Origin of the sequence: Microbacterium panaciterrae (assembly GCF_039541635.1) — a bacterium.
Classification (GTDB): domain Bacteria; phylum Actinomycetota; class Actinomycetes; order Actinomycetales; family Microbacteriaceae; genus Microbacterium; species Microbacterium panaciterrae.
This window is the reverse complement of sequence record NZ_BAABGP010000005.1, coordinates 56,696-112,227: the sequence shown is the minus strand read 5'-3', so window position 1 is coordinate 112,227 and position 55,532 is coordinate 56,696. Positions and strand designations below refer to the sequence as shown.

Annotated in this window: 55 protein-coding genes (2 of these 55 running past the window's edge); 27 read left to right on the top strand and 28 right to left on the bottom strand. The window is 71.3% G+C overall.

From position 1 onward, the window contains the following. The 8 genes from eccCa to ABD882_RS04080 form a co-directional block, all read right to left on the bottom strand. On the bottom strand, positions 1-896 hold the start of the coding sequence (gene eccCa / locus ABD882_RS04115) for a type VII secretion protein EccCa (protein ID WP_345184641.1). The gene continues 3,061 nt to the left of window position 1, outside the view; only the first 896 of its 3,957 coding nucleotides appear in the window; it begins with the start codon at positions 894-896; its stop codon lies off the left edge, out of view. Next, positions 893-2,323 (bottom strand): RDD family protein, encoded by a 1,431-nt coding sequence (locus ABD882_RS04110; RefSeq protein ID WP_345184639.1) that lies wholly within the window; start codon positions 2,321-2,323, stop codon positions 893-895. The genes eccCa and ABD882_RS04110 overlap by 4 nt, the downstream gene beginning before the upstream one ends. Then, the gene (locus ABD882_RS04105) at positions 2,320-3,771 is read right to left on the bottom strand and encodes a hypothetical protein (RefSeq protein WP_345184637.1); all 1,452 of its coding nucleotides are present in this window, start codon (positions 3,769-3,771) and stop codon (positions 2,320-2,322) included. The genes ABD882_RS04110 and ABD882_RS04105 overlap by 4 nt, the downstream gene beginning before the upstream one ends. Positions 3,772-3,836: 65 nt before the next feature. Then, a complete protein-coding gene (locus tag ABD882_RS04100; RefSeq protein WP_345184634.1) occupies positions 3,837-5,066 on the bottom strand; it encodes a hypothetical protein in 1,230 nt (409 codons plus the stop codon). Then, complete coding sequence (locus ABD882_RS04095; protein WP_345184632.1) at positions 5,063-6,448, bottom strand: S8 family peptidase; 1,386 nt, start codon at positions 6,446-6,448, stop codon at positions 5,063-5,065. Before ABD882_RS04095 ends, ABD882_RS04100 begins: the two co-directional genes overlap by 4 nt. Before the next feature lie 8 nt (positions 6,449-6,456). Beyond that, positions 6,457-6,834, bottom strand: coding sequence for a hypothetical protein (locus tag ABD882_RS04090; protein WP_345184630.1), 378 nt, complete (start codon positions 6,832-6,834; stop codon positions 6,457-6,459). A 78-nt stretch (positions 6,835-6,912) separates the two neighbouring features. After that, positions 6,913-7,203, bottom strand: a complete 291-nt coding sequence (locus ABD882_RS04085; RefSeq protein WP_345184628.1) for a WXG100 family type VII secretion target — start codon at positions 7,201-7,203, stop codon at positions 6,913-6,915. A gap of 30 nt (positions 7,204-7,233) precedes the next feature. Continuing rightward, on the bottom strand, positions 7,234-7,551 hold the full coding sequence (locus ABD882_RS04080) for a WXG100 family type VII secretion target (protein WP_345184625.1): 318 nt from the start codon (positions 7,549-7,551) through the stop codon (positions 7,234-7,236). 255 nt (positions 7,552-7,806) lie between these two features. Between ABD882_RS04080 and eccD the strand changes: the two genes are divergently transcribed. From eccD to ABD882_RS04065, 3 genes are read left to right on the top strand one after another with little or no spacing between them, the layout of a single operon-like run. Next, the gene (eccD, locus tag ABD882_RS04075) at positions 7,807-9,138 is read left to right on the top strand and encodes a type VII secretion integral membrane protein EccD (protein ID WP_345184623.1); all 1,332 of its coding nucleotides are present in this window, start codon (positions 7,807-7,809) and stop codon (positions 9,136-9,138) included. Between the two features lie 3 nt (positions 9,139-9,141). Continuing rightward, a complete protein-coding gene (eccB, locus tag ABD882_RS04070) occupies positions 9,142-10,458 on the top strand; it encodes a type VII secretion protein EccB (RefSeq protein WP_345184621.1) in 1,317 nt (438 codons plus the stop codon). Further along, positions 10,455-11,747 (top strand): S8 family serine peptidase, encoded by a 1,293-nt coding sequence (locus ABD882_RS04065; protein WP_345184618.1) that lies wholly within the window; start codon positions 10,455-10,457, stop codon positions 11,745-11,747. Before eccB ends, ABD882_RS04065 begins: the two co-directional genes overlap by 4 nt. A 10-nt stretch (positions 11,748-11,757) precedes the next feature. On the opposite strand, the gene ABD882_RS04060 is transcribed toward ABD882_RS04065, so the two are convergent. Further along, complete coding sequence (locus tag ABD882_RS04060) at positions 11,758-12,720, bottom strand: DUF5684 domain-containing protein (protein WP_345184617.1); 963 nt, start codon at positions 12,718-12,720, stop codon at positions 11,758-11,760. Positions 12,721-12,826: 106 nt separating this feature from the next. Here ABD882_RS04060 and ABD882_RS04055 point away from each other — a divergent pair, with 106 nt between their 5' ends. Continuing rightward, complete coding sequence (locus ABD882_RS04055; RefSeq protein WP_345184615.1) at positions 12,827-13,357, top strand: hypothetical protein; 531 nt, start codon at positions 12,827-12,829, stop codon at positions 13,355-13,357. 13 nt (positions 13,358-13,370) lie between these two features. Here the strand turns inward: ABD882_RS04055 and ABD882_RS04050 are convergent, their stop codons facing one another. Genes ABD882_RS04050 through ABD882_RS04040 form a run of 3 tightly spaced genes read right to left on the bottom strand, consistent with a single transcriptional unit; the run spans position 13,371 to position 15,654 of the window. Further along, positions 13,371-13,931 (bottom strand): DNA-3-methyladenine glycosylase I, encoded by a 561-nt coding sequence (locus tag ABD882_RS04050; RefSeq protein ID WP_345184613.1) that lies wholly within the window; start codon positions 13,929-13,931, stop codon positions 13,371-13,373. Positions 13,932-13,979: 48 nt separating this feature from the next. Further along, positions 13,980-14,819, bottom strand: a complete 840-nt coding sequence (locus ABD882_RS04045; protein ID WP_345184610.1) for a PfkB family carbohydrate kinase — start codon at positions 14,817-14,819, stop codon at positions 13,980-13,982. A 55-nt stretch (positions 14,820-14,874) separates the two neighbouring features. Then, entirely contained in the window at positions 14,875-15,654 is a 780-nt protein-coding gene (locus tag ABD882_RS04040) for a GntR family transcriptional regulator (RefSeq protein WP_345184608.1), read from the bottom strand. A gap of 160 nt (positions 15,655-15,814) precedes the next feature. Here ABD882_RS04040 and ABD882_RS04035 point away from each other — a divergent pair, with 160 nt between their 5' ends. Then, a complete protein-coding gene (locus tag ABD882_RS04035; protein ID WP_345184606.1) occupies positions 15,815-16,774 on the top strand; it encodes a nucleoside hydrolase in 960 nt (319 codons plus the stop codon). 106 nt (positions 16,775-16,880) lie between these two features. On the opposite strand, the gene ABD882_RS04030 is transcribed toward ABD882_RS04035, so the two are convergent. Both ABD882_RS04030 and recQ read right to left on the bottom strand, forming a co-directional pair. Continuing rightward, positions 16,881-18,953: an acyl-CoA dehydrogenase family protein gene (locus ABD882_RS04030; RefSeq protein WP_345184822.1), complete on the bottom strand. Its 2,073-nt coding sequence runs from the start codon at positions 18,951-18,953 to the stop codon at positions 16,881-16,883. A 358-nt stretch (positions 18,954-19,311) separates the two neighbouring features. Beyond that, the gene (gene recQ / locus ABD882_RS04025) at positions 19,312-21,363 is read right to left on the bottom strand and encodes a DNA helicase RecQ (RefSeq protein ID WP_345184604.1); all 2,052 of its coding nucleotides are present in this window, start codon (positions 21,361-21,363) and stop codon (positions 19,312-19,314) included. A gap of 126 nt (positions 21,364-21,489) precedes the next feature. Here recQ and ABD882_RS04020 point away from each other — a divergent pair, with 126 nt between their 5' ends. Genes ABD882_RS04020 through ABD882_RS04000 form a run of 5 tightly spaced genes read left to right on the top strand, consistent with a single transcriptional unit; the run spans position 21,490 to position 25,905 of the window. Further along, positions 21,490-21,798, top strand: a complete 309-nt coding sequence (locus tag ABD882_RS04020; protein ID WP_345184603.1) for a GNAT family N-acetyltransferase — start codon at positions 21,490-21,492, stop codon at positions 21,796-21,798. 2 nt (positions 21,799-21,800) lie between these two features. Further along, positions 21,801-22,736 (top strand): pirin family protein, encoded by a 936-nt coding sequence (locus ABD882_RS04015; RefSeq protein WP_425563328.1) that lies wholly within the window; start codon positions 21,801-21,803, stop codon positions 22,734-22,736. Positions 22,737-22,780: 44 nt separating this feature from the next. Continuing rightward, the gene (locus ABD882_RS04010) at positions 22,781-23,326 is read left to right on the top strand and encodes an ECF transporter S component (protein WP_345184600.1); all 546 of its coding nucleotides are present in this window, start codon (positions 22,781-22,783) and stop codon (positions 23,324-23,326) included. Positions 23,327-23,332: 6 nt separating this feature from the next. Beyond that, positions 23,333-25,105, top strand: coding sequence for an ABC transporter ATP-binding protein (locus tag ABD882_RS04005; protein ID WP_345184598.1), 1,773 nt, complete (start codon positions 23,333-23,335; stop codon positions 25,103-25,105). Beyond that, on the top strand, positions 25,102-25,905 hold the full coding sequence (locus tag ABD882_RS04000) for an energy-coupling factor transporter transmembrane component T family protein (RefSeq protein WP_345184595.1): 804 nt from the start codon (positions 25,102-25,104) through the stop codon (positions 25,903-25,905). The genes ABD882_RS04005 and ABD882_RS04000 overlap by 4 nt, the downstream gene beginning before the upstream one ends. 103 nt (positions 25,906-26,008) lie before the next feature. Here ABD882_RS04000 and ABD882_RS03995 read toward each other — a convergent pair whose 3' ends face one another. The 8 genes from ABD882_RS03995 to ABD882_RS03960 form a co-directional block, all read right to left on the bottom strand. Then, the gene (locus ABD882_RS03995) at positions 26,009-26,773 is read right to left on the bottom strand and encodes an ABC transporter permease (protein ID WP_345184593.1); all 765 of its coding nucleotides are present in this window, start codon (positions 26,771-26,773) and stop codon (positions 26,009-26,011) included. Further along, positions 26,770-27,573: an ABC transporter ATP-binding protein gene (locus ABD882_RS03990; RefSeq protein ID WP_345184820.1), complete on the bottom strand. Its 804-nt coding sequence runs from the start codon at positions 27,571-27,573 to the stop codon at positions 26,770-26,772. Before ABD882_RS03990 ends, ABD882_RS03995 begins: the two co-directional genes overlap by 4 nt. Positions 27,574-27,575: 2 nt before the next feature. Then, positions 27,576-27,947, bottom strand: a complete 372-nt coding sequence (locus ABD882_RS03985; RefSeq protein ID WP_345184591.1) for a DUF1048 domain-containing protein — start codon at positions 27,945-27,947, stop codon at positions 27,576-27,578. A 1-nt stretch (position 27,948) separates the two neighbouring features. Beyond that, the gene (locus ABD882_RS03980) at positions 27,949-28,341 is read right to left on the bottom strand and encodes a PadR family transcriptional regulator (protein WP_345184588.1); all 393 of its coding nucleotides are present in this window, start codon (positions 28,339-28,341) and stop codon (positions 27,949-27,951) included. A 170-nt stretch (positions 28,342-28,511) separates the two neighbouring features. Then, the gene (locus ABD882_RS03975) at positions 28,512-28,661 is read right to left on the bottom strand and encodes a hypothetical protein (protein WP_345184586.1); all 150 of its coding nucleotides are present in this window, start codon (positions 28,659-28,661) and stop codon (positions 28,512-28,514) included. 86 nt (positions 28,662-28,747) lie between these two features. After that, on the bottom strand, positions 28,748-29,188 hold the full coding sequence (locus tag ABD882_RS03970) for a hypothetical protein (RefSeq protein ID WP_345184585.1): 441 nt from the start codon (positions 29,186-29,188) through the stop codon (positions 28,748-28,750). A gap of 161 nt (positions 29,189-29,349) precedes the next feature. Then, positions 29,350-30,513: an acyl-CoA dehydrogenase family protein gene (locus ABD882_RS03965; RefSeq protein ID WP_345184582.1), complete on the bottom strand. Its 1,164-nt coding sequence runs from the start codon at positions 30,511-30,513 to the stop codon at positions 29,350-29,352. Positions 30,514-30,677: 164 nt separating this feature from the next. Continuing rightward, positions 30,678-31,643 carry a M15 family metallopeptidase gene (locus ABD882_RS03960; protein WP_345184580.1) on the bottom strand — a complete coding sequence of 322 codons (966 nt, stop codon included), beginning with the start codon at positions 31,641-31,643 and terminating at the stop codon, positions 30,678-30,680. Between the two features lie 97 nt (positions 31,644-31,740). Here ABD882_RS03960 and ABD882_RS03955 point away from each other — a divergent pair, with 97 nt between their 5' ends. Beyond that, positions 31,741-32,784 carry an Rv2578c family radical SAM protein gene (locus tag ABD882_RS03955; protein ID WP_345184578.1) on the top strand — a complete coding sequence of 348 codons (1,044 nt, stop codon included), beginning with the start codon at positions 31,741-31,743 and terminating at the stop codon, positions 32,782-32,784. Between the two features lie 37 nt (positions 32,785-32,821). Here the strand turns inward: ABD882_RS03955 and ABD882_RS03950 are convergent, their stop codons facing one another. Then, positions 32,822-33,655: an aggregation-promoting factor C-terminal-like domain-containing protein gene (locus ABD882_RS03950; protein ID WP_345184576.1), complete on the bottom strand. Its 834-nt coding sequence runs from the start codon at positions 33,653-33,655 to the stop codon at positions 32,822-32,824. Between the two features lie 223 nt (positions 33,656-33,878). Here ABD882_RS03950 and ABD882_RS03945 point away from each other — a divergent pair, with 223 nt between their 5' ends. Continuing rightward, entirely contained in the window at positions 33,879-34,358 is a 480-nt protein-coding gene (locus ABD882_RS03945; protein WP_345184575.1) for a GNAT family N-acetyltransferase, read from the top strand. Between the two features lie 114 nt (positions 34,359-34,472). On the opposite strand, the gene ABD882_RS03940 is transcribed toward ABD882_RS03945, so the two are convergent. Further along, a complete protein-coding gene (locus ABD882_RS03940; protein ID WP_345184573.1) occupies positions 34,473-36,719 on the bottom strand; it encodes a DEAD/DEAH box helicase in 2,247 nt (748 codons plus the stop codon). Positions 36,720-37,041: 322 nt separating this feature from the next. On the opposite strand from ABD882_RS03940, the gene ABD882_RS03935 reads away from it, so the two are divergent. From ABD882_RS03935 to xdhC, 5 genes are all read left to right on the top strand, one after another. After that, on the top strand, positions 37,042-37,944 hold the full coding sequence (locus ABD882_RS03935) for an aldose 1-epimerase family protein (RefSeq protein WP_345184571.1): 903 nt from the start codon (positions 37,042-37,044) through the stop codon (positions 37,942-37,944). A gap of 121 nt (positions 37,945-38,065) precedes the next feature. Continuing rightward, entirely contained in the window at positions 38,066-38,821 is a 756-nt protein-coding gene (locus tag ABD882_RS03930; protein WP_345184568.1) for an IclR family transcriptional regulator, read from the top strand. Between the two features lie 270 nt (positions 38,822-39,091). After that, complete coding sequence (locus ABD882_RS03925) at positions 39,092-40,609, top strand: xanthine dehydrogenase small subunit (protein WP_345184566.1); 1,518 nt, start codon at positions 39,092-39,094, stop codon at positions 40,607-40,609. Beyond that, entirely contained in the window at positions 40,606-42,993 is a 2,388-nt protein-coding gene (gene xdhB, locus ABD882_RS03920) for a xanthine dehydrogenase molybdopterin binding subunit (protein WP_345184564.1), read from the top strand. Before ABD882_RS03925 ends, xdhB begins: the two co-directional genes overlap by 4 nt. A gap of 82 nt (positions 42,994-43,075) precedes the next feature. After that, positions 43,076-43,903, top strand: a complete 828-nt coding sequence (gene xdhC / locus ABD882_RS03915) for a xanthine dehydrogenase accessory protein XdhC (protein ID WP_345184562.1) — start codon at positions 43,076-43,078, stop codon at positions 43,901-43,903. 188 nt (positions 43,904-44,091) lie between these two features. Here xdhC and ABD882_RS03910 read toward each other — a convergent pair whose 3' ends face one another. Together ABD882_RS03910 and ABD882_RS03905 are read right to left on the bottom strand one after the other, a co-directional pair. After that, entirely contained in the window at positions 44,092-45,618 is a 1,527-nt protein-coding gene (locus ABD882_RS03910; protein WP_345184559.1) for an NCS2 family permease, read from the bottom strand. Between the two features lie 29 nt (positions 45,619-45,647). Then, a complete protein-coding gene (locus ABD882_RS03905) occupies positions 45,648-46,157 on the bottom strand; it encodes a nucleoside deaminase (RefSeq protein WP_345184557.1) in 510 nt (169 codons plus the stop codon). Positions 46,158-46,401: 244 nt separating this feature from the next. Between ABD882_RS03905 and ABD882_RS03900 the strand changes: the two genes are divergently transcribed. From ABD882_RS03900 to moaA, 5 genes are all read left to right on the top strand, one after another. After that, the gene (locus tag ABD882_RS03900) at positions 46,402-46,803 is read left to right on the top strand and encodes a TOBE domain-containing protein (RefSeq protein ID WP_345184555.1); all 402 of its coding nucleotides are present in this window, start codon (positions 46,402-46,404) and stop codon (positions 46,801-46,803) included. Beyond that, on the top strand, positions 46,803-47,606 hold the full coding sequence (gene modA / locus ABD882_RS03895) for a molybdate ABC transporter substrate-binding protein (RefSeq protein ID WP_345184553.1): 804 nt from the start codon (positions 46,803-46,805) through the stop codon (positions 47,604-47,606). Before ABD882_RS03900 ends, modA begins: the two co-directional genes overlap by 1 nt. After that, positions 47,606-48,448 carry an ABC transporter permease gene (locus tag ABD882_RS03890; RefSeq protein ID WP_345184552.1) on the top strand — a complete coding sequence of 281 codons (843 nt, stop codon included), beginning with the start codon at positions 47,606-47,608 and terminating at the stop codon, positions 48,446-48,448. The genes modA and ABD882_RS03890 overlap by 1 nt, the downstream gene beginning before the upstream one ends. Next, on the top strand, positions 48,445-49,548 hold the full coding sequence (locus tag ABD882_RS03885) for an ABC transporter ATP-binding protein (RefSeq protein ID WP_345184550.1): 1,104 nt from the start codon (positions 48,445-48,447) through the stop codon (positions 49,546-49,548). The genes ABD882_RS03890 and ABD882_RS03885 overlap by 4 nt, the downstream gene beginning before the upstream one ends. Positions 49,549-49,615: 67 nt before the next feature. Further along, positions 49,616-50,752: a GTP 3',8-cyclase MoaA gene (moaA, locus tag ABD882_RS03880; protein WP_345184549.1), complete on the top strand. Its 1,137-nt coding sequence runs from the start codon at positions 49,616-49,618 to the stop codon at positions 50,750-50,752. Positions 50,753-50,900: 148 nt separating this feature from the next. Here the strand turns inward: moaA and ABD882_RS03875 are convergent, their stop codons facing one another. Then, a complete protein-coding gene (locus ABD882_RS03875) occupies positions 50,901-51,344 on the bottom strand; it encodes a molybdenum cofactor biosynthesis protein MoaE (protein WP_425563320.1) in 444 nt (147 codons plus the stop codon). Next, a complete protein-coding gene (locus ABD882_RS03870; RefSeq protein WP_345184546.1) occupies positions 51,308-52,477 on the bottom strand; it encodes a ThiF family adenylyltransferase in 1,170 nt (389 codons plus the stop codon). Before ABD882_RS03870 ends, ABD882_RS03875 begins: the two co-directional genes overlap by 37 nt. Before the next feature lie 107 nt (positions 52,478-52,584). Here ABD882_RS03870 and ABD882_RS03865 point away from each other — a divergent pair, with 107 nt between their 5' ends. From ABD882_RS03865 to ABD882_RS03845, 5 genes are all read left to right on the top strand, one after another. Next, positions 52,585-52,827: a MoaD/ThiS family protein gene (locus ABD882_RS03865; RefSeq protein WP_345184818.1), complete on the top strand. Its 243-nt coding sequence runs from the start codon at positions 52,585-52,587 to the stop codon at positions 52,825-52,827. Positions 52,828-52,856: 29 nt separating this feature from the next. Next, positions 52,857-53,327, top strand: a complete 471-nt coding sequence (gene moaC / locus ABD882_RS03860) for a cyclic pyranopterin monophosphate synthase MoaC (protein ID WP_345184545.1) — start codon at positions 52,857-52,859, stop codon at positions 53,325-53,327. Then, positions 53,324-53,818, top strand: a complete 495-nt coding sequence (locus tag ABD882_RS03855) for a molybdopterin-binding protein (protein WP_345184544.1) — start codon at positions 53,324-53,326, stop codon at positions 53,816-53,818. The genes moaC and ABD882_RS03855 overlap by 4 nt, the downstream gene beginning before the upstream one ends. Before the next feature lie 113 nt (positions 53,819-53,931). Continuing rightward, entirely contained in the window at positions 53,932-55,233 is a 1,302-nt protein-coding gene (locus tag ABD882_RS03850; protein ID WP_345184543.1) for a serine hydrolase domain-containing protein, read from the top strand. Positions 55,234-55,259: 26 nt separating this feature from the next. After that, positions 55,260-55,532: the 5' portion of a YaeQ family protein gene (locus tag ABD882_RS03845; RefSeq protein ID WP_345184541.1), read on the top strand. 267 nt of this gene lie beyond the right edge of the window; only the first 273 of its 540 coding nucleotides appear in the window; it begins with the start codon at positions 55,260-55,262; its stop codon lies off the right edge, out of view.

Below are 55,532 nucleotides of genomic sequence, written 5' to 3'. Positions count from 1 at the left end.
GCACGGGAGAACCGCGGGCGCTCGCGGATCTCGACGGGGAGCAGCTCCTCGAGGTCGCTCAGCCGCGATCCGATCATGCGGGCGGGGCCGAGCGCGTCACGCCCGGTGCGGGAGTGCGTGTGCGGCAGCCACTTCGCCCACTCCCACTGCGGCAGCGCGGCCTGATCCGCCGCGATCACGATCTGCACGTTCTCCGGATCGTGCATGGTCGCGATGTGCAGCAGCATCGCGCGGGCGAGGCTCCGCGCGGCGTCCTCGTCGCCGGTCACCTCGACGCGGGCGTAATCGCGCAGCGAGACGCCGAGCGGCAGCTGGGTCTGGGTCGAGTGCGCAAGCATGAACCGGTGCGCGGCGGAGGCGGCGACCGGATCGAGCTGTGCGAGCGGCGGCAGCTCTGGCGCCTCCAGCGTGATGCAGAGCGGCTGGTCGCTGAGTCCGACGCGCACCGAGAGGAAGTCGGGATCCGCAGGCGATCGCTCGCCGATGCGGGTGCGCTCCTCGGCGACGTACGGCAGGGCGGCCGGCGCGGGCAGCTGCCAGTTCGCGGCCCGACGCTGCTGGCGTGCGGCGACGCGGACGGATTCACGGAGGTCAGTGAGATAGGCGAGGTATTCCCGGCGCGCGGCCAGGGTCGCGGACTGCCGCTGCGAGCGCTGACGCCAGCCGTTCACGAGCACGAACCCGAGCGACGAGACCAGCACCATGCCGCCGATGAGGAAGCCGCCCGGCCCGCGGTTGGTCATGCCGACCATGACGACGGCGCCGACGCTGCCGAGCATCGGCAGCATCGAGGTGAGCAGGCTGGACCCGCCGTCGCTGGGCTGCAGCTCCGGCGGCGGCTGCACGGTGAGCTTGCCCGTGGGGACCCGCGGTGGTGCCAGTCGCGGACCCGTCATGCGTTCTCGCCTCTCTCGTCGTAGCCGGTCGGCAGCAGCAGGCTGACCGTGAACACCCGGTCGCCGACGCGCACGCGGTCGCCGTCGTCGAGCAGCGTGCGGGCGCCCGGGGCGAGCTCGGCACGGCGACCGTCGTCCGCGAAGATGCCGGATCCGTTCGTGGATCCGAGATCCGTGGCCCAGGTGCGTCCGCGGGAGTGCTCCAGCCGCAGGTGGGTCTTGGAGACGGTGCTGTCCGGATCGTCGACCGACACGAGCTGATCGCCCGGCTCGGAGGGCGCGGGACGGCGGCCCATGTTGACCGTGGCGGGCAGGTCGATGCGGACCCGCTGCCCGGTGTCGAAGCTGAGCAGCAGTGCCGCGCCTCCGGTGGAGGAAGGCGCTGCGGCCGGGGCGACGGGAGCCGAGACGGGCGTGGCCGGCGCTGCTGGCGCGGGTGTGACCGGTGCTGCCATAGGGGCGGGGGCGGGAGGTGCGGGCGCGGAGGAGGCCGGCGGAATCGGCGCCGGGGCGGGCGCGACGGGCAGTGCCGGGGCGGGCGCGGACCCCATCGTCGGGACGACGGGCGCCTCGTCGTCATCGACCGCAGGCCGGACCGAGGTGCTGAACACCAGGGGCGGCGCGACCGAGGAGACGGCGGCGGAGACGGCCACGGCCGACCCCCGGCGCGGCACAGCGACCACGACCGTGCCGGCCGCGCGATCCGCCCACGACCGGCGCCGCGCGCCGGAGTCCCAGGCGCTCGACGCCACCACGATCCAGGATCCGATCCCGACGAGGAAGCCGGCTCCGGTCACGAGCGCGCGCACGAACGCCCGTCCGGTGCCCGGCGAGAACGGCGCATCGCCGCGCGCGGCGCGCAGCCGCAGCATCAGGTTGCCGGGCGTCGCGCCCGTGCGGGCGAGGGCGACACAGAAGCCGATCGCGAGCTGCAGGGCGACCACGACCATCAGGATCGCGCTGCGCGTGCCGACGAGCACGCCCGCCGCGACGATGCCGATGAGCACCGCGTCGATCGTGAACGCGACCAGACGCGCACTGGTCGACGCGGGGCCTCCGGCGAACGCCGCGCCGAGCACGCCGCCCCCTGAGACACTCCCCCCGGTCCCTGAGGCTCTCGCAGGGCTTGCCGGGCTCGAAGGGCTCGCGGGACCTGAGGGGACAGCGGTGACGAGCACCGGCGCGACCGCCGCGGGTCCGACCGGAGCCGGCGCGGAGAACGGCGCGGGGATGCTCGATCCGCGGGGCGCGGGTGCAGCGGGCACCGGCGCGGCCGCCGGCTGCGTCGACGCGGTCGCACGCTCATCCCGCCGCCGACGACGGGACGGAGCAGGGGCGCCGGGATCGATCACCGCATGCGGATCCGGAACGCCGGACGCTCCGCCGGACGTGCCAGGCCCCCCGGGATAGGCACCGTTTCCACTCACGCTGCCATCATTCCACGCAACAGGGTGAGCACATCGGCGTAGAGCAGCGCCGCCGGCAGCGCCAGCGCGACCGCGAGGCCCTCGACGACGTCGGCCACGCGAGACAGCACTAGCGAGCTCGCACCCCGCGACACCGGGCGTGTCACGGCGACGGCGATCACCGCCGCCACGAACAGTCCTGCGGCGGCGAGCAGCATCCCGTCGGCGCCCAGCGTGCGCACCCATGGGATCAGGGCCGCGCCCTGCACGGCGCCGGCGGTGAGACCGGCGACCGCGACCACCAGCACCACGACGGCGGCGGCGCGGGGAACCCAGCGCAGCAGCCGGGAGGTGGTGTGCCGCGGGATCAGCAGCAGGGCCAGCACCGTGCACACCAGGAGCGCGATCCCGCCGGAGAGGACGAACGGATCCTCCCCCCACGGACGCTGCACGGCGAACGGCGCGAACACCGCGGCCGCGACCCCGAGCAGCACGGTGCCCGCGGCGAGCCGGGCGGAGGAGTCATCGACGACGTCGCGCACGCTCTGCACGCGCACCTCGGTGACGGGTTCCGGGATCGTGCCGCGCACGGTCCACCGGCTGCTCATGAAGTGCTCGTAGTCGATGAACGCCCCCTCGGGCAGGTTCACCAGGGCGCTGGGCAGCGCCTTGACCAGCAGCGGGACCAGCCCGAGGCAGATCGCGGCCGCGTCGGCGGCGCCCCAGTGCACGAGCAGAGTGAAGCCCCACACCGCGCCGAACGCGACGAGCAGGATCGCGACGGTTCCCGCCGCCGCGCGGATCCGCCGGGTCGGGGTGAGCAGCGCGATCAGCGCCGCCGTCACGGCCGCGGCGAGCAGACCCGTGGCCACCGAGAGCTGGGTTGCCGCCTCCAGGGATCCCGGGATCATCAGCGCCCCGGCGGCGAACGACAGGGCGGCCGGTGCGAGCGCGCCCCGCAGCGCGAGGACGCCCGCCGATCCCGCGCCCCGCGCCCAGACGGCGGCTGTGATCACTGCACCGGCGGCCGCGATCACCGCGATCGCGAGCCGGATCCAGGGCTCGGCCGGGGTCGTCCCGGCGACGGCCGCGAGCAGCAGCAGCGCCGTGACTGCGAGCAGCAGCCAGCGCGAACCGTGATCGGCGCGGTCGGACCCTTCGGCGCGCGAGCGCTTCCGCTCCGGGGCCGTCACCGGCGCGGACAGATCGACCAGCGTGTACAGGCCTCCCTCGACGAGATCCTCGCCGGCCGTCGCCGCGTCGACCTCGTACCCGAGCGGATCGAGCACCACGAACCGCGTCGGGATCTGCCCTGCCGCGGAGCCCGCCGACGGGCCGAGCACCGTCTCGACGAGGCGCGCGGAGGCGAGCACGTCGGCGAGCGGATCGCCGAGGGGCAGCGCGAGATCCACCCGCGCCCGCTCCCCCGTCAGCACGATCCGCCGACGTTCGATCACTCCTCCGGCCACCACTGCACCCTATCCGGCCTGCTCGTACGGCCTGCGGGCTCCTGAACTCGGAGCCCCGGAAAGCATCACTCCGAGGCGTCGTCGCGCGAGCCGGCGCGAGCGCCCTTCGCGCGGGCGATGGGCTCGTCGTCGTCTTCCAGGTGCTCCGCGATGGGGCCGTCTGCACCGCCGCGGCGCTGCTTCTTCTCCTCGGAGCCGGAGCCGCCCTGCCCGCCGACCATGCCGCCGCCGGAACGGGATCCCATCCCGGTCGCACCCGGCTGCGCAGCCCCGGCGCCGCCGGCGCCGCTCACACCACCCGTGCCGCCGCCGAGCAGGCCGCCGGAGGTCAGGCCGGACAGGCCGCGCCCGCCCAGGCCGGAGAGGCCGCCACGCGCGCCGAACGCGAGCGCCGCCGCCCCGCCCCCGCCGATCGCGCCGCCGAGCAGACCGCCCGGCACCGTGCCGCCGGCGCTTCCGCCCGGCAGGGTTCCGTGTCCAGGAACTCCGCCGCCGGGGACGTGTCCGTTCAGATTCGGGTCGTCGATCGTCGGCCGGTCGCCGGGGAACGGACCGGGACCGCCGGGGTAGGTTCCGCCCGGAGGATAGGCCGGGCCGCCGATGAGCCCACCGCCGCCACCGCCGCCGGGGACGGAGCCGGCACCGCCCGGGTAGCCGCCGGAGACGGACCCGGGGTAGCTTCCGCCGGTTCCGCCGGGGTAGCTTCCGCCCGGGAACGCCATCGGGCCGCCCGACGCGGGAGCGCCTCCCGGCGGGGTCTGCTCGTCGCCGGCCATCTCGGCCCGCGCCTTCGCGATCTTCTGCGTCGGATCCACCATCGCCGTCCGCACGGACTCGACCGTCTTCTGCGCCTGCTCATCGCGCTGCCCCGCGAGGAGGTTCGAGATCGCGGAGAGCGCGGTGTTCGCCGGGAGGGGGCCGAGCCCGGGATAGGTGACCGTCCCGCCGGCCTTCACCGCGTTGACCCAGAACGGGGGGACGGCGTCGCTGGGCAGCTCTGTCCCGGAGACTGTCGCCCGGCGTGACGTGTTCGCCGTGTCGATCGCCCCGACGATGACCCCGACCAGCTTCTCGATCCGGGCGAACTCGGTGCGCATCTGGGTGACGTGCGCCCGCGCGGCGTCTCCCGCCTCGCCCTGCCAGGCCGCGTCCGACTCGACCAGCGCCTTCAGCGCCGTGTCCAGAGATCCCAGCGACAGCTGCAGCGACATCGCCTCGGGGATCCGCCAGTCCTCGATGCCGCGGATCGCGGTCAGTTCCTCTTCGGCGCTCTTGCCGTTGTATTCGCCGGTCATCGGCTTACCCCCTCGTCGACATACGCGACGTCCGTCGCGCCTTCCGATCTCTCCGCTGCGCTCGCAGCCTGCCTTCGCCGCCGTGACGAGGCGGATACCAGGATCGCCGCGCCGGCGCCGACCAGCAGCACGAGCGCCGCGGCACCGCCGATCGCCCACGGCATCCAGGCCCCATCGTCCCGCCCTTGCGCCGCCGCCGGTGCCGTCGCTGCCGTGGATGGCCGAGCGCTCGGCGCGGGGGAGGCGATGGCGCCGCCCGCCTTCGTGAGCTGCTCGAGGTTCGGCAGCGGGAGACCGCTCGGATGCGCGGTCTCGAAGAACGGGTTCACATCCGGATACGCGCGCGGATCGTCCTTCAGCATGAAGGTCAGCGAGATCGCCCCGTACCCGAAGTCACGGGCCCACTCCGGTTCGTGATGGGAATTGCCGGTGTTGCGGATTATGGTCTGCAGGAGCTGGTTGCCCGTCGCCTTCGGGTACTTGCTCTTCAGCACCGCCAGGAAACCGGAGGTCACTGCCGCCGACATCGCCGTGTTGCCGCGCAGCTGCTGCACATCCCACGACCCGCCGGCGCCCTGCTGCAGAATGCCGAGACCGGGAGCGGCGATCTTCACGTGCTCACTGGTGCTCGGTGTCTTCTTCCATCCCAGGTCGGTGGCCGCGATGTTGCCGTCCTGGTCGAATGCCTGCACGGCGACCACGCCGTTCGCCCCGACCGGCCACAGCAGGTCGGCGTCGTGCGCGAAGGTGTCGTTCGGGAGCGCGGCGACGACGATCACCCCGTGCACGTAGGCACGCACCAGCGCGTCGGTGATATCGCCGTCGACGACGGTGCCTTGAGAGATCGTCACGATGTCCGCATGCGCGGCGACGGCGGCATCGATCGCCTGGGCGAGCGGAGCGCCCGCCTGGTTCTTCCCCGCCGCATCCAGGCACTCGAACGTGTGATCGTCGGTGATGGATCCGCCGACGGCGTAGAAGAGGACCTTCGCGCCCGGTGCGACGCCGCGGATCGGCAGCTGGGCCGCGTCTGCGGCACCGGTGCCCGCGATCAGCGATGCGACATCGGTCGCATGCGCGGCCGTCGCCGGATCCGTCGACCGCGGCGGGAGGGCCGAGCCATCCGGCGCGTAGCACGGTGTGTGCGGCGCGACCTCGACGTTCGCCTTCCGCAGCGTCGGCACGTCGGTGTCGATCTGCGTGTCGATGACCGCGATCGTGACGCCCTGGCCGGTGTATCCGGCGTCGTGCGCATCCTGCACGTGGCCGCGATCGTAGTACCAGGATCCGGACGACAGGTCGTCCGCCTGCGCCGGAACCGTGCCGACGCCCACCAGAGCGGCGCACAGGACGACCGCCCCGGCCACTCTCGGCAACGACATCCCGCGCATCAGTAAGCGGTGTTCTTCGGCTTCGCGCCCGTGGTGCCGGGATCCGGCGTCGGCGCGACCTGCTTCTCGGCGGAGTCCAGCAGCGAGAGCAGGGTCTTGCCCTCGTCGGCCATCGAGGCGTCCGCGTCGACGAGCCGGGCCACCGCGGCCTTGATCTCGTCGTGCATGGCGTTGACCTGCTCGACGATCTGCGCCGTGGTGAGGCTCATCTGCTGAGCCGCCTTGGTGATCTCGGCGCGCAGCTCGGCCGTGACCGCGGAGGATCCGCCCTTCGATTCGGCCAGCGACTCGGCCGCCGGGAACTCCTGCAACGACTGCAGGATCTTCTTCGTCAGCGCGAAGACCCCGTCCATGTCCATGGCGATCGGAACGCCCATAGCCCCCTCATTCCCTCCGACACCGCAAATGCCGCGGATGCGGATCCGTTCCCGGACCGCACCCGCGGACATCGATCCTTACTGGAAGCGACCGGCCGAAGACTTGTCGCGCGAGACGTACTCGCCCGACATCTGCTCGGTCTTCGTCGCGATCTGCTCGAGCAGCTGCTGCAGCTCGACCAGCGACTTGTTCCACTTGGCCTGAGCCTGGTCGTAGGCGCCCTGCGCCTCACCGCTCCAGGCCGAGCGCAGCTTGCCCACCTCGGTGTCGAGGTTGTCGAGCTCCGTGCGGATGCCGTTGGCTCCCGTGCGGATCTCGTTGGCCAGGCTGTTGACGTGCTCCGGACGCACCGACATCGACTGCATCATGTTCTCCTTAAAGTCCTGTGATCTCGCCGCTCACGCGCCCGACATCATCGAGCCGAGGCCCGAGATGGTCGAACGGTGCTGCTCTTCGGTGGCCGCCTGGTCCTTCTCCGTGCCGCTCAGCGCGTCCTCGAGCGTGATCAGCACGTTGTTGAGCTGGCGGGTGTTCTCGTCCCAGCGGGTCATGAGAGCGCCGAACGCGTCGGCCGCGCCGCCAGTCCAGTAGCCTCGCACCTGCTCGATCTCGCCGCGCACTTTCTTGACCTGCTGGTCGATGCCGGCCTTGGCGGTGTTCACCGCCTGCGCCCCCTTCTTGAGGGCGCCTTCCTCTGCGGAAATGACGTCAGCCATAAACTCACTCTCCTCCGGTCCTGTTCGAGCGGAGGACTCGTGACCAGGATCAGCCCGACCTGCCGCCGGTTCGTTCCGGTGGCCCGTCCCCCTCTCCAGCAGGTTAGACGAGGGCCATCGTGATGACCAATGGGGAGGACTACCCATGCGCGGGAGGCAGATGACCTCTGTGCACGAGACCGGCACAGGTAAAGTGAAGGGCGGTCATGCCCGGTCGCGACGGCGGCCGGGGACGACGAGGGGGGACTGCGTCCTATGGAACAGGGCAGCGCTGCGACAGGAGCCGTGCTCCGGCTGTCGATCGTCAGCGACGACCGGCGACTGGACGCGGGGGTGCCCGCACAGGTGCCCCTGGTCGAGATCATCCCCGGCTTCGCCCGCAGTCTCGGGGTGCTCGATCCCACCCTCGCGCACGGCGGCTACGCCCTGCACCGCGCGGACGGCACCGCACTCGACCCCGCACGCGGGGCCCTCGCGCAGGGCGTGCACGACGGCGAACTGCTGACGCTCGTCCGCGGCGGCCTGGTCCCCGCCCCGCGCGTCTACGACGACGTGGTCGAGGCCGTGATCGACGCGACCAGCGAGCAGCACGGCGTCTGGAGCCCCCAGGACAGCGCCCGCACCGCCCTGTTCATCAGCCTCACCTTCCTCGCACTGTGCGCCCTGCTGCTCGTCGCGAGCGGCGGCGGAGTGCTCTCCGCGGTGATCGCGGGCGGCGGAGCCGTCGTGCTCGCCGCCGCGGCGGGCGTGCTGATCCGGCTGGAGCAGACCGAGGCCGGGCACGCGCTCGGGCTCGCGGCCGCGGTGTTCGGCGGTCTGTGCGGGTTCCTCGCCCTGCCCGGGACGGCGGTGTGGGGGTGGCCCTTCGCGGCCGCGGGCCTCGGCATGCTCGTGGTCGGCGGGGTGAGCCTGGCCGTCGCGAACGACAAGCCCGAGATCCACCTCATCCCGCTCGTGCTCGGCGGCGTCATCGGGATCACGGCCGCGCTGAGCGCACTGCTCGGATCCGTCATCGCCCCCTACGCGCTCATGCTCGCGATCACGGCGACGCTCGCGAACGGGCTGCCCTGGCTCGTGCTCACCTCCACCCGGATCCGGGTGATCTCGCCGCAGAGCGACGCCGACATCTTCAGCGAACCCGCGCCCATCGACGGCGACGACGTCAAGCGCCGGGCGGCCGCGGGCACGCGCACCCTCATCTCCCTGCGCGCGGCGCTGGGGATCGCGGCGCTCGTCGCGACCCCGCTGGTCGCGGGGCACGGCCTGCCCGGCGCGATCCTGTGCCTGCTCGCGTTCATCGGCATGATGTTCCAGTCGCGGCAGGTGCATGCCCGGCGCGGGGTGCTCGTGCTGATGCTCATCGGCGCCCTCGGCCTCGCCGCCACCGGCCTCACCGTGGCTCTGGCCCAGCCCGATCTGCGGCAGAGCCTGCTCGTCGTGCTGCTGGCCGCGACCATCATCCTGATCGGGCTCACCCTGATGCGCCCGAAGGCCCGGCTGAGGCTCGCCCGCGCCGCCGACACCGTCGAGATCATCGCGATGGCGCTGGTGCTGCCGCTCGGCGTGGTCACGGCAGGGCTGCTGTAGACGATGGCGACCAAGAAGGACCTCATCGAGGCGCAGGGGTTCAGCCGGAGACGGCTGCTCTCGGCGTTCACCTCCGGCGCCCCCGGCGGCAAGGAGCTCGACCCGGCGAAACCGTTGCGCGCGGTCACGGCCGGAGTCGCCCTCACGATCATGGTGCTGCTCGGCGGCCTCTTCTACGGGCTGCTGCGCCCGGGGCTCCCGCAGGGCTGGGAGGATCACCGCCTCATCGTGGCCACCGACACCGGCGCGCGCTACGTCTCGGTCAAGGGCGTGCTGCACCCCGTGATCAACGCGGCGAGCGCGCGCCTGCTGATCCCCTCCGGCCAGTTCGACGTCATCAAGACGGATCAGGTGACGCTCGCGAAGATCCCGGTCGGCCCCTCACTCGGCATCCTCGGCGCGCCCGACGACATCCCGGCCCCCTCTTCCCTGCGCAACACCGGCTGGACGGCGTGCGTGGACGGCGGTGCGGCACCGGCGGTGTCGATCGGCGGGGGATCCGCTGTCGCGGCCTCGGCGGGCGCCGGCACCGTGGTGCGTCGCGGCGACGAGCTGTTCGTGATCTCGGGCGGGCTGCGGCACGCGGTGCCCGCGGCCTCGGCCGACGCGGTGCTGCGCGCGGTCGGGCTCGGCACCGCCCGCATCGCCGCCGTCGACGGACGCTGGCTGAATCTGTTCGCTCCGGGCAGCGACTTCGCGCCGCTCGTGCTGTCGGGCACCGGGGTGCGGATCCCGAGCAGCGATCTGGTCAGCGGCGAGATCGTGCACGTGCAGGGCCGCCCCACCGACGAGCGCTACGTCATCACCGCCGACGGCAAGGCCGCTCCGCTCACCGCGCTCGCCTATCAGCTGTATCTGCTCGGCAGCGGCGCGAACGGCGCCCAGGTGCGCGACCTGCCGCCCGCACAGCTCGCCGCCCTGCCCACCGGAGCCAACGCCGGCGGATCCGACTGGCCGGCGAACGCCCTGACGCCCCTGCCCGCGGACGCCGCGACCTGCGCGCTGCTCGACAAGGACGCGCACACGGTGCTCGCCTCGACGACGGCGAAGCTCCCGGACGACCGCAAGGCCCCGCAGGTGAAGGTCGGCACGGGCGCGCTCGTGCAGGTGGGCGAGGGGTCGGCCGCGATGCCGATGCTGATCGACGGATCCGGCACCGCCTACGCGGTCGCGGGCGGCAAGGACGCCGTGCAGCGTCTGGGCTTCGCGACCGGCGACGTCGGCCGGGCGACGGACGCCTGGATCCAGTTCTTCCCCGCCGGGCCCGCGCTCTCCAGCGCCGCGGCCGGGCGCACGCCGGCGGCCGCGAGCGGCGGATGAGACGCGCCGCCGGGATCCTCGGCGTCGCCGCGCTCACCGTGGCCGGCGTGCTGATCGGCCCCGCCACGACGCCGGCGTTCGCGGCGGACGACTCCTGCCAGCCCGGTCACGTCGTCTTCACCCCGAACACCCCGCCCGCGCTGGAGTCGCTGAACGCCGCGGCCGCGAACCAGCGCGCGACCGGGCGCGGAGTGACCGTCGCGATCGTCGACTCGGGCATCGACGCGGCCAACCCGCATCTGGCCAGCGCGGTCGCCGGCGGCGTCAACCTGGTCGGCGACGGCGAGCGCGCGGACGGCCTCAGCGACCCGCAGGGTCACGGCACCGTCGTCGCCGGCGCGATCGCCGCGCGTCGGGTGGCGGGATCCGGTGTGGTCGGGCTCGCGCCGGACGCCACCCTGCTGTCGGTGCGCGTGTTCCGCAGCGACAACGAGGACGACGTGAAGCGCGGATTCGGCCCCACGGCGGGCCGGATCGCCGAGGGGATCCGCTGGGCGGTCGATCACGGCGCCCGGGTGATCAACGTGTCGCTCAGCATGCAGCAGGACGCGCCCGAGCTGCGCGCCGCGGTCGCCTACGCCGCTGCCCAGCACAGCCTCGTCGTGGCGAGCGCCGGCAACCGGGCCTCGGCGCCCGATGCGCCGGACGGCGTGCGCTACCCCGCCGGGTACCCCGAGGGGCTGGGCGTCACCGCAGCCGCCGACGACGGCCGGGCCACAGATGACTCCATCCACGGGCCGCAGGTCGCGCTCTCCGCGCCGGGTGCCAACGTGCTGAGCACGGCCACGGGGGCCGGCGACTGCCAGTTCGACAAGGTGCCGTCCGCGAGCTTCGCCACGGCCTACGCGAGCGGTGCGGCCGCCCTCGTCGCGCAGGCGCATCCGCACGAGCCGACCGCCGCCTGGGTGTACCGGCTCACCGCGACCGCCCTCCGCTCCGACGCCGACCACCGCGACGATCACGACGGCTGGGGCTTCGTGCAGCCGCTCGCCGCGATCGACCTGCTGCCCGACGCGAGCATCCGCGGGCCGGTCAGTCCGTTCGCTGACACCGGGCACAGTGCCGTGCGCCCCGCGGGGGCCGCAGTCGGGGCCGATCCGGCACCGTCGCCGTTCGTCGCGACCCAGCAGGCCGCGATCCTGGCCGGGGTCGGCGCGGCGGCCCTGCTGGGCCTGCTGACGACGCTCCTGCTGCTGCGCCGCCGCCGCACGGAGCAGGCGGAGACGGCCGCGACCGCACCTCCACGCCAGGGCGGCCTGTTCGACCGGGAGACGCCCGAGCCGTTCTGAGGGGTCGAGTTCAGCCCGCGCCGTCGAGGATGATCAGCATGCCCACGTCGCCGAGCAGGATCCTGCCGTGGACGACGGCGGCGACGCCCGCGGCGAGCACGGTTTCTCCGCCGTCACGCGCGAACAGGCGCACGCCATTCGTCGAATTCAGGTCGGTCAGCAGCCAGCCGGCGCCATCGCGATCCAGCCGCGCGTGCGTCTTGGAGAGCGTCCGGGTGGCGTCGGGGACCCGCACCAGCTGATCCGTCCCGCCGCCGACGGGCGCCCGTCCCAGCACGATCCCGGTGCCGGTGAGCGGGATCCGCATGCCGTCGTCCAGGACCAGCAGCCAGCGCTCCGCGGCCGCGGGAGCCGGCGCAGCGGGCGCCGGGATCGGGATAGGGGCCGGAGCGGCGGGGGCCGGGGCCTGTGGCACGGGCGCCGGAGCCGCAGTGGACTCGACCGGAACCGCATCGATCAGCGCGGGCTCCGGCACGGCCGACGACGGGATCGCGTAGCCCGATGCGTCGCGGGCGAGCACGGCGCGCGGCGAGACGACGCGAGTGCGGATCCCCCCGGTGTGCGGCCCGGTCGATGCCGATCCGGCGGGCGCTTCGGGAGCAGGATCCGGACCCACGGCGAGCAGCGTGGCCCAGAGCGGAGGGATCAGGATCGCAAGCACGGTGAACCCGGCACCGTGCCGGAAGCGGACGCCGATGCGGTGCGTCGCGACGATCTTCAGGAACAGGCCGTAGAGCTGCAGCACCGGGATGAAGAAGAAGACGACGCCCCAGGCGGGCACCCCGCCCCGTGCGAAGATCTCGGCCTCGTTGAGGATCGGGACCCAGCCCTTCCACCCCTCACCGCCGAGTCGCGGGAACAGCCGGGACAGCGCGATCGCGTACCAGACCCAGAGGGCGACCCCGAGAACGCCCGCGACCGCCGCGGCCGCGATGAGCGCGGGAAGCAGCGCCGACCCGATGGGCAGAGCCATGAGCGATCCCCCTCCGTATCGTCCGCCGCCCAGCCTATCCGGGCGCCTCGGGTCGTTGAGCGAGCACCGGCAACGTTCGCCAAGGTCCAGGTCGTAGGCTCGGAGCATGATCCTCGACCCCGTCCTGCGGCGCATGGAGCCGATGCTGCTGCGCGTCGATCGCCTCGCCGGCGGGCGGCAGGCGCACGTCATGATCGCGGAGGAGGATCGCACCCACCCCCGCACCCTGCGTGCCTTCCGCTGGATCTTCTGGCTGCTCGCCCTCGAGCTCGTGATCGGCCTCGCCGCCGTCGTCGTCGCGATCGTGATCGCGGTGGATGCACGCAGCATCGCCGCCGTGCCGTTCGCGGTGTGGATGCGCGCCCTGATCGTGCTCGCGATGACCGCGACGCTGTTCTACTTCGGCTGGCGTGCGGCGCTCGGCTGGCGCTGGGCGTACCAGCGGCTGCGGCTGTTCGCGCAGATCTTCCCGGTGATCACGCTCGTGATGGCCGCGATCCCCGGCCTGTACCCGGCCTGGATGGTGACCGAGCAGATCGTGTTCAGCCTGATCATGATCGGCATCGCCGACTTCCTCACCAGCGACCACATGCGTCAGGCATTCCGCAAGCCGGATCCGGATCCGTCCGTCTCCTGAGCGGCTCCAGCCCTCAGACCGCGCGCCAGCATCCCTCGAGGTGGTCGTCGACCATGCCGGCGGACTGCATGAGCGCGTACATCGTGGTCGGTCCGACGAAACGGAACCCGCGCTTGCGCAGCGCCTTGCTCATCGCCTCCGACTCGGGGGTCACGGCGGGCAGCTCGTCCATCGTGCGGGGACGGGGGCCGCTTCGCGAGGGCGGCGCGAACGACCACATGAACGCATCGAGCTCGCCCTCCACCATCTCCTGCACGATCCGGGCGTTGCCGATCGTGGCCTCGATCTTCGCCCTGTTCCGAATGATCCCCGCATCCGCCATCAGCCGCGCGATGTCGTCGTCACCGAACGCGCCGACCACGGCGGGGTCGAAGCCCGCGAATGCCTCCCGGAACCGCGGCCGCTTACGCAGGATGGTGATCCAGCTGAGGCCCGCCTGAAAGCCCTCCAGCACCATCTTCTCGAACAGCGCGCGGTCACCGTGCAGCGGCCGGCCCCACTCCTCGTCATGATAGCGGCGATACTCCGGGTCATCCCCGGCCCAGGGGCAGCGCGGGCGATCGTCGGCGGTCATGCTCTCAGCGTAGGCGGGCCGTCCGACATTCCGTCCGCGGGGGCCAGATCATGCGGGAAGGTACTGCTCCAGCACCGCGAGGTGCGGCTGCGACCGCGGATCCGCGACAGCCGCTGCGCCCACCGCGCACGCCGCAGTGAGCGCGCGGTCCGCGGCGACCCCGGAGGCGAGCGCGACCGTGAGCGCGGCGCAGAACGCGTCGCCGGCGCCGACCGTGTTCACGACCTCGGTCTTGACCGCGGGAGCGGAGGCGACCTCGACCCCGCCCTCGAAGAGCTTCGCCCCCTCGCCGCCGTAGGTGACCGCGACCCGGCGGGCGGTGCGCAGCGCGGGCAGGAGGGCATACTCGCTCTCGTTCACGATGACGAGGTCGGCGCGTTGCAGCACCGCCGCGGGCAGCTCCCGCGCGGGTGCGGCGTTCACGGCGAGGTAGCCGCGTGTCGCGTCGGCGAGCTGCTCGATGATGTCCATCCGGATCTCCAGCTGCGTGAGAACAGCCTCGTCCTCGCCGAACTCGATCCCGTCCAGGCTCACCTCGCCGTTGGCGCCCTCGCACACCGCGATCTGATTCTCGCCTTCCGCGTCGACCACGATGAGCGCGACGCCGGTGGCCTCGGACCCGATGCGCACCGCGGCGACCTGCACGCCCGCGGCCTCGAGCTCCGCCCGCATCCACGCACCGTCGGAGTCGGATCCGACCGCGCCGACCATCCGGACCCGGGCGCCCAGGCGCGCCGCCGCGGCCGCCTGGTTGGCGCCCTTGCCTCCGGCCTCCCGCGAGAGGCGTCCGCCGCCGACGGTCTCGCCGGGTTCGGGCAGGCGCTCGGTGCGGGCGGTGAGGTCGACGTTGATGCTGCCGAAGACGGCGAGGGCGAGGGGCTCGGTCATGAGGACTCCACTTCGGGAAGGACGGGATCGTTCGAAAAGGATGGATCGAGGCGCGTCACGGCGCGGTCTGCACGACGGACAGCACGCCCGCGGTCGGAGAGATGATGCACTTGGCGAGATAGACGGGGGTGCCGCCTGTCGAGGCGGTCTGGGTGAGGATGAGCACCGGATCTCCCGGTTTGAGCCCCAGCAGCGCTCCTCGGGAGCGGCCGACCACGTTCGCGGTGAGCTCGCACACGCCGGATCCGAAAACTGCGCCCCTGGCGGCGAGGGCCGTCATGAGGCTGGACGGATCGGCGGCCGCCTCTGCGATCATGGCCGCGATCTGCGGGCTCGCGTCGGTCAGATAGCGTCCGGCCGGCAGATGCTCCTGCAGGATCGCGATGGGTTCGCCGGCGCGCTCGATCACGCTCTCACGGAACCAGGTGTTCGCGGCCGCGTCGAGGCCGAGATGGCCCGACACGTAGTCGGTGGTGGGCCGCACCACGAACTCCAGCTGCCGGACGGTGACATCCTCACCGCCCTCGGCGAGCGCGACTTCGAGGGGCCGGAGCTCCTCGAGGCCGACGACCGGGAGATCCTCGGCGACGAACCGGCCGATCCCGCGCCGGGTCGTGATCAGCCCGTCCTCCTCGAGCAGCATGAGCGCCTCACGCACGACCGTGCGCGACACCCCCAGGGCGACACCGAGCTCGGTCTCCCGCGGCAGCGCGGATCCCAGCGAGAAGACACCCGAGCGGATCCCCTCGGCGAGACGCGAGTACACCGCGACGCGGAGGGGCTGGCCCACCGGAGCGGTCAGCTGCCTCGCCAGGAACTGCTCGACGTCCGTCATCGGATCTCCTCCACAGTCGGCGCACCCGAACCCGGGCCGGATCGTGCTCGCCGTTCATTCAAGCACGGAAACGACGGCGTGCAGATGTTCTACCTCAGAGGTATAACATCATAGAACGTTGGATCGCGCCGCCCGATCCTGCGCCCGACGAGGAGACACGATGACCGACCCCGCCGCCCCGCTCTACTTCGACTGCGACACCGGCATCGACGATGCGCTCGCGCTCGCCTATCTGCTGGCGTCGCCCGAGATCGTGCTCGCGGGCATCGGCACCGTCAGCGGCAACACGACGGCGGCCCAGGCCGCGCGCAACACTCTCGGCCTGCTCGCCCTGTCCGAGCGCGACGACGTACCGGTCGCGATCGGCCGGCACGACTTCCTCACGCACGAGTACGACGGCGGCGCTCCGCACGTGCACGGCGATGACGGCGTCGGCGGGGTCGCGCTGCCCGCACCCGCGCACCCGGTCGAGGACGGCACCGCGGCGGACCTGCTCATCCGCCTGTCGCACGAGCACGCCGGATCCCTCGAGGTGCTCGCCGTCGGCCCGCTCACGAACCTCGCCGCCGCGCTGGAGCAGGATCCGACTCTTCCCTCGCGCGTGGCTCGCGTCACGCTCATGGGAGGCGCGGCTCTCGTGCCGGGCAACACCAGCGCGGTCGCCGAGGCCAACATCGCCAACGACCCGGAGGCCGCCGCCGCCGTGTTCGCCGCGGCCTGGCCAGTCGTGGTCGTGCCGCTGGACGTGACCATGGAGAACGTGTTCGAGGAGTCGCACCGCGATCTGCTGGCGTCCTCAGGATCGCCGGTGGCGCGCGCGGTGGCGGGAATGCTCGACTTCTATGTGGACTTCTACGAGCCCACGTTCGGCCGGCGCTGCTGCGCCCTGCACGATCCGCTCGCCGCCGCGATCGCCGTCGGGCGAATCGCGTCGACGGTCGCCCCGGCGGTGCCGGCGGTGGTCGACACGACCGACGGACCGGGCCGCGGGCAGACCGTGTTCGACCTGCGCGGCCAGCGGGCGGGCACGGTCGATCACGCCGACGCGAACGTGCGCGTCGTGCTCGCTGCTGACCCGGGCTTCCCGCAGCACCTCGCCGAGCGCGTCGCCGGAGCCTGACCTCAGCGGTCAACGACCCCGAATAGGGACACCTCTCGGGGTCGTTGAGCGAGGACGAGCGCCAGCGAGACCGAGACGAAGCGCGTTCCTGCCAGCCCAGCGCGGCCTACAGCTGGCGGGCCTTCTTCAGCGCCTTCTCGTCGACCGGGGCGTCACCGGACGCGCGCAGGTCGGCGTAGTACGAGCGGGCCTCGTCCTGGCGGATCTGCTCGGCGCCGGAGGCGAGAGGGGCGCGCACGTGCTCGGGCTCGTAGCCGAACGCGTTCACGAGGTCGACGGCGTGCGGGCGCAGGCGCGCGCAGAGCCGGTCGATGTAGCGCGAGACCGAGGCCGCGCGCTGCGCGGAAAGCCTGCCGTTGATGAGGTACCAGGAGAGGTGCTTCTCGATGAGCTGCAGCCCGAACAGGTCGCGCAGCCAGGTGAGCACGGTGCGGGATCCCTCGTCCGTGGTGCGGGCGACCGCGTCGGTGAACGCCTCCCACTGCAGCAGCTCGCCGTGCGCGCGGGCCGCCTCGATGAGCTCGGCCTGGTTCTCGTTGAACAGGCGGGCGCCGAGCTGCTTGTCCTTGCCGCCGGCACGCAGGCGGCCGGCGATGTCGGCCACCATCTGCTGCACCCGGTCGGTGAGCAGCTCCTGCTGCTGCTCGGCGCGCAGGCCGTTCTCGACCGAGCGCGCGGTGGATCCGAAGTCGGCCACGGCCTGGCCGAGCTGGCGCAACCCGCCACCGTGGAACACCTTGCCCGCGGTCTGGCCGACCGCGTACTTGGCGAGGGCCGCGGCGTCCTTGCCCTTGAATTGCTTCGCGAAATCGGTGAGCAGGCGCTTGCCGACGAGCTGCAGCAGCACGTTGTTGTCGCCCTCGAAGGTGACGTAGATGTCGAGGTCCTGGCGCAGGCCCACGAAGCGGTTCTCGAACATGAACCCGGCACCGCCGCACGCCTCGCGGCACTCCTGCAGGGTGTCCAGCGCGTGCCAGGTCGACAGCGGCTTGAGCGCGGCGGCGAGCGTCTCCAGATCCTCGCGGTCCTGCGCCGTGTCGGAGCGGCCCGAGAACACGCCGTCGAACTTCTGCAGGAACTCGTCATGCGCGAACAGCTGCGCATAGGTGGTCGCCAGGCGCGGGAGCAGGCGGCGCTGGTGCTTGCCGTAGTCGAGCAGCGTGGTCTCCTCGCCGTCGACGCCGGTGAACTGCCGGCGCTGGCTCGCGTACGTGGTCGCGATGAACAGGCCCAGCGCAGACGCCCACGATGCGGCGCCGTCGAGCGAGACCCTGCCCTGCACGAGGGTGCCGAGCATCGTGAAGAACCGGCGTCCCGGGCTGTCGATCGCGCTGGAGTACGTGCCGTCTGCGGCCACATCGCCGTAGCGGTTCAGCAGGTTGGTGCGCGGGATCCGCACGTGGTCGAAGCTGAGCCGGCCGTTGTCGATCCCGTTCAGCCCGCCTTTGAGACCGTCATCCTCACGGCCGATGCCGGGCAGGTCGACTCCGTCCTCGCCCCGCAGCCGCACGTAGAAGCAGTGCACGCCGTGGTTGACCCCGTTCGTGATGAGCTGCGCGAACACGGTCGCAGCGACGCCGTGCAGGGCCGCGTTGCCGAGGAACTCCTTGGTCGCCGCGCGGAACGGCGTGTTGATCACGAATTCCTCGGTCGCCGGGTCGTAGGTCGCGGTCGTGCCGATCGAGGCGACGTCGGATCCGTGCCCGATCTCGGTCATCGCGAACGCGCCGGGGATCTCGAGGTTCATGATGCCCGGCAGCCACTTGTCGTGGTGCTCGGCAGTGCCGAGCTGCAGCACAGCGGATCCGAACAGTCCCCACTGCACACCCGACTTGATCTGCAGGCTGGGGTCGGCGACGACGAGCTCCTCGAAGCCGGCGATGTTGCCGCCGTTGTTCTCCTCACCGCCGAGGCGCTGCGGGAAGGCGCGGTGCACGGCCTTGTTCTGCACGAGCAGGTGCAGCTGGCTGAGCACGCGCTCGCGGTGCTCATCCTTGCTGAGCGAGTCGTCGCGCCAGAACGCCGGATCCTTGATCATCTCGCGCGCCTCGCGACGGGTGTCCGCCCAGGTGCCGAGCAGCAGGTCGCCGACCGCGTCGACATCGATGCGCGGTGCGGCCTGCGCGGACGTGATGGTGTCGTGCAGGGGGGTGCTCGGGCGAAGTGCGGCGTCGACCATGAGGATCCTCTCGGGAGGTTTCTGGGATGCCTTCATGGTAGATCTGTCACAACACAGGACGAAGTCGGCTGTGGGGATCCGCCAAGGGATCCGAGCAACGAGGATCCGACCGGTTGTCGGCTCTCCACAGGATCCGGTCCCGGCGCTCTCCCGGGCCGCGTGCGTCCTCCCCGCGCGGTCGTTCTCCGGCACTCCGGGCGTGCTGCCGGTGGAGGGCGCGCCATCCCGCAGGGCGGGGATGGAAAACGCGTCCACGAGCCCGGCCAGAGCGACGATTTCCAACCCCACGCGCGCCGGCGCGAGGGACGCAGACGCCTGATGAAGCGCGAACGCGGGCACCGGACCGGGGCGGCCGAACTCAGCCCTCGGCGGCGATGACCTCGAGCACGGCCTCGCCGTACGCCTCGCGCTTGCGCTCGCCGATGCCGCTGATGCCGTTGAGCTGGTCGGTGCGGCTCGGCCGGTGCTCGGCGAGGGCGCGCAGCGTGGCGTCGCCGAACACGACGTAGGCCGGGACGCCCTGCTCGCGCGCCGTCTGCGCCCGCCACGCGCGCAGCGCCTCGAACAGCGAGCGATCGCCCTCGGCGAGCGCGTCCGCGGCGGAGCGCTTCGCGGCGCGGCCGGGGGACGCCGCCCGGTTGACCACGTCGTGACGCAGCCGCACCGCGGTGGTGCCGGCGAGCACGCCCGCGCTCGCATCGCTGACCCCGAGGGTGCCGTATTCGCCCTGCGCCTGCATGAGACCCTGCGCGAGCATCTGCCGCACGACCGAGCGCCACTGCGCATCGGTGAGGTCGGATCCGATCCCGTAGGTGGCGAGCTCGTCGTGCGAGAACTTGCGGATCTTCTCGGTCGAGGCTCCGCGCAGGATGTCGATGAGGTGCCCGGCGCCGAACGATTGGCGCCGTTCGCGCTGCAGCCGCACGATCGTGGAGAGCAGCTTCTGCGCGGGGACCAGCCCGTCCCAGCCCTCCGGCGGAGTGAGGCAGGTGTCGCAGTTGCCGCACGGCTCGGAGGTCTGCCCGAAGTAGCCGAGCAGGTTCTGCCGGCGGCAGTCCACGGTCTCGCAGAGCGCGAGCATCGCGTCGAGGTGCTGGCCCTGGCGCTGCTTGATCGCGCGGTCGCCGTCGCCCTGCTGGATGAACCGGCGCTGCTGCACCACGTCGCCGAGACCGTACGCCATCCACGCGACCGAGGGCTCGCCGTCGCGACCGGCACGGCCGGTCTCCTGGTAGTAGCCCTCGACCGACTTCGGCAGATCGATGTGTGCGACGAAGCGCACGTCGGGCTTGTCGATGCCCATGCCGAACGCGATCGTGGCGACGACGATCACCCCGTCCTCGCGGAGGAACCGGGACTGGTGCGCCGCGCGTGTGGCCGCGTCGAGACCCGCGTGATACGGGACGGCGTCGAAGCCCTGCGCCTGCAGGTACTCGGCGGTCTGCTCGACCGAGGCGCGGCTCAGCGCGTAGACGATGCCCGCGGATCCCGCAGGCATCGAACGGATGAAGGAGACGAGCTGCCCGCGCACATCGACCTTGGGATCGATCCGGTACTGGATGTTGGGCCGGTCGAAGCTCGCGACGAAATGCTTCGCCGCCGGCAGCTGCAGTCGCTCGATGATCTCGCGATGCGTCTCGCGGGTGGCGGTCGCGGTGAGCGCGATGCGCGGGACGCCGGGGAACCGCTCGGCCAGCCCGCCGAGGGCGAGGTAGTCGGGACGGAAGTCGTGCCCCCACTGCGACACGCAGTGCGCCTCATCGATCGCGATGACGCTGAGGGATCCGCGCTGCAGCAGCGCCAGCGTCTGCGCGTTCGAGAGGCGCTCCGGCGCGACGTAGAGCAGGTCGAGCTCGCCCGCGAGATAGGCGCGTTCGACCTCGGCACGATCGGCCGAGGTCTGGGTGGAGTTCAGATAGGCCGCGCTCACGCCGTTCGCCCGCAGCGCGTCGACCTGGTCGTGCATGAGCGCGATGAGCGGGCTGACCACGAGCCCCGTGCCTTCGCGCACGAGCGCGGGGATCTGGTAGCAGACGCTCTTGCCGCCGCCGGTCGGCATGAGCACGACCGCGTCGCCTCCGCCCACCACCTGGTCGATGGCCGCGGCCTGGTCGCCGCGGAACGCGTCGTAGCCGTAGACCGCCTTCAGCGCCTCGAGCGGCGTCGGGAACCGGCTCGGGGCGGTACGGCCCGAGGGCGGGCTCGCCCGCGAGGGCGCGCTCGCCCGCGAGGGCGCGGGGAAGCTGCCCTGCGGGACGGCACCGGGGGATCCTGCCCACTCGCCCTCCTCCGGCGGCGGCGCGGCATCCCACGACTCGTCCCCGAACGGCGCGTCGGCATACGGGTCGTCGAGGGGCGCGTCGGACCACGGCAGATCCGCATAGGGGTCTCGCGGATCGTTCTGGGGCATGCCTCCAGCGTAACGAGGAGCACCGACGCCGAAGGCCGCTGTCCACAGGCCTCGCGCGGAACGGTCTCGGCGTCCGCCGTCGGGCATAGGTTGGTCCCGAGCAGATCCACCGGATGAAGGAGTGTCATGCCCGCGTTCGCCGTGACCCTGAACGAGGCCGAGTCCCGCTACGAGATCACCAGCAACTCAGTGGTCGCCGGATTCGCGGAGATCGAACGACGTCCTGGCCTGATCCTGTTCACGCACACGGAGGTGAATCCGGCCTTCCAGGGGCAGGGGATCGCCTCGAAGCTCGCCGCCGAGGCCCTCGCCGACGCCGTGGCGACCGGCGACACGATCGTGCCGTACTGCCCCTACATCAACAAGTACCTGCGCACGCACGACGTGCCGGGCGCGAAAGTGCGCTTCCCCGGGCCTCCCGAGGAGCAGGGGTGAGCTTGCACGGCCCTCGCGCGACCGTGCTGCCGGCGCGCGAGGTGCCGCTCGGCGGCGTGCGCGCGATGAACGTGCAGCGGGTGCTGCCCAGCAAGGACGTTCCGACGATCGGCGCCTGGTGCTTCCTGGACCGGTTCGGCCCGGCCGAGGTGCGCATGCGCGTCGAGCCGCACCCCCATATCGGTCTGCAGACGGTGACCTGGCCGCTCGTCGGCGAGATCCGCCATCGCGACACCCTGCAGAGCGACGTCGTACTGCGCCGCGGACAGTTGAACCTGATGACCGCGGGGCTCGGCATCGCGCACTCCGAGTACTCGATCGGCGAGCAGGCGGGCCCGCTCGACGCCCTGCAGCTCTGGGTGGTGCTGCCGGACGGAGCGGCGACAGGATCCCCCGGCTTCGAGCAGCATCTGTCGCTGCCGGGTCTGGCGCTGCCGGCGGACGAAGGATCCGACGCCGACGTCACGGTCGTGATGGGCGAATATGCCGGGATCCGCTCGCCCGCGACCGCGCACACGCCCATCGTGGGGGCGGAGATCCGTCTCGAACCCGGCAGTGCGGTCACCCTGCCGCTCGCGCCGGAGTGGGAGCACGGGCTGCTGCTGGTCTCCGGCGACGCCCGGGTGTCGGACGCCGACCTGGTCGAGACGCCGCTCACCGCGGACGATGTGCTGTTCCTCGGCGACTCGCGCGCTGCCGTGCGCCTGCGCAGCGAGGGCGGAGCGCTGCTGTTCCTCCTCGGCGGCGAGCCCTTCGAACAGGACCTCGTGATGTGGTGGAACTTCGCCGCGCGCAGCCATGACGAGATCGCGCAGGCCCGCGAGGACTGGGAGGCCGGATCCGATCGCTTCGGTCACGTCACCGGCCACGGCGACGAGCGCGTCCCCGCTCCGCCGATCCCGCCGGTGCGTCTGATGCCGCGGCGCCGCAGGATCTGAGACTCCGACCGGGCGCGTCGCGCCCTCGCCGGTACGCTGGTCCCGTGTCCGCCGCCCGCTCCCCGCTGCCCACGCGCGTTCTGCTCGTCTGCGCCGCCATCGGGGTCGCCACGGGCCTGCTCGGCGCCGCCGCGGGATGGATGACGCTGGTGATCCTGCCGATCGCGCCGTTCGCGTACGGCCTGGTGCTCGGCTCGCACGTGCTGCCGGGGATCATCGCGCAGGAGGTGCTGCGTCGCCCGCTCGTCGCCCTGCTCACCCATGTGCTCGCGGCCCTCGTGGCGAGCGCGTTCAACCCGATCTGGTTCCCGCGGTTCCTCGGCACCGCGCTGCTGTTCGGCCTCATCCAGGAGGGCGTCGCCGCGGTCACCCGGTATCGCGCCTGGGGCGCCGTGCGGTTCTTCGTGTCGGCGCTCATCATCGGCGTGATCATCGCGGTCGTGGTGTTCTTCGTGGTCGATCTGGCGAAACTGCCCGCCTGGGCGCGGATCGTCTACCTGCCCCTGGCAGTGCTGGGCCCGGTCGCGTGGACGGCGATCGGCCTGCGGATCGGCGTGGCGCTGCGCCGGGCCGGGGTCGCGCAGCGCTGATCCGCCGTGCCGCCCACCCCGCTCCTGAGCGTGCGCGATCTCACGATCACGCACCGCGGCGCGAGTGAACCCGCCGTGCGCAAGGTGTCGTTCGACGTGCACCCCGGCGAGGTCGTGCTCCTGCTCGGACCGAGCGGATCCGGCAAGTCCACGCTCGCGCTCGCGCTCAGCGGCCTGATCCCGCACTCCCTCGAAGCCGCGGTCGACGGATCCGTCCTGGTCTGCGGGCACGAGGCGGCCACGACCCCCGTCGCCGCACTCAGCAGCATGGTGTCGACGGTGTTCCAGGATCCGGACGCGCAGATCATCACCGGGACGGTGCTCGACGACGCGGCCTTCGCCCTCGAGAACCTGCGGCTGCCCGTGCCGGACATCCTCGCCCGCTCGGAGGCGGCGCTGCGCCGGATGGGACTGTGGGAGCGGCGCGACGAGAACCCGGATCGCCTCTCCGGCGGCGGCAAGCAGCGCCTCGCGATCGCTGCGGCCCTCGCGACCGCCGCACCCGTGCTGATCCTCGACGAGCCCACGGCGAACCTCGATCCGCAGGGCACCGCCGAGGTGCACGCGGCGCTCGCGGACCTCGCCGATCCGGAGCGCGCGATCATCCTCGTGGAACACGATCTCGATGCCGCGCTCGCCCTCGCGACCCGCGCGATCGTGCTCGACGACAACGGGAGGATCGCCTTCGACGGGCCCGCCGCCCGGATCCTGCGCGCGCACGCCGAGGAACTGGTGGCGCTCGGGGTGCGCCTGCCCACCGCCGCCCTCGCCGCACGGCGCCTGAACGCCCGACTGCCGGAGCTCTCGACGGAGCCCCTCACGCCCCTTCCGCTCATGGCCGAGGAGCTCAGGGCGGCTCTGCGGGCGCGGCGAGCGGACGCCGCACCGTTCGAAACTCCGTCGATTCGAGCCCCCGGCGCCGGATCTGACGCCGCAACGACCGGATCGACGGAGTTCCACACCATGGCCGCGCCGGATCCGATCATCACCGCGCCGGATCCGATCATCACCGCGCGCAGTCTCGACGTCGCACGCCGGCACACCCCGATCCTGCACGCGGTCGACCTCGACATCGCGGCCGCGTCGATCACCGCCGTGATCGGGCCGAACGGCGCAGGCAAGACGACGCTGGTACAGGCTCTGGCCGGGGTCATGCCCCCGCCGCGCGGCCGCGTCCGGGTCGACGGCATCGACCCGGCGACGGCATCCCCCCGGGCGCTCGCCGCACACCTCGGCTTCGTGTTCCAGAACCCCGAGCACCAGTTCATCGCGCACACCGTGTTCGAAGAGCTCGCGCACGGCCTGCGACTGCGACGCACGCCGCCCGCCGAGATCGCCGAGCGCGTGCAGGCCATGCTCGTGCGCTTCGGCCTGACCGACAAGGCCTCCACGCATCCGTTCCTGCTCTCGGGCGGCGAGAAGCGCCGGCTGTCCGTGGGCACCGCCCTCATCACCCGCCCGCGGATCCTCGTGCTCGACGAGCCGACCTTTGGGCAGGATCTGCGTCGCACCGAAGAGCTGCTCGCCCTGTTCCGCGAGCTCAGGACGGAGGGCACGACGATCGTGCTCGTCACGCACGACCTCGACCTCGTGGTGCGGCACACCACGCACGCGGTGCTCGTCGAGGCCGGGACGATCGTCGCGGCCGGCCCCACCGCGGAGCTCGTGCGGGACGGCAGGATCCCGCTCCCCGCGGCCTACGCCGCGATCCCGCCGGCGCTGCGCGAGCTGCTGTCCGGCGACGCGGTGGCCGATCCGGCGGGCGGGGCGGAGTCATGACCGATCCCTACGCCGAGCGGGAGGCCGTCCCCACCCGCGCCTGGCTGCACCGGCTGAATCCGCTCGCCAAGCTCGGCGCGGTGCTCCCGGCGATGGTGCTGCTGCTGTTCGTGCGCGACCTCGCGACACCGCTCGGGTTCGTCGTCATCTCCTATGCCCTGGTCCTCGGCGGCGCACGGCTGAGCGCGCGGGCCTGGGCTGTGCTGCTGCTCGCCGTGCCGCTCGGGGTGCTCGTGCTGGGGGTCGCGATGGCGCTGTGGACGGATCCCGCACAGGTCGCCGCGACCCCGGCCGTGCTGCGGATCGGCGGCTGGACGCTGCGCGCCGGTGCGCTCGCGACCGGCTTCGCGACCGGGCTGCGGATCGCGGCGCTGCTCGCCCTCGCGCTCATCGCCGGCCTCACCACCACCGGCCCCGACCTCGTGCGAGCGGGCGTGCAGCAGCTGCGGATCCCCTATCGGATCGGCTATGCCGCACTGGCCGCCTACCGTTTCGTGCCGCGCTTCGGCGACGAGCTGAGCGTCATCCGCGCCGCACACCGAGTGCGCGGGACGCACGGCGGGCGCAGCCCGTTCGCCCGGATCGCACGCGGCTGGGGCTACATCGTGCCCCTGCTCGCGGGAGCGATCCGGCACGCGGAACGGGTCGCGCTGGCGATGGACTCGCGCGCGTTCGGCGCCCACCCGACCCGCACCGAGCGGCACGAGGTGCCGTTCCGTTCCCGCGACGTCGTGTTCCTCGTCCTGATGCTCGCCGCGTCGGCGACGATCTTCGCCCTGTTCTTCCCCTGGCAGCTCTGAGAGGCGCCCGGCGCCGAACCGCCTCGAACCGCCTCCGGGTGCAGGACGCACCGAAGGCGGTTCGACGGGGTTCGTCCTTCGACAAGCTCAGGAACCGACCTGATCAGCTGATCTTCTTCTTGTAGATGGCGATCGCGAAGGCGTACGCGACCACGAGGATCCCGACCATCCAGGCCAGGGCGATCCAGATGCTGGATCCGACCGGAGTGCCGGCGAACAGCGCACGGATCGTGTTCACGATCGAGGTCACCGGCTGGTTCTCGGCGAACCAGGCCACGGGGCCGGGCATCGACGAGGTGGGCACGAACGCCGAGCTGATGAACGGCAGGAAGATCAGCGGGTAGCTGAACGCGCTCGCGCCGTCCACGGTCTTGGCGCTCAGCCCCGCGATCACCGCGAGCCAGGTGAGCGAGAGCGTGAACAGGATCAGGATCCCGGCCACCGCCAGCCACGCCCCGACCGACGCTCCAGTGCGGAACCCCATCGCGAATGCGACGCCGACCACGATCGCGACCGAGACGATGTTCGCGACGAGCGAGGTGAGCACGTGTGCCCACAGCACGCTCGAGCGGGCGATCGGCATCGACTGGAACCTCTCGAAGATGCCGCCCTGCAGGTCGAGGAACAGCCGGTACGAGGTGTACGCGATCCCCGACGCGATCGTGATGAGCAGGATGCCGGGGAGCATGTAGTCGATGTACGACTCCGAGGATCCGGTGCGGATCGCGCCGCCGAGCACGTACACGAACAGCAGCATCAGCGCGATCGGGGTGACCGCGGTGGTGATGATCGTGTCGGGGCTGCGCAGGATGTGCGTGAGCGAGCGCCCGGTGAGGGTGCCCGTGTCACGGATGACGTGGGTGCTCATTTCGATGCCTCCTTGTTGGTGCCGGTTGCTGAGCCTGTCGAAGCGCCGGCCGACGGCCCGACCAGCGCGAGGAAGACCTCTTCGAGGGTGGGCTGCTTCTCGACGTACTCGACCTTCGCCTGCGGCAGCAGCCGCTTGAGCTCGGCGAGTGTGCCGTTCTGGATGATGGTGCCTTCGTGCAGGATCGCGATCCGGTCGGCCAGCTGCTCCGCCTCGTCGAGATACTGCGTGGTGAGCAGCACCGTGGTGCCGCTGTCGGCGAGCTGCTGCACGGTCTGCCAGACCTCGATGCGCGCCTGCGGATCGAGGCCCGTGGTGGGCTCGTCGAGGAAGATGACCGGCGGGTCGCCGATCAGGCTCATCGCGATGTCCAGGCGGCGGCGCATGCCGCCGGAGTAGGTGCCTGCACGACGTCCGCCGGCGTCCGTGAGCGAGAACCGCGCGAGCAGGTCGTCCGCGACGGATCCGGGGTCCTTCAGGTGACGCAGCTTCGCGACGAGCGTGAGGTTCTCGCGCCCGGTGAGGATCTCGTCGACCGCCGCGAACTGCCCGGTGAGGCTGATCGCCTCGCGCACGTCGTTCGGCGCCGTGGCGACGTCGGAGCCGTGCACGGTGGCGGATCCGCCGCCGGCCTTCAGCAAAGTGGACAGGATCCGCACCAGCGTGGTCTTGCCGGCGCCGTTCGAGCCGAGCAGGGCGAAGATGCTGCCCCGCTCGACCTCGAAGTCGACGCCGCGCAGGACCTGCAGGTCCTTGAACGCCTTGGTGATCCCCTGCACGCGGATCGCGGGGGCGGTCATGGTCATGATCGATCCTCCTTCGCTGCGGCCTCGTCGATCGCCTTGGTCAGGCGGGTTCGCTCCTTGTCGAGCCACACCTTGCCGTTGTAGGCGCGGGCGAACGTCTCGGCGAACTCCGCCGGGTCGTCGCCGACGATGTCGCGCACCGGCGTGCCGTCGGCGGCCGCGCGCTCCCAGAGGTCGGCGAGATCGCCGAGCATCGTGATCATGATGTCGCCGTCGACGATGCCGCCGGCGAGCATCAGGTAGCGGTCGATCGCCTTGGCGACCGTGCCGTAGGGCTCGGAGAGGCCCTCGATGCGGGCCTTGTACTGCCGGTACTGCTTCTTCTGCTCGAGAGACCCGGTGAGGGCTTCGATCCATTTGGCGGCCATGTCAGGCTCCTTCGTCGGTGTCGGTGATGCTGTCGGTGTCGGTGTCGGTGATGTCGGTGCTGGTGTTCGCGTCGGTGCCGCGGAGCCGCTCGATGTGCGCGGCGAGGAAGCTCCACGTCCGCCAGAACTCGGCGAGCTGCTCCCTCCCCTGCGCGTTGAGCGAGTACACCTTGCGCGGCGGGCCCTTCTCGGACGGGACCTTCTCCACATCCACGAGGCCGCGCTGCTCCACGCGCACCAGCAGCGCGTAGACGGTGCCCTCCGCGATGTCGGCGAAACCGCCGTCGCGGAGCCGCGCCGTGATCTCGTATCCATAGGCCGATCGCTCGGCCAGGATCGCCAGGACGATGCCCTCGAGAGTGCCCTTGAGCATCTCGGTCATCTGACTCGCCATCGCGATCGCCTCCTTCTACTCAGTGATGTTGACTACTGGTAGACGGTAACACTAAGTACCGGTACATAGCAACAGCGAGTACCAAACTTTTCTCACCCCGATGACAGACGCCGAGAACGCCCTCGGATCCGGGGATCCGAGGGCGTTGCGGGTTCCGGTCAAGGGGTGCGTCAGAGCGCGAGATGGATGCGGAGGGCATCATCCAGGGCGCCCATCAACGCGGCGAGCACCCACCCGACCGGGCGGACGATGCGCGCCACGGAGTTCGCCGTGTTGTTGCTCACCAGGGCCGCCGGCCGCGTCTTCTTCTGCGCAGACATCGGCCAGGCGGCTCTCCCGCGATAGGCGCACGACATTCTGCGTCGCCGCGGAAGCAGGAACATGCCCGATACCGAACGTCGGGCTCTCAGAGCCAGTCGTCGGCGTGCAGCTGACGCACGCCGTGCGTGTGCAGCAGGAACTGTCCGCGCAGCGGGATCTCGAGCAACCCGGCCTGCCGCTTCATCGCCCGCGCCCAGATCCGGACGTCGTCGTCGACCGCCTCGCCGCCGACCCGCTCCCAGACCAGCACGACGGCCGCGTTGTCCGTGAGGGTGCGGAGCATGCCGATCCGCTGCGACAGCAGCTGGGAGTGACTGACCTCGCCCAGATCCTCGGTCGTCACCACCTCGTGCGGATCCTCGGGATAGTCCGCCATGGGCATCAGCGGTTCGCCGATCCGCCCCCGTCCGTCGATGAAGAGCAGCCAGAGCTGCCGCTGGTTCGCGCGCTGAAGCAGCAGCTCGAGCGCATCGCGAAGGTCGTCGTCGCCGTCCAGCACGTGGTCACGCAGAGATTCAGGGTTCATGACGTCAGCCTGATCGCCGGGCGCGGCGGCGCGGGGCGCGGTTCCGCAATCGGGGGAGAACTCGGATCGCAGCTGGATTGTGGAGGACGATCGCCGACAGCAGAAGGGCCTCCGGATCCGCGGGGATCCGGAGGCCCTTCGACACGCTCGGGGGCCGAGCGTCAGCGCTTGCCCGCGATCTGACGGCCGACGAGGTCGCGCATGATCTCGTTGGTGCCGCCGTAGATGCGGTGCACGCGGGCGTCGGTGAAGGCCTTCGCGATCGGGTACTCCATGATGTAGCCGTAGCCGCCGTGCAGCTGCACGCCCATGTCGAGCACCTCCCACTCGCGCTCGGTCGTCCAGAACTTGACCTTCGCGGCGTCCTCGGCCGACAGCTTGCTGTCCTTGTAGGCGAGCAGTGCGCGGTCGACGTACGCCCACATCACCTCGGTGGTGGTGACCATGTCGGCGAGGCGGAAGCGGGTGTTCTGGAAGTCGGCGATGCGCTCGCCGAACGCCTCGCGGTCCTTCGTGTAGGCGATGGTCCAGTTCGTGGCGGCTTCGGCAGCGGCAGCGGCGGCGACGCCGATCGACAGCCGCTCGAGCGGCAGGTTCATCATCAACTGAATGAACCCCTGCCCTTCCTTGCCGCTGATGAGGTTCTCGTCGGGGATGAACACGTCGGTGAAGCTGAGCTCTGCGGTGTCCCAGCCGTGGAAGCCCATCTTGCTGAGCTTCTTGCCCTGGTCGAAGCCCTCCATGCCCTTCTCGACGATCAGCAGGCTGAAGGCGTCGGGCCGGTTGCCCTCACCGGTCTTCACGAAGGTCACGACGATGTCCGCCGTGGTACCCGAGGAGATGAACGTCTTGGCGCCGTTGAGGATGTAGCCGCCGTCGACCTTCTTCGCGTTGGTCTTGATGCCGCGCAGGTCGGAACCTGCACCCGGATCGGTCATCGCGAGCGCGCCGAGCACCTCGCCGGTCGCCATGCGGGGCAGCCACTTCGCCTTCTGCTCCGGCGTGCCCATATGCACCAGGTACGGCACGGCCAGGTCATCCTGGATCCCGAAGGCGCCGGCGAGCGATCCGGCGCCCGCGGCGATGACCTCCTCCATCACGATGGTGCGGAAGCGGTAGTCCTGCAGCATTCCGGCGCCACCGAACTCCTCGGGTACGGACAGACCGATCAGGCCGGCCTCGCCCGCCGCGAGCATGGTCGCGCGATCGATCTCGCCGGCTGCCTCCCAGCGCTCGATGGCCTCGTTGGTCACGTAGCGCTTGATGAAGTCCTTGACCAGGTCGCGGAAGGCCTCGTGGTCCTCGTCGTAGATGTCGCGTTCCATGCGCGCTCCTCCAGATCGTCTTTGCGTCTTCGCACTGCGATCCTACGCGGAATCACGGGCATCGCGGCTCCGATTGTGGGAATGCATCCCACCAGATGTGAGACTCGGTGTCACGCTTGTGAGAACCTGCCAGGGGCATCCGGATCGGGCGAGCGATCGGGCGGTCAGCCGAGGTACGCGGGCGCGGCAGCCAGCCCGAAGAACTGCTCGAGCGTGCTGAACCCGCCGTCGTGGTAGGCGGTCGCGAGCGCCACTCCGATGTAGCGCAGGTGCCAGGGCTCGGGGTCGTAGCCGGTCACGGGCGTCTGACCCGCGACGTAGCGGACGATGAATCCGTACTGCCACGCGTTCTGCGCGACCCAGGCGCCCGCCGGGGTGCCCCCGAACGAATCGATGCTGCCGCAGCCACCCGCGCACGACACGACGTCGGCGGCCAGGCCGGTCTGATGCTCGCTGTATCCCGGCCGCGCGGACAGCGCGTCGCCCTGCGCCTGCCCGTACTGCGCGACCTGCCCGGAGTACGTCTGCACCTGCGTGTCGTACGAGCGATAGCCGCTGGCGAGCGCAATCGATCCGATCCCGCCGCCGCTCGCTGCCGCAGAGAGCTGATCCAGCGCCTGCGAGACGTCGGCGCGGAGCGAGCCAGCGCCGTCGACGACGAGGGCCGGGTCTCCGAACGGCGCGGGCGCGAACGTCATCGGGTTCAGCGGGCGGGCCTTGTTCACCACGACCCATTCGCGGGCAGGGTCCCCGAGATCGACGCAGGGCGCGTTGCCCGCCACGACCGCCGCCCGAAACGCTGCCCCTCCGCCGAACGCGGCGACGACGGCGTCATCGCCGCCCGAGGAGAGCGCCGCCTGCACCGCCGCCTGTGCGCACGGATTCGCCGCGACCACGCCGCCCAGCGTGACCTGAGGCAGCTCCTTCGCGGCCGGCGGCATCGCGATCGCCGCGGTCGCCTGCGCGCCACTCGCCCCCGATCCGCCCCCCGGGCCGGAAGACGCAGAGCCGTCGGCGAGCGCCCAGAGTGCGCCGATCAGCGCCACAGCCAGCCCGATCGTGACGAACAGTCGGAACACCACGCGCGGATCCATGCCGCGAGCGCGCGTCGGGTGCCTCGGGGATGTCACGGATCCATTCTCACCGCCGCACCTGAACGTCTGCGACATTCGAAGATTCTCTCGATCCGCTCTTGACTCACTCTCGTTGTTATGTTCGAATATTGACATGAGGTGGCACGGGCAGAGGATCGACGAGACCGACGCGCAGGCGCTCCCGGGCATGGAGAATCGCACCGGGTTCCTGCGCACGGTGACGACGCCGGAGTTCGCGGGGATGACGTTCCACGAGGTGCTCGCGAAGTCGGCCTTGAATCACGTCCCCGGCCCGTCGAAGATGCCGTTCGACTGGACGATCAACCCGTACCGCGGATGCAGTCATGCCTGCTTTTACTGCTTTGCTCGCGGAACGCACACGTATCTGGACCTCGACGCCGGGCATGACTTCGACTCGCAGATCGTCGTCAAGGTGAACGTGGCCGAGACGCTCGAGACTGAACTGCGACGCGGATCCTGGCGGCACGAGACCGTCGCGCTCGGCACGAACACCGACCCGTACCAGCGGGCGGAGGGGCGATATCGGCTGATGCCGGGGATCATCCGGGCGCTGGCCGACTCGGGCACGCCGTTCTCGGTTCTCACGAAGGGGACGCTGATCCGCCGCGACATCCCGCTGCTGGTCGAGGCGGCGACGCACGTGCCGGTCGACGTGCAGCTGTCGATCGCGATGTTCGATGAGTCTCTGCGGGAGGCGATCGAGCCCGGGGCGCCGAGCACGCAGGCGCGGCTCGACACGGTGCGAGCACTCAGCGACGCGGGGTTCCGGGTGGGGGTGTTCCTGATGCCAATCCTGCCGCATCTGACCGATTCGGTCGGCGCGATCGACGGGGCGCTGCGACGGATCGCCGAGGCAGGCGCGGATCACGTCATCTACGGCGCGCTGCATCTGCGGGCAGGGGTCAAGCCGTGGTTCCTGCAGTGGCTGTCCGAGCACCGTCCCGACCTGCTGAGCTCGTACCGCGAGCTCTACCCCGGCACGGCCGCGGAGGCTCCCAAGGACTACCGGAAGTGGCTCGCACGGAGGGTGCGGCCCCTGATCCGCCTGCACTCACTCGAGGCGCTGCATTCGGACGACCGGCCGGCCCGGGGCAGCAGGACCACGACGGGCGCCGGCGCCGGTGTGCGGCAGGCCCCCGTGCCGACGCTGTTCTAGCCGTCCCTGGAGAGCCGCCCCCTGGGGAGTCGTCCGCTCAATACCAGTCGGTGGCCTGCGAGTGGCCCCAGGCCGAGCAGGGGGTGCCGTAGACGCTGGAGATGTAGCCGAGGCCCCACGTGATCTGCGTGGTCGCGTTGGTCTCCCAGTCGCTGGCGATGCTCGCCATCTTGTCGCCGGGCAGCGCCTGCGGGATGCCCGTCGCGCCGGACGAGTTGTACGCCTGGTAGTTCCAGCCGGACTCCTTGTTCCACAGCGAGTTCAGGCACTGGAACTGGTCACCGCCCCAGCCGTACTGGCTCGCCATGATCTGCTGGGCCGTGGCGCGGGCGCCATCCGGGGTGTTCGCCGTGGCCTGGGCCTCGGCGGCGGCCTGCGCTGCGGCCGCCGCTGCCGCCGCAGCCGCGTCAGCCGCTTGCTTCTGCGCGACGGCCGTGGTCAGGTTGGTGCGCACCTCGGTGACCTGCGATTCCACCTTCTCCGCGTAGTCGGCGACAGCGACCGCGAGCGTCGTGTGCGGAGCAGCCTTGTCGTTCGCGGCACCCGAGAGCACGTCGTGCGCCGAGCGCAGCCCCGTCGCGTCGACGACCTTCTTGGCCTGGCCGAGGTCGAGCCCCGAGGCCTTCACGTCCGCGTTCACGGCGGCGGCATCGGCCAGCGCCGTCTTCGCCGTGTCGAGCGCAGCGCGCACCTGCGAACGCTGGTTGTACGCGGTGACGGCGTCGACCTGGGCCTGAGCCGGAGCGGCGGAAGCCACGGCCGGGCCGACCAGTGCCGCCCCTCCGACGGCGACGACGCCGAGCAGCGCTGCGGCGCCGATGAGTGTGATGGTCTTGCTGCGGGAAGAGCGGAACAACGGGGTTCTAGACATGACGAGTAACGATCCTTGGAGTCTTCGCACCGCTCGAGCAGCGGCTAGGCGCCCTCGGGTCGGGCGCACAAGGTAACGATCCTGCATCACTGAGTCTGGGAGACCCCCGCGAAGCGGGCGTATGCAGCAGAATCTTTTACCCGATTCCCAGGTTGGGGAGGTCACGCACCCGGGCGCCCGGTGATCCGGATCCGATGTCGGCGGCCGCGCGTACCGTGGCCGCATGGTGACGCTCCGCCCCTGGCAACCCGCAGACCGGCCGCTGCTCGACGGCTTCAACACCGCCGAGATGACGGCGCATCAGGTCCGCCCCGAGTCCGCCGAGGAGCTGGAGAAGCGCCATCGCCGCTATCTCCGCACCGACCTGCCCGGAGCGATGCTCGTCATCTGCGTCGGCGAAGACGCCGTCGGAGCGATCGGCTATTGGGAGAACGACGAGGACGCCGACGCGGTGGTCTGGGAGACGGGATGGAGCGTGCTGCCCGAGTTCCAGGGCCGAGGGCACGCCGGAAGCGCACTCGCGACGCTCATCGGCATCGTCCGGGCCGAGGGCACGCATCCCGAGATCCACGCCTATCCGGCGGTCGACAACGCCCCCTCGAACGCGCTCTGCCGGCACGCCGGCTTCACGCTGCGTGGAACCAGGCCTTTCCCGTTCCGCGGCGAGGAGCTCCTCAGCAACGACTGGGCGCTCGTTCTCTGAGCGTCGCCGTCAAGCGCTTTTGGTACGACGAAGGGCCGGGAACACCCGATCCGCACAGCGGATCCGGGTTCTCCGGCCCTTCGGCAGGGAGGCTCGCGCTCGGCGAGCCCTCGCTCAGGAGGTGAGCGCCTCGGCGGTCGGCACGCGACCGGAGATCTCCTCGAGGAGGTCGTCACCCAGGCGGGCGTTCTCGAACGGGGCCTCGATCTCGGCACGGTCGAGCAGCTCGGTCATCCGGCGCTGACGCTGACGCGTGATCAGCGTCACCACACGACCGGTGTTGCCCGCGCGGCCGGTGCGGCCCGAGCGGTGCAGGTACGTCTTGTACTCGTCCGGGGCGTCGGCCTGGACGACGAGGTCGATGTCGTCGACGTGGATTCCGCGCGCGGCGACGTCGGTCGCCACGAGCACGTTGACGCGACCCGAGGTCAGCTTGTGCAGGTTGCGCGTGCGCTTGGCCTGGTTCAGGTCGCCGTGCAGCGAGACCGCGGGGATCCCGGCGTCCTCGAAGGCCTCGGCGAGCTGCTCGGCGTAGGCGCGCGTGCGGGAGAAGACCAGGGTGCGGCCATCACGGTCGACAAGCGAGGTGAGGATGTCGGCCTTGTCGCGGTGCTCGATCACGAGCACGCGGTGCTCGATCGTGCTGGACTCCTGCGTCTCGCCGGCGACCTCGAAGACGGCCGGGTCGACCAGGAACTCGTCCACCAGGGCCGCGACCTCGCGGTCGAGCGTCGCGGAGAACAGCAGCTTCTGGCTGCCGTCACCGGTCGCACGCAGGATCCGCTGCACCGGCTCGACGAACCCGAGCTCGCACATGTGGTCGGCCTCGTCGAGCACGACGATCCGCACGTCGGAGAGGTCGAGCTTGCCCTGATTGATCAGGTCCTCGATGCGGCCCGGAGTGCCGATCACGATGTCGACGCCCTTCTTCAGCGCGCCCACCTGGCGCGCCTGCGGCACACCGCCGTAGATCTGCGTGGTGAACAGGCCGACGCTGCGCGCGATCGGCTGCACGGTGCGGTCGATCTGCAGGGCGAGCTCGCGCGTCGGGGCGAGGATGATCGCCCGCGGGGTGCGGCCGAACTCGCGCTTCTTGCCCTTCTGGGACTGCAGGATGCTCTCCACGAGCGGAGCGCCGAACGCGATGGTCTTCCCGGATCCGGTGCGCCCGCGGGCGAGCACGTCGCGGCCGGCGAGCACGGCGGGGATGGAGGCCGCCTGGATCGGGAACGCGGTCGCCGCGCCCATCCCGGTCAGGATCTCGACGATGTTGGATCCGAGACCCAGATCCCCGAAGGTCACGTCCGCGACCTCGGCGGCCTCGACGGTCTGCGCGATCAGGCGCTCGTGGACGACGTCCTCGCCGATCTCGTGCTTCGGAGCACGATCGGCGGTGCGGTTCCAGTCGTCGCGGGCCGGGCGCTCGGTGCGACGGGGACGGTCATCGCGCTGCGGGTGATCGTTGCGCTCGAAGCGCGGGCGCTCGGTGCGGTCGTTGCGCGGGCGCTCGGTGCGGTCGAACGAGGGACGCTCGGTCCGTGCGGCACGATCGTCGTAACGCGGACGGTCATCCCGCTGCGGGCGATCGTTGCGCTCGAAGCGCGGACGATCGGTCCGTGCGGCGCGGTCGTCGTAGCGGGGGCGGTCGTCGCGCTGGGGACGGTCATTCCGGTCGAAACGGGGACGGTCATCGCGCTGCGGGCGGTCGTTGCGCTCGAAGCGCGGGCGCTCGGTGCGGCCGGCACGATCATCGCGCTGCGGGCGGTCGCTCCGGTCGAAACGCGGACGCTCGGTGCGGCGGTCGTCGAAACGCGGACGGTCATCGCGCTGCGGACGGTCACTCCGGTCGAAACGCGGACGGTCATCCCGCTGGGGGCGGTCGTTGCGGTCGAAACGCGGACGCTCCGTCCGACCGGCACGGTCGTCATAGCGCGGACGGTCATCCCGCTGCGGACGGTCGCTGCGGTCGAAACGGGGACGGTCATCCCGCTGCGGGCGGTCGTCGCGACGATGCGGGGCATCGACGCGGCCGGACTCGGCGCGGTTGCGGATCGAGCGAGACTCGTCACGGCCGGCGCGCTCCTGCGCGGACCAGCGCTGCTTCGGCGCGCGCTCGCCGGCGGCGGCCGCGGGCTCGGCGCGGTAGCCGCGGTGGTTCGGTGAACGGCTGCCAGGGCGGGAGTCGACGCGACGGTCGTCACGGGCCGGACGGGCATCGCGGTCGAAGCCGCCGCGCGCGGCGTCGCCGTCGCGGGCCGGGCGAGCCTGCGCGTGGCGGTCGTGGAACGGCGTCTTCTTGGCGTAGCGCGGCTCGAAGTTGGCCGACGGTCGTCCGCCCTTGGGCTTGTGGTTCTTGGGCATGGGGGTGTCCTTGTCTGGTTCTCGCACGAGAACAGCGCCCGTCGCCCTCCTGGGGCGCGGACATACCCGGGCAGCCTTCGGCCGGGGGCCATTCATGTGATGGATAAGCGCCCGGCGATGGATCCGCCGGCTCACCATCGGCCCCTGGGCTCACACGTTCGCACACATCCGCGCCCGACGGGGATCCCGTGGGGCTGCGGTTGCCCGAAGCCGACGTTCCACTCTACCGGAGCCTCCTGAGAGTCCGCCCCGATCGACGCGGCCGGATCCGGCGCCCGGATCCGCTCGGCGCACACTGACCGCGCGGCTCTACGATGGCGGGATGAGCACTCCGACCGGCGTCCAGATCCACCTCGAAGCAGGCGGGGTCCGCGCGCAGATCTCTCAGGTCGGCGCGTCACTGCGCCACCTCGTCGTCGGCGGCACGACAGTCGTCCCGCCGTACCCCGAGGACCAGCCCGCTCCCGCCTGTGCCGGCGTCGTGCTCGTACCCTGGCCGAATCGGATCCGCGACGGGATCTGGATCGACGGCGACGAGACCCGCGCCCTGGCGATCACCGAGCCGAAGCTGAACAACGCGATCCACGGCCTGCTGCGCTATTCGGCGTACGAGATCGCCGAGCGGAGCGAAGGATCCGTGCTGCTGCGCGCCGACGTCGTGCCGCAGCTCGGCTACCCGTACCTGCTCGAGACGTCGGTGCGGTACACGCTGGATGCGGACGGGATCACCGCGGAGCACACGATCGTGAACCGCTCCGCCACTCCCGCGCCCGTCGCCCTCGGCACGCACCCGTACGTCACGATCGGCGACACGGATCCGCGCGAGCTACGACTCCGGATCCCCGCCGAGACCTTCTTCGAGACCGATGACCGGCTGCTGCCGGTCGGCGAATCCCCGGTCTCAGGCGGCACCGACCTGCGCACGCCGCGGCGCCTCGCCGACCTGCAGCTCGACACCGGTTTCGCGACACTGCGCCGCGACGCGGACGGTCTCGTGCGCAGCACCCTCACCGCCGAAGACGGCCGGGTCGCCACGCTGTGGCAGGGAGAGGGCCTGGACTACCTGCAGGCGTACACGAACACCTCCTACCCGGGGCAGGAGCTCGTGGTCGCCCTCGAGCCGATGTCCGCCCCCGCGGAGGGGTTCAACTCCGGGCGCGGGCTGCGCCGGCTGGCGCCAGGGGACACCTGGACCGCGCAGTGGGGCGTGTCGCTCACGGTCTGACGCGTCCGGTCTGACGCGCACGGTCTGCGCTCCCGGATCCCCGCGTGTTGGGTGGGATACCCTGCTCGATGGAGGTCTTCCGGGATGCGGGCGCACACCTCCACAGGGTGAAAGGTTCGGCATGGCCGCGAAGGCTCCCACCACCGTCCAGTCGGTCACGCGCGTGTTCGACCTGCTCGAGCTCATCGCCGATGCCGGCGGCTACCTGACGATCAGCCAGATCGCCCCGATGGCCGGCCTCCCCCTCACCACCACGCATCGCCTGCTGCAGACGCTGATCGAGTGCGGCTATCTGCGTCAGCTGTCCGACCGCAGCTACGCGCTCGGACCGCGCCTGGTGCGCCTCGGCGAGATCGCGAACCGGCAGTTCGGCGCGATCGCGATGCCGCAGCTGAAGTCGCTCGTGGCAAGCCTGGGCGAGACCGCGAACCTCGCGACGCTGGATGGCGACCGCGTCGTCTACCTCTCGCAGGCGCCGTCGCCGCACGCGATGCGGATGTTCACCGAGGTCGGCGGGCGCGCGCACCTGCACTCCACCGGCGTGGGCAAGGCGATCCTCGCCCAGCTCACCGACGCGCAGGTGCGCACGATCGCCGCGCGCACCGGCCTGCCGTCGTCGACACCGCAGTCGATCGTCTCGATCGAGGTGCTGCTGGAGGACCTCGCACTCACGCGCGAACGCGGCTACGCGATCGATGACGGCGAGCACGAGATCGGCGTGCGCTGCTACGCGACGATCGTGCCGCACATGTCGGCGTTCACGGCGTTGTCGGTGTCGGTGCCGATGTCGCGCGTCGATGACCGATTCGCGGAGCGCGCCGTCCCGCTGATGCACGCGACCGCCGCGGAGATCTCCGCGGTCGCCAACGCGGTGTGACCCGAGCGATCCCCCCACGGCGCGCCGGTCTCGTGACCGCGCACCCTCTTGACCACGCACCCTCTTGACCATGCGCCGCGATCCGACGTAAGCTTTCCATGTTCCAGAATCACTTTTCCGATTGTCGGAAACTTCTGGGACGGTGAAGGCGAGAAGAGGCGATGACGCCGACCCAGACGGCTGACGCCGACCCCTTGTCCTGACACTTCCCACGCGGCACGATCGCCTTAGGACGGCGATCGGATGTGTCGCCGGATCCGAGGAGACTCCATGACTGACATCGCCGTCACGGTCAACGGTCGGCACCGCCCGCTCGCGGGCACGCCCACGCACGCCACCGCGCTGGACTGGCTGCGGGAGAGCGGCCTCTCCGGCAGCAAGGAGGGCTGCGCGGAGGGCGAATGCGGCGCCTGCGCGATGCTGCTCGCCACCCCGGCCGCCGACGGCGGCACCACGTGGACCCCGGTCAACGCCTGCCTCGTGCCGGTCTACGCCCTCGACGGCCAGGAGGTCGTCACCGCGGAAGGACTCGGATCCGTCGACGACCTGCACCCCGTGCAGGCGAAGCTCGCCGAGGGCGGCGGATCCCAGTGCGGCTACTGCACCCCCGGCTTCGCCTGCAGCATGGCGGGCGAGTACTACCGCGCCGACCGCACGGCCGTCTCGGTCCCTGAGCCTGTCGAAGGGTCCGACGCATCCTGCCCGGTCCATGAGCCTGTCGAAGGGCACGACTCGGAGCACGGCCCGAACGGCTTCGACCTGCATGCACTGAGCGGCAACCTGTGCCGCTGCACCGGCTACCGCCCGATCCGCGACGCCGCCTACACGCTCGGTTCGCCCGAGGCCGATGACCCGCTGCAGCAGCGCCTCGCCCAGCCCGCCCCGGATCCGGTCCCCACCGACGCCGAGATCGACGGCGCCCGCTTCGTGCGGCCCGCGACGCTCGTCGAGGCGCTGCGGATCCTCCGCGACGAGAAGGATGCCCTTCTCGTCGCCGGATCCACCGACTGGGGCGTCGAGGTGAACATCCGCGGCCGCCGCGCGCCGCTCGTCGTCGCGATCGAGCAGCTCCCCGAGCTGCGCACGCTGACGATCGAAGACGATGTGGTCGAGATCGGCGCCGCCCTCCCGCTCTCCGAGGTGGAGAAGCGCCTGGACGGCCGGATCCCGCTGCTCGCCCAGCTGTTCCCGCAGTTCGCCTCGCGGCTCATCCGCAACCGCGGCACGTTCGGCGGCAACCTCGGAACCGGATCCCCCATCGGCGACACCCCGCCGGCGCTGCTCGCCCTGCGCGCGAGCGTCGTGCTCGCCTCGCTCTCCGAGAACGGCGCAGGCGTCGTGCTGCGCGAGGTCGACCTGGCCGACTACTTCACCGGCTACCGGCAGACCGTCAAGCGCCCCGGCGAGCTGATCCAGGCGATCCGGATCCCGCTGCCGCTTGCCACCACGACCGCGTTCCACAAGATCGCCAAGCGCCGCTTCGACGACATCTCCAGCGTCGCCGTCGCCTTCGCGCTCGACATCGACGGCGGCGTCGTGACCGCCGCGACCATCGGCCTGGGCGGCGTCGCGGCGACTCCGCTGCGCGCCCGCGCCACCGAAGAGTCGCTGATCGGCAAGCCGTGGAACATCGCCACCGTCAAGGCGGCCGCCGAGATCCTGCGCAGCGAGGGCACCCCGATGTCCGACCACCGCGCCAGCAGCGACTACCGCTCGCACATGCTGCGCACCTCTCTGCTCAAGCTCTACAGCCAGACCGTGATCGAATCGAAGGAGGTGTCGGAGTGAGCACTCTCGCCGACCGCCCGGAGAACCCCGTCGTCGGCGTGCGCGCCGCCCACGAGAGCGCCGCCCTGCACGTCACGGGCGCCGCGATGTACACCGACGACATCGCGGAGCAGACCGCCGGCGTGCTCACTGCCTGGCCGGTGCAGTCCACGAACGCGCATGCCAAGGTCACCATCGACGTGTCCGGCGCCTACGACGTGCCCGGGGTCGTGCGGGTCCTCACCGCCGACGACGTGCCGGGCCTCAACGACGCAGGGATCCGCAACGACGAGCCGCTGTTCCCGAGCGAGGCCATGTTCTACGGCCACGCCCTGGTCTGGGTGCTCGGCGAGACGCAGGAGGCCGCCCGCCTCGGCGCCGAGCGCGTCACCGTCGAATACGAGCCGCTGCCGTCGCTGATCACCGTGCAGGACGCGCTCGACGCGCAGTCGTTCCAGGGCACCCCGCGCACGGTGCAACGCGGCGACGCCGCGGCCGGTCTCGCCGCCTCGACGCACGTCTTCGAGGGCGTCACCGAGTTCGGCGGCCAGGAGCACTTCTACCTCGAGACGCACGCCTCCTTCGCGATCCGCGACTCGGAGGGGCAGTACTTCATCCAGTGCTCGACGCAGCACCCCACCGAGACCCAGGATCTGGTCTCGCACGTGCTCGGGATCCCCGCGAACGAGGTCACCGTGCAGTGCCTGCGGATGGGCGGCGGCTTCGGCGGCAAGGAGATGCAGCCGCACGGCTTCGCCGCGATCGCAGCCCTCGGCGCCAAGCTCACCGGACGCCCGGTGCGGCTGCGGCTGAACCGCACGCAGGACATCACGATGACCGGCAAGCGGCACCCCTTCCACATCGCCTGGAAGGTGGGCTTCGATGAGAACGGCCTGCTGCAGGCGCTCGACACCACCCTCACCTGTGACGGCGGCTGGTCGATCGACCTGTCCGAGCCGGTGCTGGGCCGCGCCCTGTGCCACCTGGACAACTCGTACTGGATCCCCAACGTGCACGCCTACGGGCAGATCGTGAAGACGAACAAGACCTCGAACACCGCCTACCGCGGCTTCGGCGGACCCCAGGGCGTCTTCCTCATCGAGGACATCCTCGGCCGGGTCGCGCCGCAGCTGGGCATCGATCCGCTCGAGCTGCGCCGGAAGAACTTCTACCAGCCCGGCCAGAGCACCCCCTACGGTCAGCTCATCAAGGACGCCGACCGCCTGGAGACGATCTGGGGCCAGCTGAGCGACGAGGCCGATGTGGCTGCGCGGCGCGCGGCGATCGCGGACTTCAACGCCGGAAGCGCCCACGTCAAGCGCGCGCTGTCGATGACGCCGATCAAGTTCGGCATCTCGTTCAACTTCGCGGCGTTCAACCAGGCCGGCGCCCTCGTGCACATCTACAAGGACGGCTCGATCCTCGTCAACCACGGCGGCACCGAGATGGGCCAGGGCCTGCACACGAAGATGCTGCAGGTCGCGGCCACCGCGCTCGGGGTCGAACTGCACCAGGTGCGCCTCGCCCCGACCCGCACCGACAAGGTGCCGAACACCTCGGCGACCGCGGCGTCGTCCGGCGCCGACCTCAACGGCGGCGCCGTGAAGAACGCGTGCGAGCAGATCCGCGACCGGCTCGCGAAGGTCGCCGGACGCATGCTCGGCGTCGACGAGCGCGACGTGCGCTTCGGCGGCGGCTTCGCGACGGCGCTCGGTGCGCCCGTGAACCGCGTCACCTGGGGCGAGGTCGTCAAGGCCGCGTACTTCCAGCGCGTGCAGCTGTTCGCCGCCGGCTACTACCGCACCGAGGGCCTGCACTGGAACCCGGAGATCATGCAGGGATCCCCGTTCAAGTACTTCGCGTATGGCGCGGCCGCCACCGAGGTCGAGGTGGACGAGTTCACCGGCGCCTATCGCGTGCGCCGGGTCGACATCGTGCACGACGTGGGCGACTCGCTGTCGCCGATGCTCGACATCGGTCAGATCGAGGGCGCATACGTGCAGGGCGTGGGCTGGCTGACCCTCGAGGAGCTGCGCTGGGACGTCTCGGACGGCCCGCACCGCGGGCGCCTGCAGACCCAGTCCGCCTCGACGTACAAGCTGCCGAGCTTCTCCGAGATGCCGGAGGAGTTCCACGTGCGGCTGTTCGAGAACGCCCGCGAGGAGGGCGCCGTCTACGGCTCCAAGGCCGTGGGCGAGCCGCCGTTCATGCTCGCGTTCAGCGCGCGCGAGGCGATTCGAGACGCCGTGGCGGCCTTCGGCCCGGCCGGCCACTCGGTCGACCTCGCCTCCCCCGCGACGCCCGAGGCCGTGTTCTGGGCGGTCCGCACCGCCCAGGAGGCGGGTGCCGCAGCGGACGCGGGCGCCGAATCCGTCGAAGGCCGCGAGCTGATCACCGCCGACTGACCCACCAACCGAGTCGTCCCCGCCAGCGCACGCCAGGGGCCCGCTGGCGGGGACGACTCGATCACTTGAGGAGCACAGCACCATGGACTGGCTGGACGCGCTGCAGGAGCTGCGGGCGCGGCGGATCCCCGCCGTGATCGTGACCCTGGCGACCGTCCGCGGTCACGCCCCGCGCAACGGCGGCGCGAAGATGGTGGTCGCCCCCGACGCCGTGCACGGCACCGTCGGCGGCGGCAACCTCGAGGCCACCGCGATCGAGCAGGCGCGGCGCATGCTCGCCGACGGCGCGGCCGAGCCGGAGCTGCTCACGCTCACGCTGAGCGACAAGGCCGTCACCGAGTACGGCGTGCAGTGCTGCGGAGGAGAGGTCACCATGCTGCTCGAACCGATCAGGGTCACCCCCGCCGTCGCCGTGTTCGGCCTCGGCCATGTCGGCCTCGAGCTGGCCAGGATCCTCGCCCGGCATGAGCTCGACCTGACCCTCGTCGACTCCCGGGCCGAGATGCTGTCCGAGGAGCGCATCGGCGTTCCCGGGCAGAGCGGCATGCTCGGCGACGCGGTCGCCCGCGTGCGGATCGTGCACGCTCCTGTTCCCGAGGCCGCGCTGGCCGACCTCACCGCCGGCGCGCACGTGCTGGTCATGACGCACGACCACGTCGAGGATCTCGCGATCGTCGATCAGGCCCTGCGCACCGCGGACATCGGATCCCTCGGCCTGATCGGATCCGCCTCGAAGTGGGCGCGGTTCCGCAAGAAGCTGCACGAGCTCGGCCAGACGGATGACGACCTCGCCCGGGTGACCACGCCGATCGGCGTGCCCGAGGTGACCGGCAAGCAGCCCGCAGTGATCGCCGTGAGCGTCGCCGCGCGGATCCTGCAGCTGATCGACGAAGCCGCGCCCGCCGCGTAGGCCTCGGCGCTTCGAGCCCCCTCCCCCTCCCTTGCCCTCCCTTCGGGCGGAGAACGCACGCTCGGGCGGAGGAATCGGACGGATCCTTCCGCCGGTGCGCGAGATCTCCTCCCGGACGAGAGCCCTGGGCCGCGTCACACGGAAGAAGCCCCGGACCGCGACGCGGACCGGGGCTTCTCGAGACGGAGTCAGTGGCCGAGCACCTGCTCCACCGGTCCACGCACGAAGTACAGCGCGAAGCCGGCGGCGACCACCCACATCAGCCAGTGCACCTTGCGCGACCGGCCGGAGAGGGCGTTGATGAGCGCCCAGGAGATGAACCCGACGCCGATTCCGTTGGCGATCGAGTAGGTGAGCGGCATCGTGACGATGGTGAGGAACGCGGGCAGCGCGACGGCGAACTTGTCGAACTTGATCTCGCGGATCTGCGCCATCATCATCGCGCCGACGACGACCAGGGCGGCGGATCCGACCTCGATCGGCACCACCAGGGTCAGCGGCGTCACGAACATCGAGAGCAGGAACAGCACGCCGACCACGACTGAGGCGAGGCCGGTGCGGGCGCCCTCGCCGATGCCGGAGGCGCTGTCGACGTAGACCGTGTTCGACGAGGTCGAGGTCATGCCGCCGGCGACCGCGCCGAAGCCCTCGACGACGAACGCAGAGCGGAGCCGCGGGAACGTGCCGTCCTTGTACGCCAGCCCGGCGTTCTTGGCGAGCCCGGTCATCGTGCCCATCGCGTCGAAGAAGTTCGAGAAGACCAGGGTGAAGACGAGCATCGTGGCCGACAGGGCGCCGATCCGGCCGAAGGCGCCGAACAGGTCGAACTGGCCGACGAGACCGAAGTCGGGGATGGTCACCCACGAGCTGGGCAGCTGCGGGATCGTCATGTGCCAGCCGTTCGGATCCTTGACGGACGGGCCGAGCTGGAGCACCGACTGCGCGATGAGCGCGACGATCGTGGACGCGACGATGCCGATCAGGATGCCACCCGGCACCTTGCGCGCCACCAGGATCCCGATGAGCACGACGCCGAACAGGAAGATCAGGGTCGGAACGGAGCTGATGGATCCGCCTTCGCCCAGCTGCACGGGCGGGCCGCCCGGGGTGCGGTTCACGAAGCCCGAGTCGACGAAGCCGATGAATGCGATGAACAGGCCGATTCCGACGGTGATCGCCGCCTTCAGGGGCTGCGGCACGGCGTGGAAGATCGCGGTCCGGATGCCGGTGGCTCCGAACACCACGATCAGCACGCCGTTGATGACGACGAGGCCCATCGCCTCCTGCCAGGTCACCTGGCCGACGACCGCGACGGCGAGGAAGGAGTTGATGCCGAGCCCGGCGGCGAGCGCGAACGGCAGCCGCGCGACGACTCCGAACAGGATCGTCATCACGCCGGCGGTCAGGCCGGTCGCGGCGCCGATCTGAGCGGCCTGCAGCGCGTGCCCGACGACGTCCTTGGTGCCGCCGAGGATCAGCGGGTTGAGGATCACGATGTACGCCATGGTGACGAAGGTCACGATGCCGCCGCGGAGCTCGCGGCCCACGGTCGAGCCGCGCCGGGTGATCCCGAAGTAGCGGTCGAGCGCGTTCTTGGGGGCCACATCGACCGTCGAGGTCGCCCCGGTCTTGAGGGGAGGATGGCTGTCCGCGGTGCGGGAGAACGGCGACGAGCTGTCCTCTTCGGGCGTGGATGTAGGAGTCGATGACGTCATTGTCTTGTCCTTCTCGATGTTCGGGAGAGTCAGTACTCGATGCGACTGGTGGTGGCGCTCCACTCGGCGAAGGGCGCGACGCGCTCCTCGGCCGGCAGCGCGATGTCGGTGACGGGCATGACCTCTCGGTCCTCCGGTCCGCCCTCGAAGTAGCGGTAGAAGACCGCGTCGTCGAAGCCGGCGTCGGCGGCGTCGTCGCGGTTCGCGGCGAAGTACACCCGGTCGATGCGCGCCCACAGCGAGGTGGCCAGGCACATCGGGCAGGGCTCGCAGCTGGTGTAGAGCACGGCGCCGGAGAGGTCGAAGGTGCCCAGGCCCTGGCAGGCGCTGCGGATCGCGGTCACCTCGGCGTGGGCGGACGGGTCGAGGTTCGCGGTGACGCGGTTGACCCCTTCGAAGACCTGCCCGTCGGCCGAGACGACGATGGCGCCGAACGGTCCGCCGGAGTTGCGGACGTTGTCGGTGGCGAGGGCGACGGCTCGAGCCAGATACTCGGCCGGCGTGGTCCCGACGGCGGATGCGGGCGCGGTTGTATTCATGCGGAGAGCTTCCTTGCTTTCGTCGCAGTGATACGGCTTATCGGGTCGGGCCCCGAGTCGGGCCGTTCCACGAGATATACGTCGAACCGCTAGGTTTCTTCCGTCCCACGGCCCCTGATGGGGCTTCGGGCTGGATCGACTGTAACAGCGAACCGCGCATCCGTCCATCCTTTTTCGGAACTTCGCTTCCACCTAGCGAGAACTGGAGTTGTTGTTCCGCACCTGCGGCGCTATCCTCACGTTCATGACGCATTTTCGGATCCGGGAGGCCGCGAGCCTGCTCGGCGTGAGCGATGACACCATCCGCCGGTGGGCCGGGGAGGGGATCCTCACGCTCTCCCGCGACGCGAGCGGGCACCAGGTGGTCTCCGGCGCCGAGCTCGCGGAACGGGCGCAGGCCATTGCGGCCGAGACGGACGAGGACGGCGTGCTGCGCAGCGCCCGCAACCGCTTCACCGGGCTCGTCACGAAGGTGCGCGTCGACGGGCTGATGGCCCAGGTCGAGCTGCAGAGCGGCCCGCATCGGGTCGTGTCGCTGATGACCGCCGAGGCCGCGGAAGAACTCGGCCTCGAGGTCGGATCCAAGGCCGTGGCCGTCGTGAAGGCGACCATGGTCATCGTCGAGACCGAGAGGACGTCGTCCTGATGACCCGTCGCACCCTCCCCGCCCTGGCGGCCACGGCGCTCGCCGCCGTCCTCGCGCTCGCCGGATGCTCCGCGCCCGGGGCGAGCCCGAGCACGTCCCCGACGCCGAGCGCGACCGCCACCAGCACTGCGAGCGGCGAGCTCACGGTCTTCGCCGCGGCCTCGCTGAGCGGCGCGTTCGCGAAGATCACGGACGCGTTCGAGGCCGAGAATCCGGGCGTCACCGTCACGCCGATCACCTACGACGGATCCTCGACCCTCGCCACGCAGATCATCGCGGGCGCCCCGGTCGACGTGTTCGCCTCGGCGGATCAGAAGAACATGGACAAGGTCTCCCAGGCCGGGCTCGCCGGAACTGTGCCCGTGTTCACCACGAACGTGCTGCAGATCGCGGTCGCGCCCGGCAACCCGCATCACGTGACCGGCCTGTCGTCGCTGACGGACCCGAGCCTCAAGGTCGTGCTGTGCGCGCCGGCGGTGCCCTGCGGGAACGCCGCGAAGACCCTGCTCGACGCCGCGGGCGCCGCGGTGACGCCCGCGAGCGAGGAGCAGAACGTCACGGCCGTGCTCGCCAAGGTCAAGGCGGGCGAGGCCGACGCGGGCCTCGTGTACACGACCGATGTGAAGGCGGCCGGCAGCGCCGTCACCGGGGTCGCGATCCCCGGCGCGGACAAGGCGATCAACTCGTACCCGATCACGGTGCTGAAGGGCGCGAAGAACCCGAAGGCCGCCACCGCGTTCGTCGACTTCGTGCGCTCGCCCGCCGGGCAGCGGATCCTGAAGGATCTCGGGTTCGGCGCCTGATGACCCATCCGGACGGCGCGGAACCGTTCGTCGCGTCGCCCGGCGGGCGGCGTGGCGAACGCCTGCCCGTCTGGCTGCTGATCCCGGCCGGCATCGCCGTGCTGCTGCTGGTGCTGCCGTTCGTCGCGCTGCTCGTGCGGCTGAACTGGGCGACGGTGCCCGCCGCGGTGACCTCGCCCGAGGCCCTGCAGGCGCTCGGCCTGTCGCTCGCGACCGCAGCGATCGCGACCGTCATCTGCGCCGTGCTGGGGATCCCGCTCGCGGTCGTGATCGCACGCAGTCCTGGCTGGCTCGCGGCGACGCTGCGCACGCTCAGCACCCTGCCGCTCGTGCTGCCGCCGCTGGTCGGCGGCATCGCCCTGCTCGCGCTGCTCGGCCGCAACGGACTGCTGGGCGCCACCCTGGCCGTCGCCGGGATCCAGATCCCGTTCACGACCGCCGCCGTCGTGATCGCGCAGACCTTCGTCGCCCTGCCGTTCCTGGTGATCGCGATCGAGGGGGCCTTGCGCGCGATCGGCACCGAGCACGAGCGAGTGGCCGCCGGGCTCGGTGCGAGCCGGTTCACCGTGTTCCGCCGTGTCACGCTGCCCCTCGCCGCCCCCGGACTGATCGCGGGCACCGTGCTGTGCTTCGCGCGCGCTCTCGGCGAATTCGGCGCGACGGCTCTTTTCGCCGGCAACTCCGCCGGCGTCACGCGCACCATGCCGCTCGCGATCTACACGGCGTTCAACGGCGCGGGCGTCGACGAGGACACGGCGATCGCGCTGTCGCTCATGCTGATCCTCGTCGCGATCGCGGCGCTCGTGCTGGTGCGCGGCTGGCGGCCGGGAGCCGTGCGATGACCGGGCCGATGACGGTCGACCTGCGTGCGACGCGAGGCGCGTTCCGGATGGCGGCTGCGTTCGAGGTCGCACCGGGCGAGATCCTCGCGGTGATCGGGCCGAACGGATCCGGGAAGTCGACCCTCCTGGACGCGATCGCCGGGCACCTCCCTGCGACCGGACACGTGTCGATCGGCACGCGGGTGCTCGACGCACCCGAGGGCGCCCGCCGTGCGGTCCGCGTTCCTCCGGCCGAGCGTCGCATGGCGCTGCTCGGCCAGCGTGCGCTGCTGTTCCCGCACCTCTCGGTGCTCGAGAACGTGGCGTTCGGACCCCGCGCGCAGGGCGTCCCGCGCGCGGAGGCGCGGCGCCGAGCCCGGGCACGACTGGAGGAGGTCGGGCTCGGCGCCTTCGCGCCGCGACGCCCCGCGGCGCTGTCCGGCGGCCAGCAGCAGCGCGCCGCGATCGCCCGTGCTCTCGCCGCCGCCCCCGAGGTTCTGCTGCTGGACGAGCCGTTCGCGGCGCTCGATGCGCAGACCGCCGCGCAGGCCCGGCGGCTGATCGCCGCGCAGCGCGACGACGCGGGGATCCCGGTCGTGCTGGTCACCCACGATCCGATGGACGCGCTGCTGCTCGCGACGAGGACCCTCGTGATGCAGGGCGGATCCGTCGTGCAGTCCGGCCCCACCGCCGAGGTGCTCGGTCATCCGCGCTCCGACTTCGTCGCGGCCGTGGCGGGCGTGAACCGGGTCGTCGTGACGGGCGCCGGATCGGGAGCGGTACGGAGCCCGGGCGACCTCACGCTGCGCGGTCACGGCGATCCGCTGGGCGAGGGCGAGCACGGCACGGCGGTGTTCGCCCCGGGATCCGTGCGGGTCCGGGCCGTGCCGGCGAGCTCCGCGCCCGAGGCCCTGTCACCGTCCGCGAACCGCTGGATCGGGACGGTCTCGCTGCTGGAGCCGCAGCCGGGAGGGATCCGTGTGCATTCGGCCGAGCAGCCGGGGATCGCGGTCGACTGCCCGTCCACGGTCGCCGTCGCGCTGGGCCTGCGCCCGGGGTTGCCGCTCGCGTTCGAGGTGGCCGCGGAGGACGTGTCGGTGCGCGCCGACCGAGCGCGCTGAGCGGGCCGGATCGCGTCTCGGGCATCGCAGCGGGTGCTACGGTTGACCACTCGAAAGGGGGTGACCGATGCTGATCACGCCGAACGCACGCCCGTCGGGAGCCTCCGACGCCGGGATCGCCGCGCCCACAGGGAGCGGGTCCGGCGCGCAGAGCGGGTCTCGACGCCTGCCGTCGACCGGCACCCTCGACGCGCGCGAACGGCCCCTGCACGACCTGCGGATCTCGGTCACCGACCGGTGCAACTTCCGCTGCGTGTATTGCATGCCGCGCGAGGTATTCGGCCGCGACTACGCATTCCTCGATCGACATGAACTGCTCACCTTCGAGGAGATCGAGCGGATCGCCCGGGCCGCGCTCTCCCATGGAGTCCGCAAACTCCGCCTCACCGGCGGGGAGCCGCTGCTGCGCCGCGGGCTCGAGGATCTCGTCGCACGCCTCGCCGCCCTCCGCACGCTCGACGGCACCAAGCCCGAGATCGCCCTGACCACCAACGGATCCGCCCTCGCCGTCAAGGCCGAGGCGCTGAAGGCGGCGGGCGTCGACCGCGTCACCGTCTCCATCGATTCCCTGGACGATCAGCTGTTCCGTCGCATGAACGACGTGGAGTTCCCGGTCGCGCGCGTGCTGCACGGTATCGACGCCGCCCAGGCCGCGGGCATGCCCGTGAAGCTCAACACCGTGGTCAAGCGCGGGCTCAACGATGGCGAGATCCTGAGCCTCGCCGAGCACTTCCGCGGCACCGGTCACGTGCTGCGCTTCATCGAGTACATGGACGTCGGCGCCACGAACGGGTGGAGCCTCGACGAGGTCGTGCCGTCGGCGGAGATCGTCGCGAGGATTGACGCACGCTTCCCGTTGGAACCGATCGCACCGACGGCGACGGGGGAGACGGCCAAACGCTGGCGCTACGTCGACGGATCCGGGGAGATCGGCGTGATCTCCTCGGTCACGAACGCGTTCTGCGGATCCTGCAACCGTGCCAGGCTGTCCACCGAGGGAAAGCTGTTCACCTGCCTGTTCGCGAGCGAGGGCCACGATCTGCGCGCGCTGCTGCGCGGCGGCGCGGACGACGCCGAGCTGTCCGCCGCGCTGGGAAGGATCTGGGGCGTGCGCGACGACCGCTACTCCGAGATCCGCTCCCAGCTCACCCCCGAGCTGCGCGCCGATCGCGCCCGCATCGAGATGAGCTACATCGGGGGCTGAGGCTCTTCGACCCCATCACGGCGTTTCGTCTCGCTGCTCCTTCGTCGCCGCTCGCTCAACGACCCCGGGGTGGCCTTTCGGGGTCGTTGAGCGAGCACCGAGCGCAGCGAGGAGGGAGACGAAACGGGTTTCACTCCCCCGGCGACGGTCAGAGCCCTACCCACTCCGAGACGCCGTCGGCGTAGTGCTGGCGCTTCCAGATGGGGACGCCGCGCTTGATCTCCTCGACCAGGCGCTCGCACGCCTCGAAGGCCTCCTTGCGGTGCCCCGCGGAGGCGGCGGCGAACAGGGCGACATCGCCGATCCGGAGGTCGCCGACCCGGTGCGCAGCCGCGACGAGAAGCCCCGTCTCCGCCGTGACACGCTCGACGATCTCCTCGAGGAACCGCTCCGCATCGGGGTGCGCGCGGTAGTCCAGCGAGCGCACGGACTGTCCGCCGTCGTGGTCGCGGACCACCCCGCAGAACATCACGGTCGCTCCGTGCGCGGCATCGCCGACCGCGGCCCGGATGACGGCCTCGTCCAGCGGCTCGTCGCTGATGATCGCGCGCTCGCTCACTTCGTCTCCCTTCGGTCGCTCAGCGCATCGCATGCGTCCGCCCCTTCCGTCGTCCCGCCCACGGCGGCGAATGCCCTGATCCCGCCGGCGAGGTAGCGCGCCTCGACACCGCGCTCGCGCAGCACCTGCACCGCTTGCCGTGAGCGCGGATCCTTCTCGCAGAAAACGACGAGCGGCCCGTCGCCCGTGTCGACGGACGCGGGGACCGCGACGCCGTCCTCGAGCGCACCGAGCGGCAGCGTCGCGGCGCCGGGAATCCCCCGCAGCAGCGTCTCGTGCGGCTCGCGCACATCGAGCAGCCGCACCCCGCCCTCTCGCCGCAGCCGCAGCACCTCCGCGGCCGACAGCGCCGAGGTGTCCTCGGCGGCGCCCGTGCCGCAGAACAGGTCGTAGTCGACCAGCCCCGTCACCGGCGCGGCGTCGTCGGCCCGCTCGAACCCGATCTCCCGGGTGCGCGCCGTGAGCGCGTCGTAGAACAGCACCCGGCCGACCAGCGGTTCGCCGACGCCGGTGATGAGTTTCACGACCTCAGTCGCCATGAACGATCCGATGGCCGTGCACAGACTCGCGAGCACCCCGCCGAGTTCGCAGGACAGCACCTCGTCGGCGGCCGGCGGCGCGGGGAACAGATCCCGGAACCCGACCTCGGGCACGGCGACTCCGACCTGCCCCTGGAAGCGCAGGATCGAGCCCCAGACCAGGGGCTTGCCGGCGAGGCGTGCCGCATCGTCGGCGAGATAGCGGGTGGGGAAGTTGTCGCTGCCGTCGACCAGGAGGTCGTACTCGGCGAGGATCGTGGGCAGCGTCTCGGCGGTCGCGCGTTCGCGATACGGGCGCACCAGGATCCCGGGGTCGATGTCGCGCACGGTGTCGGCGAGCGAGCCGACCTTGGACCGGCCGATGTCGTCCATGCCGTGACTGAGCTGGCGGTGCAGGTTGCTCAGTTCGACGACGTCGTCGTCGATGACGCCGATCGTGCCGACGCCGCTGCCGGCCAGCGCCGGGATGAGCGCGCTGCCGAGGCCGCCCGCGCCGATCACGAGCACCCTGGCCGCGCCGAGGCGGCGCTGCGCATCCTCGCCGAAGCCGGGCAGCATGAGCTGCCTGCTGTACCGGGCGATGCGTTCGGGCGGCAGTTCCGGCCCCGGCTCGACGAGCGCGATCATATGATCGAGTGTACGCGGGGAGATCCCCGTTGGCTCAAACTATTTCCGTATTATGGATTCGAGTTTCCGCAATACGGTCTAATCTGAAGGGCATGTCGATCGTCGCGATGCAGAGCGTGACCGTGCGGTACTTCGCCGCTGCCGCCGAGGCGGCCGGCCGCGACCAGGAGGAGCTCCCTGTCGCGGGGACGCTCGGCGCCCTCCGCGACGAGCTGCTGCGCCGCTACGGCGATCCGATGGCCCGGGTGCTGCGCTCCGGATCCTTCCTCATCGACGGCACGGTGAGCCGCGATCCTGACCGCCGGCTCGGCGAGAGGGTCGACATCCTCCCGCCGTTCGCGGGCGGCTGAGCCCGAGACGACGCACCGTGGGAGAACCGATGAGCGAATTGACGCACCTGCGGGCCGATGGCACCGCGCACATGGTCGACGTGACCGACAAGGCCGTGACCCGGCGGGAGGCGCGGGCGCAGGCGGTGCTGCAGACCACCGCCGAGGTGGTGTCGCGGATCGCCGACGGCACGCTCCCGAAGGGCGAGGCGCTGGGCACCGCCCGCATCGCCGGCATCATGGGCGCCAAGCAGACCTCGGCGCTGATCCCGCTCTGCCATCCGCTGCCGCTCAGCAAGGTGACCGTCGACTTCGAACCCAAGGACGACCGGATCCGGATCCTCGCCACCGCGGTCACGAAGGGCGTCACCGGTGTCGAGATGGAGGCGCTCACCGCCGCCAGCGTGGCCGCGCTCACGCTCTACGACATGATCAAGGCCGTCGACAAGCACGCCGTGATCACCGACATCCGGGTGCTCGCCAAGTCGGGCGGCAAGAGCGGCGACTGGTCGGCGGAATGACTCCGGGGCAGGCTGCGGCACGCTCGGCGACTGTCCTCGTCGTCTCCACACGTGCGGCCGCCGGGGTCTATGCCGACGAGACAGGGCCGATCATCCGCGACTGGCTGATCGCCCGCGGCTTCGCGACCGCCGAGCCGATCATCGCTCCGGACGCGGAGGTCGCCGAGGTGCTGCGCGCCACGCTCGCCCTCGCGCCGAGCCTGCTGCTCACGACCGGCGGCACGGGGCTCTCCCCTGACGACCGCACGCCGGAGGCGACCGCCGCCGTGCTCGACCGGGAGATCCCCGGCCTCATGGAGGAGCTGCGTCGCCGCGGCCTCGCCGCGACCCCGATGGCCCTGCTCACCCGCGGCGTCGCGGGCGTCGCCGGTCGCACGGTCGTGATGAACCTGCCCGGATCCCGCGGCGGGGTGCGCGACGGTCTCGCGGTGCTGGATCCGATCCTGGATCACCTGCTCGCTCAGGTGCGCGGCGCCGGCGACCACAGCTGACACCGGCCCGGGTGGCGATCCGCCATCGACGCGATCCTCGCGCACCCCCTACAGTGTGCTCAGAGGGCTGTGCTGGGGCGCGGCTCTCAGCGATGAGGGGCGGTCCCACTCCCATGATCGACTCGCTGCACGTGCGCGCCAGAGAACCACGATTCCGGCGCCTCGGGCGCTCGAGATACCTGGCGGTGCTCGTGGGCGCACTGCTCACCGTGACGGGGTGCACCGCGAACGGAACGGCGCCACCGCCCTCCACCCGCACGCCGTCCTCGACCGCCGCCGTCGATCCGTCGGCGTGCGTGCCGGATCCCGGGGCGGTGATCGATCGCAAGCAGGGTGCCGCAGCGACCGGCAAGCTGCCGGCAGCGCAGTCCGCGCCGCTCGACGCCGCGGCCGCTGCGGCGTTCGCCGCGACGGAGGTGCCGGGCGCGGTCGTCGGGGTGCGTACACCGAAAGGCACCTGGGTCAGCGCCTACGGCGTCTCGGATCTGACGACGAAGGAGCCGATGACCACCGACGTCTACCACCGCATCGGATCGGTGACGAAGACGTTCACGACGACGATGATCATGCAGCTGGTCGCGCAGAAGAAGCTGTCGTTGGATGATCCGATCAGCAGGTTCGTGCCGAACGTGCCGGACGGATCCGACATCACGATCCTCGAGCTGGCGAACATGACCAGCGGCATCGCCAACTACACCGACGACCTCGAATTCATGAAGCGGTATCTCACCGACTACAGCATCATCTGGACGGTCGACCAGCGCCTGGCGACGGCGTTCGCGATGCCGCGCACCTCGGCACCCGGCGCCGAGTTCCACTACTCCAACACCAACACCGTCCTGCTCGGGGAGGTCATCGGGAAGATCACCGGGCACCCTCTCGCCGAGGAGCTGCAGCACAGGATCTTCGATCCGCTTCGGATGGCCCACACCTCGTACCCGCTGGCCTCCGCCGTCCTGCCCGAGCCGCACGCGCACGGGTACACGAGCCTCGGGATCGTCGACGGCGCCATCAGCCCGTACGCGCCGATGCGGGACTCCACTGCGTGGAACGTGTCCCAGGCCGGCGCCTCCGGCGAGATCGTCAGCACCGTCGACGACCTGCTCGTCTACGGCCGCGCGCTCGGCACCGGACAGGGCCTGCTTCCTCGGGACGCGCAGATCACGCGCCTGTCGTCCATCCCCGTGCCCTCGGGCTACGGCATCGGACTGAACTGCGTGCAGGGGTGGCTCGGTCACAATGGACAGGTGCCCGGTTACAACACCGCGCTGTACTACGACACCCGCACCGACACGACGGTGGTGGTCGAGGTCAACAGCGATCGCCCGGTGGGGGCCGCCGGGATCACTCCCGCGGACTCGATCTTCTACGCCGTGGCCGCAGCTCTCGGACGCGGCGTCCAGGGAGCCCCCTGAGCCTGGCCGCGTAAGGTGGGACGCCTATGGCAACCGGGGCGACGATCCACACCTTCGACGTGCAGCTGGCCGACACCGATCGCGGCGTCTACGAGGACTACTCGCTGCGGGTCGCGCGGCATCCATCCGAGACCGACGCGTACATGCTCACGCGGCTGCTCGCGTACGGGCTCGAGTTCACCGAGGGGATCGCGTTCAGCGAAGGGCTCTCCTCGACCGAGGAGCCCGCGATCATCGTGCGCGATCTCACCGGCCGCCTCACCGCGTGGATCGAGATCGGCGCACCGGACGCCGAGCGG

Excerpts from the sequence above, each read along its gene's own strand:
- ABD882_RS03870 (WP_345184546.1), bottom strand. The coding sequence starts at position 52,477 with ATGATCGCGCTCGTCGAGCCGGGGCCGGAACTGCCGCCCGAACGCATC.
- ABD882_RS03930 (WP_345184568.1), top strand. The coding sequence starts at position 38,066 with ATGGCCGCGAAGGCTCCCACCACCGTCCAGTCGGTCACGCGCGTGTTC.
- moaA (WP_345184549.1), top strand. The coding sequence starts at position 49,616 with ATGCTGATCACGCCGAACGCACGCCCGTCGGGAGCCTCCGACGCCGGG.
- recQ (WP_345184604.1), bottom strand. The coding sequence starts at position 21,363 with ATGCCCCAGAACGATCCGCGAGACCCCTATGCGGATCTGCCGTGGTCC.
- ABD882_RS03875 (WP_425563320.1), bottom strand. The coding sequence starts at position 51,344 with ATGCGATGCGCTGAGCGACCGAAGGGAGACGAAGTGAGCGAGCGCGCG.
- ABD882_RS03950 (WP_345184576.1), bottom strand. The coding sequence starts at position 33,655 with ATGTCTAGAACCCCGTTGTTCCGCTCTTCCCGCAGCAAGACCATCACA.
- xdhC (WP_345184562.1), top strand. The coding sequence starts at position 43,076 with ATGGACTGGCTGGACGCGCTGCAGGAGCTGCGGGCGCGGCGGATCCCC.
- ABD882_RS04030 (WP_345184822.1), bottom strand. The coding sequence starts at position 18,953 with ATGGTCGACGCCGCACTTCGCCCGAGCACCCCCCTGCACGACACCATC.
- ABD882_RS03995 (WP_345184593.1), bottom strand. The coding sequence starts at position 26,773 with ATGAGCACCCACGTCATCCGTGACACGGGCACCCTCACCGGGCGCTCG.
- ABD882_RS03885 (WP_345184550.1), top strand. The coding sequence starts at position 48,445 with ATGACCGGGCCGATGACGGTCGACCTGCGTGCGACGCGAGGCGCGTTC.
- ABD882_RS04055 (WP_345184615.1), top strand. The coding sequence starts at position 12,827 with ATGATCCTCGACCCCGTCCTGCGGCGCATGGAGCCGATGCTGCTGCGC.
- ABD882_RS03970 (WP_345184585.1), bottom strand. The coding sequence starts at position 29,188 with ATGAACCCTGAATCTCTGCGTGACCACGTGCTGGACGGCGACGACGAC.
- ABD882_RS03985 (WP_345184591.1), bottom strand. The coding sequence starts at position 27,947 with ATGGCCGCCAAATGGATCGAAGCCCTCACCGGGTCTCTCGAGCAGAAG.
- ABD882_RS04035 (WP_345184606.1), top strand. The coding sequence starts at position 15,815 with ATGACCGACCCCGCCGCCCCGCTCTACTTCGACTGCGACACCGGCATC.
- ABD882_RS03905 (WP_345184557.1), bottom strand. The coding sequence starts at position 46,157 with ATGAATACAACCGCGCCCGCATCCGCCGTCGGGACCACGCCGGCCGAG.
- ABD882_RS03935 (WP_345184571.1), top strand. The coding sequence starts at position 37,042 with ATGAGCACTCCGACCGGCGTCCAGATCCACCTCGAAGCAGGCGGGGTC.
- ABD882_RS03890 (WP_345184552.1), top strand. The coding sequence starts at position 47,606 with ATGACCCATCCGGACGGCGCGGAACCGTTCGTCGCGTCGCCCGGCGGG.
- ABD882_RS03865 (WP_345184818.1), top strand. The coding sequence starts at position 52,585 with ATGCAGAGCGTGACCGTGCGGTACTTCGCCGCTGCCGCCGAGGCGGCC.
- ABD882_RS04080 (WP_345184625.1), bottom strand. The coding sequence starts at position 7,551 with ATGGCTGACGTCATTTCCGCAGAGGAAGGCGCCCTCAAGAAGGGGGCG.
- ABD882_RS04090 (WP_345184630.1), bottom strand. The coding sequence starts at position 6,834 with ATGGGCGTTCCGATCGCCATGGACATGGACGGGGTCTTCGCGCTGACG.
- ABD882_RS03855 (WP_345184544.1), top strand. The coding sequence starts at position 53,324 with ATGACTCCGGGGCAGGCTGCGGCACGCTCGGCGACTGTCCTCGTCGTC.
- ABD882_RS04000 (WP_345184595.1), top strand. The coding sequence starts at position 25,102 with ATGACCGATCCCTACGCCGAGCGGGAGGCCGTCCCCACCCGCGCCTGG.
- ABD882_RS04020 (WP_345184603.1), top strand. The coding sequence starts at position 21,490 with ATGCCCGCGTTCGCCGTGACCCTGAACGAGGCCGAGTCCCGCTACGAG.
- moaC (WP_345184545.1), top strand. The coding sequence starts at position 52,857 with ATGAGCGAATTGACGCACCTGCGGGCCGATGGCACCGCGCACATGGTC.
- ABD882_RS04045 (WP_345184610.1), bottom strand. The coding sequence starts at position 14,819 with ATGACCGAGCCCCTCGCCCTCGCCGTCTTCGGCAGCATCAACGTCGAC.
- ABD882_RS03980 (WP_345184588.1), bottom strand. The coding sequence starts at position 28,341 with ATGGCGAGTCAGATGACCGAGATGCTCAAGGGCACTCTCGAGGGCATC.
- ABD882_RS04065 (WP_345184618.1), top strand. The coding sequence starts at position 10,455 with ATGAGACGCGCCGCCGGGATCCTCGGCGTCGCCGCGCTCACCGTGGCC.
- ABD882_RS04100 (WP_345184634.1), bottom strand. The coding sequence starts at position 5,066 with ATGACCGGCGAATACAACGGCAAGAGCGCCGAAGAGGAACTGACCGCG.
- ABD882_RS03850 (WP_345184543.1), top strand. The coding sequence starts at position 53,932 with ATGATCGACTCGCTGCACGTGCGCGCCAGAGAACCACGATTCCGGCGC.
- ABD882_RS04050 (WP_345184613.1), bottom strand. The coding sequence starts at position 13,931 with ATGACCGCCGACGATCGCCCGCGCTGCCCCTGGGCCGGGGATGACCCG.
- ABD882_RS03975 (WP_345184586.1), bottom strand. The coding sequence starts at position 28,661 with ATGTCTGCGCAGAAGAAGACGCGGCCGGCGGCCCTGGTGAGCAACAAC.
- eccD (WP_345184623.1), top strand. The coding sequence starts at position 7,807 with ATGGAACAGGGCAGCGCTGCGACAGGAGCCGTGCTCCGGCTGTCGATC.
- ABD882_RS04060 (WP_345184617.1), bottom strand. The coding sequence starts at position 12,720 with ATGGCTCTGCCCATCGGGTCGGCGCTGCTTCCCGCGCTCATCGCGGCC.
- ABD882_RS04040 (WP_345184608.1), bottom strand. The coding sequence starts at position 15,654 with ATGACGGACGTCGAGCAGTTCCTGGCGAGGCAGCTGACCGCTCCGGTG.
- ABD882_RS03965 (WP_345184582.1), bottom strand. The coding sequence starts at position 30,513 with ATGGAACGCGACATCTACGACGAGGACCACGAGGCCTTCCGCGACCTG.
- ABD882_RS03940 (WP_345184573.1), bottom strand. The coding sequence starts at position 36,719 with ATGCCCAAGAACCACAAGCCCAAGGGCGGACGACCGTCGGCCAACTTC.
- ABD882_RS03990 (WP_345184820.1), bottom strand. The coding sequence starts at position 27,573 with ATGACCGCCCCCGCGATCCGCGTGCAGGGGATCACCAAGGCGTTCAAG.
- ABD882_RS03925 (WP_345184566.1), top strand. The coding sequence starts at position 39,092 with ATGACTGACATCGCCGTCACGGTCAACGGTCGGCACCGCCCGCTCGCG.
- ABD882_RS03945 (WP_345184575.1), top strand. The coding sequence starts at position 33,879 with ATGGTGACGCTCCGCCCCTGGCAACCCGCAGACCGGCCGCTGCTCGAC.
- ABD882_RS03900 (WP_345184555.1), top strand. The coding sequence starts at position 46,402 with ATGACGCATTTTCGGATCCGGGAGGCCGCGAGCCTGCTCGGCGTGAGC.
- ABD882_RS03910 (WP_345184559.1), bottom strand. The coding sequence starts at position 45,618 with ATGACGTCATCGACTCCTACATCCACGCCCGAAGAGGACAGCTCGTCG.
- eccB (WP_345184621.1), top strand. The coding sequence starts at position 9,142 with ATGGCGACCAAGAAGGACCTCATCGAGGCGCAGGGGTTCAGCCGGAGA.
- modA (WP_345184553.1), top strand. The coding sequence starts at position 46,803 with ATGACCCGTCGCACCCTCCCCGCCCTGGCGGCCACGGCGCTCGCCGCC.
- ABD882_RS04085 (WP_345184628.1), bottom strand. The coding sequence starts at position 7,203 with ATGATGCAGTCGATGTCGGTGCGTCCGGAGCACGTCAACAGCCTGGCC.
- ABD882_RS04095 (WP_345184632.1), bottom strand. The coding sequence starts at position 6,448 with ATGTCGTTGCCGAGAGTGGCCGGGGCGGTCGTCCTGTGCGCCGCTCTG.
- ABD882_RS03955 (WP_345184578.1), top strand. The coding sequence starts at position 31,741 with ATGAGGTGGCACGGGCAGAGGATCGACGAGACCGACGCGCAGGCGCTC.